The sequence below is a fragment of the Paraburkholderia sediminicola genome (assembly GCF_046027355.1).
Lineage (GTDB): Bacteria > Pseudomonadota > Gammaproteobacteria > Burkholderiales > Burkholderiaceae > Paraburkholderia > Paraburkholderia sediminicola_B.
Genome location: NZ_JAQQEK010000047.1, coordinates 1 through 55,314 on the forward strand (window position 1 = coordinate 1; position 55,314 = coordinate 55,314).

The 55,314-nt window shown below is 58.7% G+C and carries 53 protein-coding genes and 3 pseudogenes; 26 read left to right on the top strand and 30 right to left on the bottom strand.

Features of this window, described 5'->3' with window-relative positions:
* From PQR42_RS41310 to PQR42_RS41320, 3 genes and pseudogenes are all read right to left on the bottom strand, one after another.
* Positions 1 to 357: pseudogene (locus PQR42_RS41310) on the bottom strand (sel1 repeat family protein); the annotation flags it as partial.
* A 359-nt stretch (positions 358 to 716) separates the two neighbouring features.
* Complete coding sequence (locus PQR42_RS41315; protein WP_408449435.1) at positions 717 to 1,031, bottom strand: phosphotransferase enzyme family protein; 315 nt, start codon at positions 1,029 to 1,031, stop codon at positions 717 to 719.
* A gap of 77 nt (positions 1,032 to 1,108) precedes the next feature.
* A complete protein-coding gene (locus PQR42_RS41320; protein WP_408495417.1) occupies positions 1,109 to 1,714 on the bottom strand; it encodes a hypothetical protein in 606 nt (201 codons plus the stop codon).
* Positions 1,715 to 2,989: 1,275 nt separating this feature from the next.
* On the opposite strand from PQR42_RS41320, the gene PQR42_RS41325 reads away from it, so the two are divergent.
* A complete protein-coding gene (locus PQR42_RS41325) occupies positions 2,990 to 3,952 on the top strand; it encodes a CHASE3 domain-containing protein (RefSeq protein WP_408495419.1) in 963 nt (320 codons plus the stop codon).
* 23 nt (positions 3,953 to 3,975) lie between these two features.
* A complete protein-coding gene (locus PQR42_RS41330; protein WP_408495510.1) occupies positions 3,976 to 4,401 on the top strand; it encodes a GGDEF domain-containing protein in 426 nt (141 codons plus the stop codon).
* 150 nt (positions 4,402 to 4,551) lie between these two features.
* Here PQR42_RS41330 and PQR42_RS41335 read toward each other — a convergent pair whose 3' ends face one another.
* The 5 genes from PQR42_RS41335 to PQR42_RS41355 all read right to left on the bottom strand — a co-directional run bounded on the left by PQR42_RS41335 (position 4,552) and on the right by PQR42_RS41355 (position 9,126).
* Entirely contained in the window at positions 4,552 to 4,860 is a 309-nt protein-coding gene (locus tag PQR42_RS41335; RefSeq protein WP_408495420.1) for an acylphosphatase, read from the bottom strand.
* 130 nt (positions 4,861 to 4,990) lie between these two features.
* A complete protein-coding gene (locus PQR42_RS41340; protein ID WP_408495422.1) occupies positions 4,991 to 6,412 on the bottom strand; it encodes a hybrid sensor histidine kinase/response regulator in 1,422 nt (473 codons plus the stop codon).
* A gap of 708 nt (positions 6,413 to 7,120) precedes the next feature.
* The gene (locus tag PQR42_RS41345; RefSeq protein WP_408495424.1) at positions 7,121 to 7,558 is read right to left on the bottom strand and encodes a response regulator; all 438 of its coding nucleotides are present in this window, start codon (positions 7,556 to 7,558) and stop codon (positions 7,121 to 7,123) included.
* A 240-nt stretch (positions 7,559 to 7,798) separates the two neighbouring features.
* Positions 7,799 to 8,308 carry a Mov34/MPN/PAD-1 family protein gene (locus PQR42_RS41350; RefSeq protein WP_408495426.1) on the bottom strand — a complete coding sequence of 170 codons (510 nt, stop codon included), beginning with the start codon at positions 8,306 to 8,308 and terminating at the stop codon, positions 7,799 to 7,801.
* A gap of 362 nt (positions 8,309 to 8,670) precedes the next feature.
* Complete coding sequence (locus PQR42_RS41355) at positions 8,671 to 9,126, bottom strand: PRC-barrel domain-containing protein (RefSeq protein WP_408495428.1); 456 nt, start codon at positions 9,124 to 9,126, stop codon at positions 8,671 to 8,673.
* Between the two features lie 422 nt (positions 9,127 to 9,548).
* Here PQR42_RS41355 and PQR42_RS41360 point away from each other — a divergent pair, with 422 nt between their 5' ends.
* On the top strand, positions 9,549 to 9,848 hold the full coding sequence (locus PQR42_RS41360; protein ID WP_408495430.1) for a hypothetical protein: 300 nt from the start codon (positions 9,549 to 9,551) through the stop codon (positions 9,846 to 9,848).
* A 185-nt stretch (positions 9,849 to 10,033) separates the two neighbouring features.
* Here the strand turns inward: PQR42_RS41360 and PQR42_RS41365 are convergent, their stop codons facing one another.
* Entirely contained in the window at positions 10,034 to 10,213 is a 180-nt protein-coding gene (locus tag PQR42_RS41365; protein ID WP_408495432.1) for a DUF2934 domain-containing protein, read from the bottom strand.
* Between the two features lie 403 nt (positions 10,214 to 10,616).
* Positions 10,617 to 10,874: a hypothetical protein gene (locus PQR42_RS41370; protein WP_408495434.1), complete on the bottom strand. Its 258-nt coding sequence runs from the start codon at positions 10,872 to 10,874 to the stop codon at positions 10,617 to 10,619.
* A gap of 541 nt (positions 10,875 to 11,415) precedes the next feature.
* Between PQR42_RS41370 and PQR42_RS41375 the strand changes: the two genes are divergently transcribed.
* Complete coding sequence (locus tag PQR42_RS41375) at positions 11,416 to 11,634, top strand: DUF2934 domain-containing protein (RefSeq protein ID WP_408495436.1); 219 nt, start codon at positions 11,416 to 11,418, stop codon at positions 11,632 to 11,634.
* A gap of 311 nt (positions 11,635 to 11,945) precedes the next feature.
* On the opposite strand, the gene PQR42_RS41380 is transcribed toward PQR42_RS41375, so the two are convergent.
* A complete protein-coding gene (locus PQR42_RS41380) occupies positions 11,946 to 12,488 on the bottom strand; it encodes a DUF2382 domain-containing protein (protein WP_408495438.1) in 543 nt (180 codons plus the stop codon).
* A gap of 61 nt (positions 12,489 to 12,549) precedes the next feature.
* Positions 12,550 to 13,266: a YrzE family protein gene (locus PQR42_RS41385; RefSeq protein ID WP_408495440.1), complete on the bottom strand. Its 717-nt coding sequence runs from the start codon at positions 13,264 to 13,266 to the stop codon at positions 12,550 to 12,552.
* A gap of 358 nt (positions 13,267 to 13,624) precedes the next feature.
* On the opposite strand from PQR42_RS41385, the gene PQR42_RS41390 reads away from it, so the two are divergent.
* Positions 13,625 to 14,119, top strand: a complete 495-nt coding sequence (locus tag PQR42_RS41390) for a YciE/YciF ferroxidase family protein (protein ID WP_408495442.1) — start codon at positions 13,625 to 13,627, stop codon at positions 14,117 to 14,119.
* Between the two features lie 143 nt (positions 14,120 to 14,262).
* Here PQR42_RS41390 and PQR42_RS41395 read toward each other — a convergent pair whose 3' ends face one another.
* Together PQR42_RS41395 and PQR42_RS41400 are read right to left on the bottom strand one after the other, a co-directional pair.
* Positions 14,263 to 14,667 carry an ElaB/YgaM/YqjD family protein gene (locus PQR42_RS41395; RefSeq protein ID WP_408495443.1) on the bottom strand — a complete coding sequence of 135 codons (405 nt, stop codon included), beginning with the start codon at positions 14,665 to 14,667 and terminating at the stop codon, positions 14,263 to 14,265.
* A 324-nt stretch (positions 14,668 to 14,991) separates the two neighbouring features.
* Positions 14,992 to 15,465, bottom strand: a complete 474-nt coding sequence (locus PQR42_RS41400; RefSeq protein ID WP_408495445.1) for a PRC-barrel domain-containing protein — start codon at positions 15,463 to 15,465, stop codon at positions 14,992 to 14,994.
* 459 nt (positions 15,466 to 15,924) lie between these two features.
* On the opposite strand from PQR42_RS41400, the gene PQR42_RS41405 reads away from it, so the two are divergent.
* A complete protein-coding gene (locus PQR42_RS41405; RefSeq protein WP_408495447.1) occupies positions 15,925 to 17,265 on the top strand; it encodes an alkaline phosphatase family protein in 1,341 nt (446 codons plus the stop codon).
* A gap of 36 nt (positions 17,266 to 17,301) precedes the next feature.
* Here the strand turns inward: PQR42_RS41405 and phoU are convergent, their stop codons facing one another.
* On the bottom strand, positions 17,302 to 18,009 hold the full coding sequence (gene phoU, locus PQR42_RS41410; RefSeq protein ID WP_408495449.1) for a phosphate signaling complex protein PhoU: 708 nt from the start codon (positions 18,007 to 18,009) through the stop codon (positions 17,302 to 17,304).
* A gap of 460 nt (positions 18,010 to 18,469) precedes the next feature.
* Between phoU and PQR42_RS41415 the strand changes: the two genes are divergently transcribed.
* A complete protein-coding gene (locus PQR42_RS41415) occupies positions 18,470 to 18,673 on the top strand; it encodes a cold-shock protein (RefSeq protein ID WP_408368318.1) in 204 nt (67 codons plus the stop codon).
* A gap of 240 nt (positions 18,674 to 18,913) precedes the next feature.
* Positions 18,914 to 19,222: an acylphosphatase gene (locus tag PQR42_RS41420; RefSeq protein WP_408495451.1), complete on the top strand. Its 309-nt coding sequence runs from the start codon at positions 18,914 to 18,916 to the stop codon at positions 19,220 to 19,222.
* Positions 19,223 to 19,277: 55 nt separating this feature from the next.
* Here PQR42_RS41420 and PQR42_RS41425 read toward each other — a convergent pair.
* A pseudogene (locus PQR42_RS41425) lies at positions 19,278 to 19,382 on the bottom strand (NUDIX domain-containing protein); the annotation flags it as partial.
* A gap of 293 nt (positions 19,383 to 19,675) precedes the next feature.
* On the opposite strand from PQR42_RS41425, the gene PQR42_RS41430 reads away from it, so the two are divergent.
* From PQR42_RS41430 to PQR42_RS41450, 5 genes are all read left to right on the top strand, one after another.
* Positions 19,676 to 19,897 (top strand): hypothetical protein, encoded by a 222-nt coding sequence (locus PQR42_RS41430; protein ID WP_408495453.1) that lies wholly within the window; start codon positions 19,676 to 19,678, stop codon positions 19,895 to 19,897.
* Positions 19,898 to 20,081: 184 nt separating this feature from the next.
* The gene (gene ligD / locus PQR42_RS41435; RefSeq protein ID WP_408495455.1) at positions 20,082 to 22,589 is read left to right on the top strand and encodes a DNA ligase D; all 2,508 of its coding nucleotides are present in this window, start codon (positions 20,082 to 20,084) and stop codon (positions 22,587 to 22,589) included.
* A gap of 161 nt (positions 22,590 to 22,750) precedes the next feature.
* Positions 22,751 to 23,698 (top strand): non-homologous end joining protein Ku, encoded by a 948-nt coding sequence (gene ku, locus PQR42_RS41440; protein ID WP_408495457.1) that lies wholly within the window; start codon positions 22,751 to 22,753, stop codon positions 23,696 to 23,698.
* Positions 23,695 to 24,537 (top strand): tetratricopeptide repeat protein, encoded by an 843-nt coding sequence (locus tag PQR42_RS41445; protein WP_408495459.1) that lies wholly within the window; start codon positions 23,695 to 23,697, stop codon positions 24,535 to 24,537. The genes ku and PQR42_RS41445 overlap by 4 nt, the downstream gene beginning before the upstream one ends.
* A gap of 119 nt (positions 24,538 to 24,656) precedes the next feature.
* Positions 24,657 to 24,935, top strand: coding sequence for a hypothetical protein (locus PQR42_RS41450; protein ID WP_408495461.1), 279 nt, complete (start codon positions 24,657 to 24,659; stop codon positions 24,933 to 24,935).
* A gap of 140 nt (positions 24,936 to 25,075) precedes the next feature.
* On the opposite strand, the gene PQR42_RS41455 is transcribed toward PQR42_RS41450, so the two are convergent.
* Positions 25,076 to 26,341: a phosphatidylserine decarboxylase family protein gene (locus tag PQR42_RS41455; RefSeq protein WP_408495463.1), complete on the bottom strand. Its 1,266-nt coding sequence runs from the start codon at positions 26,339 to 26,341 to the stop codon at positions 25,076 to 25,078.
* Between the two features lie 131 nt (positions 26,342 to 26,472).
* Positions 26,473 to 27,609, bottom strand: a complete 1,137-nt coding sequence (locus PQR42_RS41460; RefSeq protein ID WP_408495512.1) for a glutathione-independent formaldehyde dehydrogenase — start codon at positions 27,607 to 27,609, stop codon at positions 26,473 to 26,475.
* A gap of 253 nt (positions 27,610 to 27,862) precedes the next feature.
* Between PQR42_RS41460 and PQR42_RS41465 the strand changes: the two genes are divergently transcribed.
* On the top strand, positions 27,863 to 28,897 hold the full coding sequence (locus PQR42_RS41465; RefSeq protein ID WP_408495514.1) for a flavodoxin family protein: 1,035 nt from the start codon (positions 27,863 to 27,865) through the stop codon (positions 28,895 to 28,897).
* 223 nt (positions 28,898 to 29,120) lie between these two features.
* Here PQR42_RS41465 and PQR42_RS41470 read toward each other — a convergent pair whose 3' ends face one another.
* Positions 29,121 to 29,510: a response regulator gene (locus tag PQR42_RS41470; protein ID WP_408495464.1), complete on the bottom strand. Its 390-nt coding sequence runs from the start codon at positions 29,508 to 29,510 to the stop codon at positions 29,121 to 29,123.
* A 183-nt stretch (positions 29,511 to 29,693) separates the two neighbouring features.
* On the opposite strand from PQR42_RS41470, the gene PQR42_RS41475 reads away from it, so the two are divergent.
* The 4 genes and pseudogenes from PQR42_RS41475 (at position 29,694) to PQR42_RS41490 (ending at position 34,765) form a co-directional block, all read left to right on the top strand.
* Positions 29,694 to 31,454 carry a hybrid sensor histidine kinase/response regulator gene (locus PQR42_RS41475; RefSeq protein WP_408495466.1) on the top strand — a complete coding sequence of 587 codons (1,761 nt, stop codon included), beginning with the start codon at positions 29,694 to 29,696 and terminating at the stop codon, positions 31,452 to 31,454.
* Positions 31,455 to 31,725: 271 nt separating this feature from the next.
* A pseudogene (locus PQR42_RS41480) lies at positions 31,726 to 32,031 on the top strand (acylphosphatase); the annotation flags it as partial.
* A gap of 951 nt (positions 32,032 to 32,982) precedes the next feature.
* Positions 32,983 to 33,756, top strand: a complete 774-nt coding sequence (locus PQR42_RS41485; protein WP_408495468.1) for an HAD-IC family P-type ATPase — start codon at positions 32,983 to 32,985, stop codon at positions 33,754 to 33,756.
* The gene (locus PQR42_RS41490) at positions 33,737 to 34,765 is read left to right on the top strand and encodes a cation-translocating P-type ATPase (protein ID WP_408495470.1); all 1,029 of its coding nucleotides are present in this window, start codon (positions 33,737 to 33,739) and stop codon (positions 34,763 to 34,765) included. Before PQR42_RS41485 ends, PQR42_RS41490 begins: the two co-directional genes overlap by 20 nt.
* A 367-nt stretch (positions 34,766 to 35,132) precedes the next feature.
* Here the strand turns inward: PQR42_RS41490 and copM are convergent, their stop codons facing one another.
* The 7 genes from copM to PQR42_RS41525 form a co-directional block, all read right to left on the bottom strand.
* Complete coding sequence (gene copM / locus PQR42_RS41495) at positions 35,133 to 35,531, bottom strand: CopM family metallochaperone (protein WP_408495472.1); 399 nt, start codon at positions 35,529 to 35,531, stop codon at positions 35,133 to 35,135.
* A 22-nt stretch (positions 35,532 to 35,553) separates the two neighbouring features.
* The gene (locus PQR42_RS41500; RefSeq protein WP_408495474.1) at positions 35,554 to 35,760 is read right to left on the bottom strand and encodes a hypothetical protein; all 207 of its coding nucleotides are present in this window, start codon (positions 35,758 to 35,760) and stop codon (positions 35,554 to 35,556) included.
* A gap of 27 nt (positions 35,761 to 35,787) precedes the next feature.
* Entirely contained in the window at positions 35,788 to 36,288 is a 501-nt protein-coding gene (locus tag PQR42_RS41505; RefSeq protein WP_408495476.1) for a permease, read from the bottom strand.
* Positions 36,289 to 36,543: 255 nt separating this feature from the next.
* On the bottom strand, positions 36,544 to 36,981 hold the full coding sequence (locus PQR42_RS41510; protein WP_408495478.1) for a response regulator: 438 nt from the start codon (positions 36,979 to 36,981) through the stop codon (positions 36,544 to 36,546).
* A 281-nt stretch (positions 36,982 to 37,262) separates the two neighbouring features.
* Positions 37,263 to 39,035 (bottom strand): hybrid sensor histidine kinase/response regulator, encoded by a 1,773-nt coding sequence (locus PQR42_RS41515; protein ID WP_408495480.1) that lies wholly within the window; start codon positions 39,033 to 39,035, stop codon positions 37,263 to 37,265.
* A 453-nt stretch (positions 39,036 to 39,488) separates the two neighbouring features.
* The gene (locus PQR42_RS41520) at positions 39,489 to 39,707 is read right to left on the bottom strand and encodes a hypothetical protein (RefSeq protein WP_408495482.1); all 219 of its coding nucleotides are present in this window, start codon (positions 39,705 to 39,707) and stop codon (positions 39,489 to 39,491) included.
* Positions 39,708 to 40,053: 346 nt separating this feature from the next.
* Entirely contained in the window at positions 40,054 to 40,368 is a 315-nt protein-coding gene (locus PQR42_RS41525; protein ID WP_408495484.1) for a hypothetical protein, read from the bottom strand.
* Between the two features lie 87 nt (positions 40,369 to 40,455).
* On the opposite strand from PQR42_RS41525, the gene imuA reads away from it, so the two are divergent.
* The 8 genes from imuA (at position 40,456) to PQR42_RS41565 (ending at position 52,056) form a co-directional block, all read left to right on the top strand.
* On the top strand, positions 40,456 to 41,163 hold the full coding sequence (gene imuA, locus PQR42_RS41530; RefSeq protein ID WP_408495486.1) for a translesion DNA synthesis-associated protein ImuA: 708 nt from the start codon (positions 40,456 to 40,458) through the stop codon (positions 41,161 to 41,163).
* Positions 41,093 to 42,562, top strand: a complete 1,470-nt coding sequence (locus PQR42_RS41535; RefSeq protein WP_408495488.1) for a Y-family DNA polymerase — start codon at positions 41,093 to 41,095, stop codon at positions 42,560 to 42,562. The genes imuA and PQR42_RS41535 overlap by 71 nt, the downstream gene beginning before the upstream one ends.
* Positions 42,563 to 42,568: 6 nt before the next feature.
* Positions 42,569 to 45,718 (top strand): error-prone DNA polymerase, encoded by a 3,150-nt coding sequence (locus tag PQR42_RS41540; protein WP_408495490.1) that lies wholly within the window; start codon positions 42,569 to 42,571, stop codon positions 45,716 to 45,718.
* A 63-nt stretch (positions 45,719 to 45,781) separates the two neighbouring features.
* Entirely contained in the window at positions 45,782 to 46,744 is a 963-nt protein-coding gene (locus tag PQR42_RS41545) for an SOS response-associated peptidase family protein (RefSeq protein ID WP_408495492.1), read from the top strand.
* Between the two features lie 753 nt (positions 46,745 to 47,497).
* A complete protein-coding gene (locus PQR42_RS41550; RefSeq protein ID WP_408495494.1) occupies positions 47,498 to 48,865 on the top strand; it encodes a DnaJ domain-containing protein in 1,368 nt (455 codons plus the stop codon).
* Positions 48,866 to 48,904: 39 nt separating this feature from the next.
* The gene (locus tag PQR42_RS41555; RefSeq protein WP_408495496.1) at positions 48,905 to 49,741 is read left to right on the top strand and encodes a hypothetical protein; all 837 of its coding nucleotides are present in this window, start codon (positions 48,905 to 48,907) and stop codon (positions 49,739 to 49,741) included.
* A gap of 190 nt (positions 49,742 to 49,931) precedes the next feature.
* Positions 49,932 to 50,987 (top strand): COG3904 family protein, encoded by a 1,056-nt coding sequence (locus PQR42_RS41560; protein ID WP_408495498.1) that lies wholly within the window; start codon positions 49,932 to 49,934, stop codon positions 50,985 to 50,987.
* A 358-nt stretch (positions 50,988 to 51,345) separates the two neighbouring features.
* Positions 51,346 to 52,056 carry an H-NS family nucleoid-associated regulatory protein gene (locus PQR42_RS41565; protein WP_408495500.1) on the top strand — a complete coding sequence of 237 codons (711 nt, stop codon included), beginning with the start codon at positions 51,346 to 51,348 and terminating at the stop codon, positions 52,054 to 52,056.
* A 70-nt stretch (positions 52,057 to 52,126) separates the two neighbouring features.
* Here the strand turns inward: PQR42_RS41565 and PQR42_RS41570 are convergent, their stop codons facing one another.
* From PQR42_RS41570 to PQR42_RS41585, 4 genes are all read right to left on the bottom strand, one after another.
* Positions 52,127 to 52,375 carry a hypothetical protein gene (locus PQR42_RS41570; protein ID WP_408495502.1) on the bottom strand — a complete coding sequence of 83 codons (249 nt, stop codon included), beginning with the start codon at positions 52,373 to 52,375 and terminating at the stop codon, positions 52,127 to 52,129.
* A gap of 50 nt (positions 52,376 to 52,425) precedes the next feature.
* The gene (locus PQR42_RS41575) at positions 52,426 to 52,737 is read right to left on the bottom strand and encodes a hypothetical protein (protein WP_408495504.1); all 312 of its coding nucleotides are present in this window, start codon (positions 52,735 to 52,737) and stop codon (positions 52,426 to 52,428) included.
* 636 nt (positions 52,738 to 53,373) lie between these two features.
* Positions 53,374 to 54,528, bottom strand: coding sequence for a YaaC family protein (locus PQR42_RS41580; RefSeq protein ID WP_408495506.1), 1,155 nt, complete (start codon positions 54,526 to 54,528; stop codon positions 53,374 to 53,376).
* Between the two features lie 93 nt (positions 54,529 to 54,621).
* Positions 54,622 to 55,314 (bottom strand): hypothetical protein (locus PQR42_RS41585; RefSeq protein ID WP_408495508.1); only part of this gene is annotated, 693 nt, incomplete at its 5' end.

The window sequence follows — 55,314 nt, forward strand, 5'->3', positions numbered from 1 at the left end:
CGGCTCGCTCGCGGTATCGTCCTTCAGCACGTCGCCCAGAATGACGTGTCCGCCCTCGTAATCCGCAGGCCCACCTGTCTCCGTGACTAGAGACAGTGCAAGCGCGACCCGGAGGGAGGGATGCCGGCCAGGGCCAACCCGTTCAAGCAGTCGCCGGCCGAGATAAGGCGCGCCCGACAACGGACTTGTGAGCAGGCCGTTCGCAATGGCTGCGATAGATTCAAGTGAGAGAAATCCGACCTTGTTTGCCGACACAACGTGCCGGAAGAACCTTTCCACGTCGAGTGACGGGTCGCACTGGCGAAGTTGTGCCCATTCGTGTTCAATCTGGCTGAACCAGCTGGAATCTACGGACATCAGATTTGGGCGTCCTTTGGTGAGTGATGAGGACGATGATACCTCACCGCACCTCTCGCCTGCGCCCCGTCATTGGTTGCCGACGCTCGTCAGGTACTCGAATGTAGGCGCACTCAAGACGGCTGTGGGACGCGGATGTCCCCCTGCTGAATCTTAAACGTACGTGAAGTCGCCGAGTTGGGACTTGAGATAACGCGATTTGCAATGGGACATCTTGGGCGAAACTCGCGAAGGCTTCAGGCATTCGGAGTAGTAAGAGACTGCCATTTTTTTACAAGCTCGAAGTTCTTGCGAAACCATGGCCCGCGGAATACCCTGAGGCCCATTCGATTCAGACGGCTCGCGTACTCACCCATCAATCAAAAATGCCGGATTGCGACGAATGTCGTGATTGCCTCGAAATCGGGCGGCGAGACGGGTTCAACGCTTCGGTAGCCATTCAAAAAATGCCCCCAATTGGCTTCGACCTTTTCGTCCGGATTCGCAAGCTGCCGTCCCAGCAAGTTGCTCCAGAGGTACACCGCGAGGTCGTAGGCAAGATGGCCTGGACCACCGTCATCAAAGTCGAAGAATGAAGCTACCCGTGCGCCATCGGGTCCGTCGCTCAGCAATGTGTTTCCTCCGTGGCAATCCCCGTGACACGCAACGGGTGCCAATGGGTGCAGCTCTGGCATCCCAACGACGATGGCGAGATGACTGAGCACCGGAACCGCCCACGACGGCGTATCGAACGATTACTCACTTAATCATCCTAAAACTCACTAGCGCTCCGTTCGTTAAGATACTTTTGCCAGCGTTGCGTGAGCAGGACCATGGTGAAAGAGGCTCGAAATGGAACTACCGGAAGCTCGGAAACTTCGTCGGACTGCAAGGGACCGCCCTCCGCCAATGCCACCATTCCATCCCAGATAAAAGCGTCCGGCTCCTCTCCCTTGCCAAACCACCCGTGATATTCGAAAGGGTCAGTATTCGGCGGCATATCAAATGCGCCAAACGTGAGCCATTCCTGGCCTGCGCAGCCAGTGTCGAACAGTATGGGAACGCGCCCTGCCGTTTTCCACATGTCGATGGCTTCCCAAACTTCCGGGTCAGAAATGTCGACCACCCAGTGAAGTTCTACGTCTCTAACCCGCAGTCGGATGAAAACGCTTGCAGCGAACTCATAAGACCCAAACGTCAGACGAGCCTCCTCCTGGCCGTCGGCCAGGAGGTCCGTTATAGAAGGCGGCGCTGAGCATGTGAGAACTGGCGTGTTTCCCCCCAATTTTTCCAGCTTGTGCGGTCTGGGCTTAAAAAACCAAAGAGGCACCAACGTACCGAAGTTCCCACATCGACCATGTATGTGAATCTTGCTCATTTGTTCTCTCTCCATCACTGTCATATCTTGAAGGACTTCCATTCGTATAGCGTTTTTTATAGATGATGATTTGTTAAAGGAAGCGACAGAATTTCGAGTCAAGACTTCGCGTCGTGAGTAAGACTTTTCGACAGTTAGACAGCCCGTCACGACGGATGACTCAGTCGACGGAAACGCCGGCCGCGTGCACAATCCGCGCGCAGGTCAAAAGGACGGCCGGAAAATCAAGGACATTTTCGGGTGCATAGGCGCACGACGCCTCACGATACTCCGGATGAACAGCGACACTCGAAAGGAGTGCCTTCGGACGGGGGCGCGTGGCGACTGATGATGTCGGTGGGAATATTGTAGACGCTCGATACTTTCGTTGTCGGTTCCTCTGTTCGGGCGCCTGGTCAAACTGCCCATGAACTGGCCGAGCGAGATGCCGTACTCGCTCTGAGCTATGTCCGGGCGCCGGCTAGATGCAAGCACGCAATGAGCTGCAAACTCTGCGTTCGGTCACGTTCTCGCGATGCAACTGTTCTGTGGAAGTTCATCGGACATGACTTGAACTTCACCCACGTTTTACTTGACCTCCACCCACGTTTTCCTTGACCTTCACCCACGGAAAATGGGTATCCACTTCCGAAAACTCCGTTGTAGGCAAGGCGTTTTATCGCTCGAACGTTCCGGTAATCATATAATCTTTAATCTGTGTAATTCGCTGCGCGCGAGCGACGTGTCTCCCGAGATTGGCTCCTGATAGCGCTTTTGCTGAACCTCCTCGATATTGCGCGAACCGCTGCTCGTTTCCAAGCGCAGATTTCATGGCAACCAGGACGAGGAGTTCGCGGGCGCAGAGGCACTTCTGCTATCAACTGGCACCTGCGCAGTTTTCTCGCGACGGGCCCAAATAGTTGGTAGTGGCGACGCTTCAGTGCAGTCCCTGGCTGCCCTGTGTACAGCTTCAAAAAAGCTCTTCGAGCGAATCTGTCTTGTGCCGCGGTTCAGATTTCTTCCTGACATTGGTCCATGTCGTTTTGTGGTCGTTGTCGACGACCCGCCGGACCTCTGGAACTGTCCGCTCTGCTCGCGAAAGGCTTGGCACACGCGGGACCGTGTTCGTCCGAGACATCAAAGTCTCCAATCGCTGCTGCAGAGGACTTGCTCGGACACTGCCTCAATATAATGCCGGCCCATCACCGTTGCGTCGCCGTAGGCTGGCGGACCAACAGTGGCAAGCGCGATGGAACCGTTGATGTATGGGCCTGCCGCATACCCCGCTTTCTAGTAATGGGTAAGGCGGGCCTTTACATCAAGCAACGGACCGTCTACTGTCGGCCGAACAGGGGCAACCGCTTGGCAGGCGTTCGAGCGCATGTATGCTGGCGACCTGCAGTTGTTGCCGGTCGAGCTGCCCACGTTCCATCGTGCAGTTGTCCTGAGCCTGGACGCATCCCGGCATGGCCGACCGCCAAGCAGGCGAACGATGCACTGCCTGCCGCACTTGCTATCCGCAAGCGCATCCGCTTCCTTGACGTCGCTTCGGGCGCCGGCTACCTTGCAGCGGCAGCCGCTGCGCGAGGGGCCAATGTTCTTGGCATTGACTTCGCAGCGGCCATGGTCGAACTGGCAACACGTCTTAACCCTGGGTGCGGACGTCAACACAACATCGACCCTCATGCCGACATCGGACTGACCAGCCTGCCAATTGGAAAGAGGTTCCAGCAGCAACGATTCACGACCCGCTCTGGTGGGCCAGCCGAATTTCAGCATGCGGGTCAGACTGACGCCGGCGACATCAACCTGTCGCCCTATCGCCAGGGGGTGCAAGACCTGGACGACACCGGCCTGCATCTGCAACAGGCGGTGACCAGTGATGAAAAGTCCATCGAACCGGTCCGGCGTATCGAACATGCGAAGACGGCCAAAGTGACGGAACTGGCTCGCAGTATCGAACTGGCCCGCTCGGGCAATCGCGCTGCGGCCATCGCACTCGTGCAGACCAACGAAGGCAAGCGGTACATGGATAGCCTTCGCAGCGACCTCGGCCAGTTGCTGAATGACTGGCGGGAAAAGCGCCGGTCGCGACTCGCGATGCGCACGTCCGGCTGGTGTACGGCACAACTGCGCTGGCGGTTGTTGCCGTTCTGGTGTGTTGTCTGCTGGTCTACACACTCTTCATCCAGCGGCGCGCGTTTGCAAAAATTCATGCGCATTCCTGGCTCGACCGGGAGGCCTCGCACGACCCGCTGACTGGCCTGCCGAATCGACGCCGGTTGCTTGCTGCCATTGACGCGCTGGCGACTCCCTCTTCTGCGGATGATTTACGGCGAACCGGCCTGCTGTACCTCGACATCGACGGCTTCAAAAGCGTCAACGATACACTCGGCCATAGCGCTGGCGACGCGTTGTTGTGCGAACTCGGCGAAAAGCTGCGCGCGGCGACGCGGCAGCAGGACATGCTCGCCCGCGTCGCTGGTGACGAGTTCGTGTTGCTCACGACCGATTGCGGTGACGACGGACAGTTACGCCAGCTTGCGGGTCGCATGATTGCACGCGTTCGCGAGGTCCGTGACAAGAGATATGCCGGGCGATTCCAGGTTGGCGTCAGCATCGGCATCGCCACGTATCCCGACCGGACCAATACTGTTGAGCAGTTGCTCGACGTCGCCGATGCGGCGATGTATGAAGCCAAAGGGTAGTCGGTCGACATACCGCTTCGGAGCGTCCCTACGGCACGGCACGTCCAACGTCGTGAGAATGACGCGGTAGAACGAGAGCTTGAGGTGCAGCGCCGCGGCCGAAATGGATGATGGGAAGCGCGTCTTGCGACCATTGCTGGTTGCTACAACTCACAATGTCGGCAGTCGCCCAAAGCGTTCGAAGCGGGCAAACGGTGGCGGCACCTCGGTTACCTCAAGTGCGTCGACAAGCGCTGCGGACATACCCTCGCTGAGCCGGGAGGACATATTTGCCAACTGCTCCGGCGAGCCCTGCAGCATCGCCTCTACGGAACCATCCATTCGGTTGCGGACCCAGCCTGTGACGCCTAGCGCTGTCGCCTGGCGTACACAGGCCTCTCTATAGCCGATGCCCTGTACCTGACCACGCACCTGGACCAGTCGGGTCTCAAGCGGCTCGTCCTTGTCGTGAGATTCCATGGGCGTACTGCGGTTGCAGGTTCATGCACTTGCGCGGGTGGTTCAATGGCGGCTCGGCGCAATTGATTGCTTGCGGACGTCCTCCTGCAAGGATTTCACTCGAATTGCGAGTCATGCGGGTACGCGAACCCTACGAAAGTCGTAGAACGTTCTCGAGGTCGTTGAGTGACAACGGCTTGATGAGATGGGCGTCGAACACCCGTTCGTCGGCTTCGGGGATGCTGGTTGTACTGTGGTAGCCCGTCAAAGCCACCAGCTTCGTCTGCGAGCATTGCGCGCGAAGACGGAGGAGCTGTGCCAGTTCCTGACCGTCCATGCCTGGCATCGCGATATCAATGAGCGCAACGTCCGGACTGAAAGACTCGACTATCGCGAGGGCGTCAGGTCCGTTCGTCGCCCGCTTGACCTCATGTCCTTCCAGTTCCAGCAACGTGCCCAACGCCTCCGTGGCGTCTGAGTTGTCATCGACAAGCAGGATGCGTTTGGGCTCAAACGTGCGCGGCGCGGTTGCGGTCCAGCCCTCCACGTTTGCACACACAATGGGCAGCCGTAGCGTTACTTCCGTTCCCTGACCTTCACCGGCGCTCGCGATGGTGACGGTCCCATTGTGTGCCGTCACCAGGTGCCTGACGACAGCAAGCCCGATTCCGAGACCTCCCGCCGCGCGCTTTCGGGCGGACGCCGACTGGGTGAACATTTCGCAAACGTGGGGTAGCAGTGATGCCGGAATACCTGCCCCATTGTCCCTGACGGTGATGACGGTGTCGCCGGACGAGTTGCCGTGCGCCGGCCCGCTGGTCAGGTCCGGCGCTCCCACCGTCAACGAGATGTCGCCGCCGGAAGGTGTGTATTTCACCGCGTTGGACAGCAGGTTGCAGACTACCTGCGTGAGGCGGATGAGGTCCGCATGGACCGTCACCGGATAGGGTGGAACAGTGACATGCAGTGCGTGCTGACCGTTCTCGACGTCGGACTTCATTGCGGTCACCGCATCCGCGACGATGTCTTGGATGAGCCCGTAGGAAGGGTGAACCGAGAGTTTCCCGTGCTTGATTCTTGAAGCATCCAGCAGGTCGCTGACCAGTCGTTTCAATAGCCGCATCTGCCTCTCGGCGATGTCCAGGGCGGCCAGCACGGCGGGAGAGTCGGCACTTATCTTTCGTACGGTCTTCAGGGCGCTGTCAACAGGAGCAATCGGATTGCGCAGCTCATGGCTCAGGGTTGCAACGAAATCGTCTTTCCGTGCCTCAGCGAGGGCAAACGCATTTCTTGCCACCTCCGCTTCTGCGGCTCTGGCTTCTGCGTCGGCCCGGGCTCGGGTAATCGTTAGCGTCGCGCAGGTGAAATTCGCGAGGCTCGTCAGGATTCTGCGGTCCTCTGCGTCGAACAGGTGCCGCCTGTCATGAGACATCACCCACAGGGTGCCCCACAGCTCAGGTTTGCCTGGAATCGGGACGACCAGTTCTTCGACGACCTCGGGGGCCACCTGTTTCAGACATTCAAAATGGCGCTGGGGAAAGGAGAACAACTGGCCCTGAGCGAGTTCGAGCACAACCCCCGCCGGGACTCTCTTCAGTGGGGGTTATCGTACCCACGAGCGCATTGCATTCCCCCGAGACCGCAACCCAACGGAAGACCGAGGCGCCCCTGGCGTCACGTTCCCGCAGGCCGATGCCGGCGCTGCCCGCTTCGCATAGATTTAGCGCCATATCTGAGAGCGTCTGCAGCATCGCTTCGTCTGACGAAGTTAGCGCGTGTGCCAGTCGGTGCATCGCACGGCTTTCCGCAGCAAAATCGGGTGGCCGTTGCGGCCGGGTGTCAAGCGACGGCGTGGCCAGCGTGCCCGCACGTCGTGCACGGTCTACTGCAGACGTCGCGGACAGACCCACCATATGGCCTCCTGCTGGTAAATTCTTCTGCCGGCATGCGGAAGAAATTGCATCACGAGTGGAATTGTAGCCGTTGCAACTTAGGCGAGACGACGAAGCCGGGTGCGCGGCGGCCACAATAGGGGCGTGGGCGCTCCTCGATGCCTCAGTTGATTTTGATGCAGCGCGGCGCGACCATCATACTGTTAATGATGGCCCGAACATTCTGCGACCGCTGCGGTTGATTGAGCCTTCAGGCCGGATTTACGGAGGCATTTGGCGATGCGCCTCGCATCTCGCCGCTGCCGCCTATCGCACCGACGCGAACTTCGGCACATGGCACCCTCAACACAGCACGCGAGGCGCTCCCGGAATGCCGTTCGTTCCACCGGCTACGCCCAATACTTTGAGGGCATCGGGGCCCAGCGCGAGGGTGCCGGAGCCGGCACATTGACGCGGTTTTCGGAACGGCACAAGCGCCTCGCCAGAAGCGAGTCGACGGCAGACTCAAGGGCTCTCATGTCGACGGGCTTGGAGAAGAAGACGTTCCACAGGCTGGACTTATCTTTTGGCGGCGAGTCGCCGGATGTCATCACGACTGGAATCTGCGCAAGTGTCGGGTAAAACTTTAGCCGCTCGCAGAGGCCTATACCGTCCATTCCCGGCATGTTCCAGTCAGTGATAATCAAATCAGGCAGATGGCGCCCCGCCACCGCCAGCGCCGCTTCGCCGCTATCGGCGAGCAGCACCCGGTGACCACTTCGCTCGAAAACCAGCTGAAGCATCCACAGTGATTCATCGTCATCGTCGACCAGCAGAATGAGAGCCATAGCGCACTAGCCCCGAACATATCAATTCTGCGCATTAAGCGTGCCCCTTTGCACAACTGCCGGCCTGCGCATTGGAAGAGGCCTTGTTGTTCGTCGTACTCGGTGGCCTCGCGCTGAGTACGGCGCGGCATCGTCAGTGAAATCGGTGTTTTAACGGTCGCGTGACGATGCTGTTGCCAGGGCTGGACTGAGGCGCCCTGTGGACCCTTGAACTCCGGGTGGCTGCCACGACGTGCAGAGTCACGGTGTCGCCTTTGGCTCGGGCCAGGGCCAACCTTTCCCCCCGCCGGGCGCATCCCGTGCAGGAGACGGCACGCCCCCGTCTGGACTCGCTTCCGCAGCGGCGTCGTGCAACGGTTCGGCTCCCGCGTCCCTGCTCATCCCGGGAAGCCGGGTCCCGAACCACTTGACCTTCTTCTGCATGTGGGCGACATACGCATTCCAGCCGTTTGGGTTGCCGTCAAAAAGGTCGTGCTGAACGGTTGACGCAAGAGCTTTCCGGTTGAGTTCGGTATCGAGCAACTCCTTTGGCCACAGGAAAAACGCGCTTGCGACACGCGCGCTGAACTCGGCCACCGTCATCGTCGGGGCAAGCGCCCGGAGGAATTCGAAGTCCCGAAATAATTCCTGCTCCTTCGCAAGCTGCACCACCGGCGTGTCCGGCGAACCTGTCCGCACTAGACAGCTCAAAGCTTCGAGCATGTCCCCGGGGTGAAGCAGCAGTTCTCGCCTGTCAAATCGGTCATCCATTGCAGCTATCTCCATTCGTTGCATATTGCCCGGAAAACGGTCCATTTCGGCGGAACGCCTCGTCCCGGCGCCTCCTATCCCGGCGCGTCCTCGTCGAGCAATGCGTCATCATCCTCTGACTGCAAGACCGGGGCAGCGCCGTCAGACACCGACGAGCCGGAGGAGTTCGGGGTGTCGCCTGGCTGCTCATCTCTGTCATCGTCGTGGTCCGCGTCGCGCGTCTGCCTCTTTCGATGATTCGTCATGGTTTCCTCCGCGAGGGAGGCAGCCACCCGATGTACGGGGTGCTGCGTGTGGGGCTATCCGACAGGCGGCGGCCGCTTCGTATGCCGCCTGCCGGGGACAGAACTTTTAAATGTCGGTCACGTCTCGCGAGAAGCGCGAGGAGCAGACCAGTACGGGTCGCGGTTGTAGTACTGATGGACCGTGGCGCCCCATTGTGCCTCTGCCATGGATGGCCACTGGTCCTTGTCGAAACCGGGCTCGTTCTTGATTTGTTCGGCCGTTATGTCGACGAAGAAGCATTTTTCGTCGGTGTCCAGTGTCAGCGCGCTCCACGGAATCGCGTGCAGCGTGCTGCCCATGCCGAGAAAGCCGCCCTCGGCGAGGACAGCGTATGCGACGCGACCGCTGCGCACGTCGAGCATGACGTCGGATATTTTCCCAACCAGCTCTCCATCGGAGGACATCACTTCGGTGCCATCCAGAGTCGATGCGGCCATCACATCAGGCCCTGGCCCATCGCCAACTCCGCTGCCGACAATGTTCGCGCCTGCTCCGCTCGCCTGCGACTGCATTTTGGGGTCAAAGGTTGTCATGGCCTGCTCCTGAAAGGTTGATGCTTTTGGGCGCGCAACGCGCATGCCACGACGACCGTTGTTCGCGCATCGCATGCGGTGCCCGATGCCAGTGCCTGCGACGGTTCCTGGCTCGTGTCGAGGAAGTCGAAGTCCAAGGTTTAGCCATGGATGCCGGCAAGCGCTCGTGCATTCTGCAGCCGGTATGTCGGCCGCGTTGAAAAACGACAACAGCGCCGCGGAACCTCTTTCGATGCCGCGAAACAGCATCCGCAGGCCAGTGGGCGGTCCGTCGCTGTGCGCGCGATAGCTCCTGGAGGGACGGCGGATTGATGAACCTATGCGACGGCTAATAGCGGCACGGGAATTGCGCGAATCGACACAGCGGGGTTGCACTCGAACCCGGGTCGCAACCGGTCGCTTTGCACACGAGGGAGACCATCATGCGAATTGCAGCGAAAGGATTACTGTTATCAGCATTCATTTTGAGCTTGTCTGGCGCCGCCTATGCGCAGGGTGCGGGCACAAGTGGCGGTGGGGGCGCTGGTGCAGGTCAGGGCGGCACCGGAATGGGAACGCCGAATGCAAGCGGAACTACGGAGTCACCATCTGGCGCGTCCGGCGCAAACACGATGGGGAAATCGGGCGACATGTCGCAAAAGCAGATGAAGCCCAAGACGCAGAAGAAGGGAGGAATGGATGCACCTGCTTCCGACAGTGGCGGCATGAAGAAGGCCTACTGACAGCGGTGCTGTTGCAGAAACGTCCTGTTTAATTGCAAGGTCGAGTTTCGGTAAGGAGTGCGATGTGGTAGCGTGAAGAAACCGGATAGCGTCCGGCACGTCGTGGGGTTGGCGCACAAACCTGCAAGAGTTATAGCTGCGCCGGGCGGCCGACGGCGCGGCTCCTCCTCAGCGTCCGGTTTCCGTCACCTGGGCAGCCGGCTCTTTGGGTCAGTTCCATTCCCGTCGGCTGCGGATTCTTTTTCGTCTATCTGGGCCCGAGCCTGCTCCCAGTACTCGTCGGCGCGCCCTTCGGGGCTGCCGTCTTTTTCCCACAGCTCATAGGCCCGCACACGAATCTTCTCGTCCCACGAAACGTTGTCCATTGCAGTCTCTCCAGTAGATTACTCACGAACAGTACGCACGATGTCGCCGGGCCTACCGTCTAGACGGCGGAACGCGGTGGACGACGCGCGAGCAGAAAGGCCCCGTCCGGCGACCGTATCGAAACGATTGTCATCTGCGTGCAGCTCCTCAGGCTGATGCCGGGCTTCCTGTTGGATGCCGGCTTTCGACGCTTGGTGCCGGGCGCCACTCTTTCACCAGACGCTCTCGCGCGACTCCGCCTTGAAAGGCCACGGGATGCGCAATCAGTTCAGCGTCGCGCTAATCCCCCAAGACCAACGCGAGCTCATTAAGTGACAGCGGCTTGATGAGATGAGCGTCGGACACCCGTTCGTCGGTGGCGGACATGCTGGTTGATGTGTCGTTTCACGCCCGGATTTACGTTCACGGTGCCTTTTCGTCGGGTGGCTGGTCGCCGGGAGACGGCTCCGGAGGCGTGTCCTCATCGGGAACGTCCTCGTCCGGTTCTGTGCCTGGAACGTCGCTGTTGGTCTGCGTTCCGGCATTCCCGTCCGGCCCAATTTTTGTCGCTCCGCCTGTCGACGGCGGGTCGCTCGCAGGAAACGTATCTTCGACAGCTGCATCGACATTCTCTTCGGATTTGTCGTCGGGCGCGCGTTGCTCGGTCGGATGGATGGCCATTTTCATCTCCTGACGGTTTGTGTTCCGACAGGTGAGCAATCGCCGTTCCTTAAACGGCACCAGCCTGCGTCGGAAGAATGCGACTGCAAGCAAGCGCGACCGATACGGGTATCTGCCAGACAGGGGTTCGAGTCGCGTCGAAGAGATTGTCCGGGAGGCGTTTCACCTCGCCTGCGATAGGCAGGAGTAAGTCACAGAAGTCATGACGAAAATTTTTCCGTGCGGCCCCCACCCCCTGGCGTTGCCGAACACTCGACACTCCCAATGAGCGTGGGCACCGTGACATTGACCTTGACGTTTTTGGCGGCAGAAGCGCGGCGGATGCCACCCAGGCGTATCGCTCGCGTCGTAGTCTCAACTGGTTACGGTGAAATTGCTCCGTTCCAACCGACGTAAATGGCTGTTCATTGTCTAGCCAGGCGGATAATGACGAAGTCTTCGACTTCACCAAAACAATGTCCCAGTTGCCGGGGCTCGGGGTGTTTTGCACGCCACTTGCGAGTGTGCCGCTTTCTCTGTAAATACTTTTGCGAGGCTGAACATGGATACGGAAATTGCAGAAGAGGAACTCCGTTCGCTTGCCTACCGTTTGTGGGAGGAGGCAGGGTGTCCGGATGGTCGCGCGGATGAATTCTGGCAACGGGCCCGACTGCAACTCCGTGCCCATGACAGTCCCACGCCTGCTGACCGCATGAACGACTCCGATGAGTTTGTCGACGCTCCTGACGTGCCACGGAGCGGTCCACTGGCGGGACACTGAGCGCCGATGGCGCGTCGGGCTGATAGACCGATATCAATCGGGCTTTTTCAAGCCACTCGGGTTATCAGGCGTGCCGGGCGACGCATCGGGACGCATCGACGTCCCAGCACCGCCGGTCTGGTCCGTGGCGCTCGCCCCGGGCATTGCGGAGGGGGAGCCGGTCGTTGGAGCTGAAGCCGGCGTCGAACGGTGCGCACCGGTTTTCGACCCAGAATTTCCGCCTTGGCGACCCATTCCCGAGCCGTTAGCAGCTCCCTGCCCGTGCACCGCTCCTGCGAGGGTAAGAGCCAATGCACCGACTGCAAGTAGTCTCATAACCATAGAGCCTCCTCTGTCAAACTGCCTCGATAGTGCACGACTTGCACCAATGGGCTTATGAGACCCGTGCGCATTGACATCTGTTTACCGTTTCCTTCGACCCAGTCGCCCGACTCACCGTCGCGCCGTTCGACAATCAGCGCCTGCTTTTGAACCGATGCGCGATGTACCGCGTTCACCTTCGATGTCGATTTTGTAATCCACACATGCTCCTTTAGCATCAGTTTCAGTTCCGTTCCCAGAACGTATTCGAACACGGGCACGACAAGCGTGGCGCCTTCCTGTCGCGGTCCATATTCCTTTGCTGCCGGTCGATGTATCTGAACACGTTGCACCTCGACGGATTCGGTGCGCAGCGCTTCTGGAATTTCCTGAAACTCGTCGTAGTTCACCTTGCGCACGCGTACCGCGGCTGTCTCGGTCCGCTCAATTGCAACCGGCAGGCGCTCTTGCACCGCACCGATACTCGCGTCGCCCGAACGGTGACAGGGCGCCTGCCGGCTGTCGTCGTCTTCACCGTCGCCTTTCGCTTTCATGGCGTTGCTCCAGAAATTGAAATGGCACGCTCACCGAACGCCAGCCGTCAGGCGTCAGGCGTCAACGGGCAGGACTACTACGTGCGCCCCCACTTCCGCGTGCGGCGCTTACCGGGGCGTCGCTGGCCGAGCCGCCTCCTTCCTCATAAAGGGGTTGATGGCGAAAGCCGAGACTGCCGGACCCCACAGCGATGATTGCGCCCACGACAAGCGCCGCAAATGAAAACCACGTCGCGCGAGCGACGGCACGGGCAGCGGTGTCCGCAGCCTGGCGTGCGTTCTGCTCGGCTTGCGGGCTCGAAGCCACCGAGGGTGCGGACGCGACCACGCTCTGAACCTGTTGTTTGACCGAGTCGACCAACGGGTTGCCCGTAGGCGCCTGGCCCTGCGCGGCTCCTACAGTCGCGCCCGCCGTGGCGACGTTGCCGGCAACGCTGACGGCACCTCCGATGAGGGAAGCCATGCCGTACACGACGAAAAGAATCATGACTGCCCACGCGAGCAGGCCATGCAGCCATCCCAGAACGGGCGCACATCGACCAGCCAGATAGGAGCCGGTAAAGACGGCAACGACCGTCGTGACAATCATCCAGACGCCTGAGCCAAAGCCGAATGCGCGCATCGGGTCAGGCTGCGACAGCGGAGAGAGGAGCGTTGCGCCGATAGCTGTCCCGAGCACGCTAAGGACCAGATAAACAATGAGTGACAGGATTACGCCGGCGAAGATGGCACCCCATGACACGCGGGGCAGGCCGGTTTGAGTGGCAAGAATTTGCATGGTTGCGTCTCCCAGATTGAAGGCAGTTCAGGCGCAGTCTCAATAACTAAGAAATCCGAAGCTTCGCCCGCCCAATGATGCCGCAACGGGCGTTCCCGGGAGATGCGGATGTCCGAAACGGCGACGGGGTCCGGTTCCCCGCAAAAGCACAGGATGCAGAAGTGATGCTGCCAACCTACCGAAGCTCGCGGCTACGGCTGCGTCGCCAGAACTGCCGGGAGCAACGTTTCTTGTTGGATGCGGCGAATTGAGTGCGCGACGTTCTTGGCGGCGAACACGGGCATGTGGTTTGCGGCTCGACCCGTCACACCGCACTCGCCGGTAGGCGAGTTTCCGAAACCGAATCGAAGGAGTAGCCATGGCTACAAAGACGCTGAAGGATTTGTTCATCCACTCGCTGTCCGATATTTACAGCGCCGAAAAGCAGATGACGAAATCGCTGCCCAGGATGGCACGCGCGTCGACCAATCCGGGCCTCCGGTCGGCATTCGAGATGCATCTGGAGGAAACGCGAGGTCAGATTGAGAGAATTGACCGCGTCGTCGAGGCTACCGGCATCAAGCTCAAGCGCATCAAGTGCGTTGCCATGGAGGGTCTCAACGAGGAAGGCCAGGAGCAGATTGATGAGATTGAAAAGGGCCCACTGCTGGACACGGCGCTTATCGCAGCGGCGCAGAAAGTGGAACACTACGAAATTGCGGCATATGGCTCGTTGATAGCGCTGGCGAAACAGTTGGGCGAAACAGAGTCTGTCAAACTTCTGGCCGACACGTTGGAAGAAGAGAAGGCCACCGACCAGAAGTTGTCCCTGATTGCCGAGGAAAAATTGGCGGCCGAGGCTCTCGGCCGGTAGTCCACGCCGCTTTCGTCAGTGGCGGCCGGCGCGGCTGGCGCTGTTTAAGTCTTCGAACCGGGTTGTTCCCGCTTTTGACCCGCCACATCGTACGGCGGGAATTAACCGTTCGTTCCTTCGAAGGCCGCCCGACAATCGCTTCGTCAGCGGGCGGCCAGCATCCCGACAATCAAGCCGCCCAGCACCGCAAACGCTATCGCCTTCCACGGGCTGTCGTGGACGAAGTCGTCGGTTGATTCGGATACGACGCGGTACCTCGTAACGATGGTGTCTTGTGCGTCTGCCAGGACGTCTTTCACCACAGCGAGCGCAGGCTTCACCTTCGGCGCGGTCTTGTTATCCGTGTCGGGCAATTTGCTGCCTTGCCCTTCAGCTCCCTCCAGGGGCTGGGCGAGCACAGCAGGGCCACTGCTTTGGAGACCGCCGCCTTCAGAGTCGGATGCTGGCGCACTTGCCGCTGATTCCATTGCCCCTGAAACTGCTGTCCGCGACAAAGGTGACGCGTCGGACGTGTTCGACGCCCCCTTGCTGTCGTTTGCATCGTTCATGGTTGCCTCCACTCAATTGATGTAATCGCCTGCACCGCAGCAAACGAAGTCCGTCTTTCAGGTCGCCAGAACTCCGCTTCCGCGGCAGCATTTTCGTCATTTCGTTTGCAGCGACACTTTCGCCGGCGAGCGCGGTGCCAGTGGCCTTGATGCCTTCCCAGCCGCTTTTCGACAATACCTTCAGACCGCCCGGAAATGTCCGCCAATGCCGCCATTGCTGCGAGCCTTGACGGCGTACCTACGCCGCCGCGGCGGCGCGCGAGGCGTAGATGCCAGACCTACGACCCAGATATCCGTCTGGGTCGGTACCGGCCTGCTGCTGAGTTAATGCTCGCTCGGCCGGACGGCAGGGTCGTCTTCCACTACCTCTTTGGTCGCTGACCAGTACGGCTGCCGGTTGTAGTAGCTATACGTCGTCTCTCCCCATTTCGCATCTGCCATCGCAGGCCAATGGTCCTTGTCGAAGCCCGGGTCGTCCTTGAGGCGCTGTGCCGTAATATCGACAAAAAAGCACTTCTGGTCCGTATCGAGGGTCAGTGCACTCCAAGGGACGGCGTGCAGGTTAGACCCCATGCCGAGGAACCCCCCTTCTGACAGCACCGCATAGGCGATGCGACCGTTGCGGACGTCGAGCATGATGTCCGAAATCTTGCCGACGTGCTCACCGTCCGAGGACATCACCTTGGTCCCATCGAGCGTCGCCGCAGCCATGACGTCCGGCCCCGGTCCTTCGCCGATACCGCCGCCGACGATGGCAGCCCCGCCTTGAGTGCCGCGTTGCGGGTTAATTGAGCCCATGATTCACCTCCTTCGAAAAAGGTACTCCAGTAGCGCGCAAGCGGTGTTCCCGAGCTGTCGGCCGCACGCCTGCGTCTCTGGCTCCAGGATGACCCGAGCCGTCCGACTTTGCGTCCGCAGAATGCTCTCATTCCGCTCGAATATGGCCGAGGCGTAGCACCGATTGCCACAAGTTCGCCATGGGTGCTCGGAAAATGGGTTAAGGGCAGTAACGCCTGAGGAACTTCGCGTTGTTCCCGTTCTGCCCAGGTGGAAAAAGACAGAGACGTTCGGCAACGACTGAAGTTTATTTTTCCGGACCTGACGCGGCTACAGGAGTGATACCGGTCACGCTAAAAGAGGAGACGGGCGTCCTCAACGAAATGGTTCGATTGCCGGGAAGGAAGCGCCCGGTGGAGCACCGCCCGGTATTCGGTGTATCGTGGCGAAGCCGATAGCGGGCATCAAAGGAGAGGAGCAATGGCCGCGATACAGCACGTCTTCGTTCTTATGCTCGAAAATCGCTCCTACGACAGCATCTTTGGACTGTCGAGCTTCTCTGGCAATCTTCCCGGCGGCGGTCCGGCGAGCGCCAACGGATTGCCCGCTCAACCGATTGTCAACTTCGGACGGACGGGTACGCGTTATCAGCTTGGCAAAGGCTCTCCTTACGCGCTTGGCTTTGACCCGGGTCACGAATTTACCGACACGTGCCTGCAGCTATGCGGCTTGCCCATCGCGAGTGCGGACACGGTCAGAAACGATACGCTTGTACTCGGGTCCGCAGGCTACCCGCCCCTCGCTGTGGACCCGTCGACCACCGGCTTTGCCGCGACATATGAAGACCATGCTGACGTGGTGGCTGACGCGTTCAGCGTGTTCACTCCCGACCAGTTGCCCGTGCTCAACTTCCTCGCCAGCCAGTTTGGCATATGTGACAACTGGTTCGCGTCGGTACCCGGCCCGACCTGGCCGAACCGCTTTTTTGCGGTCGCAGGAACATCCTCGGGACTTGACCACTCGCCCAGCGACGCCGAGGTGCTCGAGGCCATCTTCCTGAACGCCCCCATATTCACCTTTCCGAACGGCACTATATTTTCGAAACTGCGCGCGTCTGACTGGCTCGTTGTGCAAGGCGATGTTGCCCAGGCGCGTGCCATTTATGGGATGCAGAGCCAGCTCAGCCGATTTGTCGGCATGGACACGCTTTTGTCCCAGCTCGACGATGGCTCCCTGAGTTCAAAGTTTGTCTTTATAGAACCGTCATATGACGCGAAAAACGATTTTCGGAACGGCGACTCGATGCATCCGGCCGGCGATGTGCGCAAAGGCGAGGCACTCGTTAAAACGCTATACGACGCTATCAGTGGTTCAAGCCTATGGCCCAGCAGCATGTTCGTCGTCGTGTTTGACGAGCACGGCGGCTTTTTCGACCACGTGCGTCCTCCCCCATGCGTGCCGCCAGGCGCCAGCGAGAATCCGAAGCTCAAGACGCACAACTTTCCTTTCGACCGGCTCGGTGTGCGTGTCCCGGCTCTCGTTATCTCACCGTATGTTCCGGCGGGGACTATCGACCATACGCAATATGACCACACGTCCATATTGAAAACTGTCGATAAGGTGCTTGGACTGAACGGCTCGCTGAATCTCACCGCCCGCGTACGTGCTGCCGCCGACTTTTCGAAGATACTGGCATTACCGGCCGCACGCCCGGACATTCCAACGTGCCCATCGCCTATCGCTGTGGGAACTAACCGCCCGTCGAGCGCCGGCGCGCCGCGTGCCAAAGACCCATTCCTGCCGCTCTACGCGCACCGGTAACGTGCGGAACGCATCGCGGACGTTGGACGTTCGGTGTCAGCGGGCCAAGGCCTCGTGTTCGAGCCGGTCAAGGGATACATGGCGTACATCCCGGCCCTTGACCACATAAACAACGAACTCGGCGATATTGCTAGCGTGGTCCCCGATACGCTCAATGGCCTTCGCGATGACCATGTATTCCAGGCCAACCGGAATTGTCCGGGGAGCTTCCGTCATCTGCATGACCAGCCTGCGCCCGAATGCACGGAACGAGTTATCGACTGCTTCGTCGTCGCGGACAATCTGCGCGGCCGCCGCGGCATCCATCCGCGCGAAGGCATCGAGAGCCCTGCGCAGAATCATCAAGGCCAGCTCGCCGGACCTTCTTAGCTCGGTCGTATTGATGGGCCCTGTCCCGTCGCTCTCATGAATTCGGCGAAGCCGTTTCGCAACCTTGCGCGCCTCATCACCTGCCCGTTCGAGGTTGGTAACACACTTCGAGGCAGCCATCAGAAGCCGCAGGTCACGCGCAGCAGGTTGTCGACAGGCAATGACATTGCAAATCTCTTCGTCGAGTTCAAGCTCCATTGCATTGAGCCGCTTTTCGTCGTCGAGCACCTGCAAGACCAAGGCGGAATCATATGTGTTCATCAATCCGAGCACGCGTTCAACTTGCGACTCGACCAGTCCGCCCGTCTCGAGCAGTCGCGTCGAGAGCAGGTTGAGGTCAACGTCAAACTGAGTGGAAAGATGCTTGTCCGGCATGGGCGCTCCTCACGCGACGTGTTCAGTAACTGCAGGCGCGGTTAGCCGCGGGGTCCCGCTCAACGTTGCTACGAAAACGCGTGCTGCGGTGCCGGCGGACCACAACGTAAACCGTATATACAGTATTATCCTGTGCTCGCGAAAACGCACGCAACAATACAAAAATCGCCGCGCCGTGAAATTCCGCCATTCTGCAGGGGGCAAGGGCGTTAGCGGTGCAGTTATTCATTCGCAGCCAAAGCGCTGAAGTGCGACGCAATGTGGTTTTCGGGGCTGCTACCGCCGATGCCACTCAACCTTGCCTGCAAACAGAATCGTCAAGTGTGATGGTTAGTGTTTGCGCTGCCTCTCGCAAACGCCAATTGTTCAGAGCATTCTCCTCTGTTAAAAAAACGACTGTACGTGCGGCGGACCACCGTCCGGTACACAAACACATCGGTCTTTAAAGAGAGTCAGGCAAATGGCGACGGGTACAGTGAAGTGGTTCAACGACGCAAAGGGTTTTGGTTTCATCACACCGGATGATGGTGGCGAAGACCTGTTCGCGCACTTTTCCGAAATCCAGAGCAGTGGCTTCAAGTCATTGCAGGAAAATCAGAAGGTGACCTTTGAGGTGAAGCAAGGCCCGAAGGGCAAACAGGCGGCAAACATTCAGCCAGTCTGACACTTCAGCGCACGTGCTATCGCGCCAGCAAATGGTCCGCCGAGGCGGACCATTCCGTTTTCAGCAATGCGCCATGACAAGGTCTTTCGGGGTGGCCGATAACCTGGCTACGGGCATTTTATGGTCGCTGCCGGTGAGAGGCTTTGCGTTTCACCTGCTGAGCGCACGTCCGATTTACTTCGGGCTGCTCATGCGCAGTGGGCGCCGGGCTTCGGGACAACCAATGCGGGAGTCAGGCGGATGGAAGACGACAAGGAAAATGGGATGCTTGAGACCCGGCTGGTGAGGATGCGTGGCATCGTGCAGGGCATCGGCTATCGGGAGGCCTGTGTACGGCGCGCCCATGCGCTGGGCGTCACGGGCTGGGTCCGCAACCGCATGGACGGCTCCGTGGAGGCGATGGTGCAGGGGTCACCGGAGCAGCTTGCAGACATGTGCGCGTGGCTAAGTGAAGGTATGTCCGCCGCGCTTGTCGATGGGCTTGAGGTGACTGAGGTCTCACCACCGTTCGCCCGCTTTGAACACTTCGAGCGATTGCCGACGTTATAGAGACTCTACGAGTCTTGCTGCTAACGAACACGTAATGCCGCGTGTTCAGGCCGCCAAACTGGAACTCGAGGTCGTCGACCGCCAGTGTCGTTTCCTCGACGAGTTCGCGCTTCGCTGCCTCGACGACTGACTCGTCGCATCGAATCGTCCCGCCCGGCAGTGACCAGCGAGCCCTCCCACGCTCCTTTCCCGTGCTGCCAACAGATGATGGTGGCTCGTTCCTTCATCCTTCCTTACCGCAGAGTCAGTTGATAGGTACGGCAGGCATGGCTCGCCAGCCATCGGCTAGCCTGCATGACGGGCATTTTTCCATGAAGCAGAACAGATGAAAAGTGCCATCGAGCCGCCGTCGGAAGCGGGCACATCGCGCAGTAGAGCGGCTCTTTGACGCTTTGCCGGCCCGGAACGTCGCTTGCTGAGTGGTTGTTCTCAACCATTTGAAGGGGAAAGACGATGGCGGGCGACAGTTCATACAAGCCGGGCGAAATAGTAAAAGTTTCGGGTATTTATTCGGTCGTGCATGATGATGGGAAAGACACTTTCGAGGTCACCTGCGTCGAAGGCGAACACTTCCCGCCGACACGTGGCGGCAAAGGTGCGCATTTCGAACTGAAGTACGCAGCGACACATTCACACCAGCATGGTGAACTGAAGGGCACGGAAGGCCGGAGTTAGACCAGGTTCTGACGTCGGCGCAGCGCAAAGCGATACTTTGACGGTGCGCCCATAACCTTTGGCCTTCGAGCTATGGGCAGATGGAAGTCTGGCCGCCGCCGTGGCGCTGCGACTGAAACGTGTGCACGGAGGGCTAGCCGGCGCGGAAACCTACCTCGATTTTGGGCGTTCTTCGACTACAACCATGGTCACGACTCGCAGGGCGGCGTCTCCACCTCTCAGCCGCTACCAGAAAATGCGGGATTTCGGAGCTACGCCCGAACCCGCACCATCGGTCAAAGCCAAAATCAGTTCACCACACCTTGGTTTCGTCGTTCAGAAGCACTGGGCGAGTCGCCTTCACTACGATTTCCGGCTTGAGCTGGATGGGGTGCTGGTTTCGTGGGCTTTACCCAAGGGGCTCAGCTACGACCCAAAGGAAAAGCGGATAGCCATCCAAGTGGAGGACCATCCGCTTGAGTACGCGACATTCGAAGGAACGATTCCACCTAAGCAGTACGGCGCTGGCACCGTAATAGTCTGGGACCGCGGGACGTGGGAGCCAGTCGGTGACCCCCAAAAAGCATTGGTTGCCGGCAAGCTGATGTTTCAACTCCATGGCGAGAAACTCGCGGGCATGTGGGAACTGGTCCGCATATCCAAGCCAGACGACAAACAGGACCAGTGGATGCTCTTCAAGAAGCGCGATGAATGGGCACAACCGCTGGCGAAATACGATGTCATCAAGGCGCTTCCAGACAGCGTCACCAAGAAGCCGCTGGGGCTGCTCGAAGAGCGGGAGCCGAAAGTCGTGCGACCGGCGCGCAGGAGCAACCAGGAACTAGACCTGTCTGCCGCCACGAGCGCGCCGCTCCCCGCCAAACTCGAACCGCAGCGCGCGACGCTGGCTTCGTCGCTACCGACGGGTGGCGACTGGATAGTTGAATCGAAACTGGATGGTTACAGAATGCTCGCCCGCGTTGACAAAGGGCGCGTGAAACTGTTCACGAGTGGCGGACACGACTGGACGAAGAAGCTCCCAAGCCTGGCTGCAGAGGTTGCAAACCTGCCAGTCTCCAGTGGATGGCTTGACGGCGAAATAGTCGTGCTGAGCAACGGGCTGCCAGATTTCTCCGCTCTGCAGAACGCTGTAGACGGCGTCAGGAATGAGGAAATCATCTATTTTTTGTTCGACCTCCCGTACTTCGATGGCAATGACCTCAGGAACGTCCCGCTGTGGGCGCGGCGGACGCTGCTTTTACAACTTCTCAAGGATGAGGGCGACCGCATCCGGTTCAGTCAGGACTTCGACGCTCCGGTGGCCCAGATATTTGAGGCGGCGGCTGGGCTCGGTCTCGAAGGCCTGATGTTGAAACGTCGCGACGCAGTATATGAGTCAGGAAGAACCCAGACATGGTTGAAGGCAAAGTGCCGGCTGCGACAGGAATTGGTCGTCTGCGGCTTCACCGCTAGAGGCGGCAAGGACGGAGAAGTCGGCAGCCTCCTGCTTGGATACTATGTCGGCAACCAGCTTCATGACGCCGGCAGCGTCGGCACCGGTTGGAACGCCCGTACTGGCCGGGACCTATGGGTCCGCCTGATGCCGCTCGAGGTGGATGCAACTCCCTTTGACGTCGCCGTATCGAAGCCCAGCCGCTGGTCGAGGCGTGCGGCTGGCAGCGAGCGCTGGGTTCGGCCCGAACTCGTTGCCGAGGTTGAGTTTGCCGAGTGGACTGCGGAAGGTATCGTGCGCCAGGCGTCGTTCAAGGGTTTGCGCGTTGACAAGCCCGCGCCCCTCGTCGTCCGGGAAGCCGGTGAGACTCTGACGCCAACGCCCGCCTCTCAGGCGAAGGTTACGCACCCTGAGCGTATCGTCGACCCGACAAGCGGCGTCACCAAGCTAGACCTGATTCGGTATTACGAAAGTGTTGCCCAATGGATGCTTCCGCACCTGAAGGAACGGCCGCTGGCCATGGTCCGCGCGCCCACTGGCATCTCTGGTCAGCTGTTTTTCCAGAAACACGCTGAAAAGACAGCCATGCCGGGCCTGAAAGCCCATGACCGCGATTTGTGGCTAAATCACCCGCCGCTACTGACTGTCGATACCGCTGACGCACTGATGTCGGCGGCCCAGATGAATGTCGTGGAGTTTCACACCTGGAATTCCACAGTCCTGCAAATCGACAAACCCGACCGGGTCATCTTTGACCTCGACCCGGGCGAAGGGGTCAAGTGGAAGCAGATTCAGGAAGCGGCCGTGCTTGTCCATGCGTTGCTGACGGAGCTGGACCTGAAAGCCTGGCTGAAGACAAGTGGAGGCAAAGGACTGCATGTTGTCGTGCCGCTGACGCCCCGACTGGACTACAAATCGGTGAAGGCGTTTTCGCAGGCGTTCGTCCGCCATCTGGCGAAGACCATCCCTGACCGCTTTTCGGCAACGTCCGGCGCCTCCAACAGAATTGGAAAAATCTATGTTGATTACCTGCGCAACGGAAAGGCGCAGACGACTGCCACCGCTTTTTCTGCGCGGGCACGGCCGGGGATGGGTGTGTCGATGCCGGTGTCGTGGCAGCAGCTGCCCAACCTGAAAAGCGGCGCGCACTGGACGGTGCAAACAGCGAGAGAGTATCTTAGCTTCCAGACGCAGGACCCGTGGGAAGAGTATTGGTCAACGCGTCAATCACTGGCGTCAGCCGTGAAGCGCCTGCGCTAGGAAGTCTGACGGGCTGAACACGGTCTCCGGCAGCGCACGGCGAGCGACCGTCAGCGACGGGCACAGCTCATGCTGTGCCACGCGAAGGGTCGTTTCCTCAAAATGGATAGTCTGTGAGCAGCGTCGGCGGCGGTTTCGCCGGCCGCTGCCAGGAGAATCACATGGCAGCGCGTTCCATCGCATCGCTGACGCTTTCCTTCGGTCTGGTGTCCATACCGGTGAAACTGTATTCGGCTACGGACAGCGCCGCTGGCGTTGGCTTCAATCTGCTCACGCCGGAAGGCGGCCGGGTCAAGCAGCAGTACGTATCAGAGGCCACTGGCGACGTCGTCGCCCGAGTTGACATGAAGAAAGGCTACGAATTCGAAAAGGGGCAGTTTGTCGTCTTTGCGCCTGACGAATTGAAGGCGCTTGAGGAGGGGGCGAGCCACGTGGTCGAGATTGTCTCCTTCGTCCCGGAAAGGTCGGTGGACCCGCTCTACTATGACAAGGCGTACTTCATTGCTCCCGACAAACGCGGCGGTAAGCCCTATAGCCTGCTGCGACAGGCCATGCGAGAAAGTGAACGCTGTGCGCTGGCAAAATGGTCGTACAAGGGAAAGACCCGAATCGTTCAGATACGACCGGCTGAAGAGGGGATGGTCTTCCAGCAGCTGCTGTTTGCCGATGAGGTGCGCGCGCTGAGCGATTTGCACATCGAGCAGGTTACTGTCAGTGATACGGAGCTGAAGCTCGCGCTTCAAATCATCGACCAAGTATCAGAAGACGCATATGACCCGACTGCGTACGAAGACGAAGAGAAGAAGCGGATTCTCGAAGCCATCGACCGAAAAATTTCTGGAAAACAAATTGTGTCGCCGGAGGCGCCAGTAGAGGAATCTGGCGGCCAGGTGATTGACCTGATGGAGGCGCTGCGCGCGAGTCTCAGTGCGAACAAGACGAAACGGGCCGCCCCCGCCAAAACGGCTGCAAAGACGGCTACCCCGAAGAAGGCCGCGCCCGATGAAGCTGAAGCGCTATCGGCCAAACCCCGGCGCCCGGTCAAACGCGCCGCCCCGAGAGTCGACGTGAAAGAGGCGCCCCCGGCAAAGGTTCGAGCTCGCAAGTGAACAGAAGAAATCTGTCACACGACTACTCGTTGCGAAGCCTCCAGTCGCTGCTGGGCGTCTCGCGCAGAGTTCTGTCCGGACTGATTGACGCGGGCTTTGTTCATCCCGCGCGCGGTCGGCGAAACGAACTCCGGTTCTCGTTTCAGGATGTCGTGGTCCTTCGCACCGCATTTCAACTGCAGTCGGCGAAAGTCTCATCACGGAAAATTCTGAAGGCGCTTGCCAAGCTGAAAGCCGAACTCCCCGATGAGCTTCCGCTGTCTGGAATCCGAATCACATCTGTCGGCGAAACTGTAGCGGTCAGGTCAGGACAGTCCCAATGGGACGCTGCATCAGGCCAGCACCTGCTTGATTTCGAAGTTGCACCTATCCGAGGTGATGTAGCGTTTCTGGACGCGGCACCGCGAAACCTGGCGAGCCGGGAAGAGCATGCAGAAGAATGGTTCGCACTCGCCGAGCAGCTCACCGAAACAGATGCGGTCGGTGCGGAGCAGGCCTACCGGAAAGTGCTTGAGCTTGCGCCTTCACCGCACTACCACGCGTATACAAATCTGGGCGTATTGTTGTGTGAGGCCGAAACGCGTTGCGATGAAGCATTGTCCGTTTTTGACAGGGCGCTGGAGCACTTCCCCGATGACGCGTTACTGCACTTCAATCGCGCGGTCGTTCTCGAAGAGCTGAAACGCTATGACGCCGCGGCGACAGCCTATCAGCGATGCTTAGAACTTGACCCGACACATGCCGACGCTCACTTCAATCTGGCCCGGCTGAGCGAGATTCGCGGTGACAAACAAGGACTCGTCAGGCACCTCAGTGCCTATCGTCGGCTGGTCGGCTGAGCTCGGCCGGCCGGACGTAGAGCGTGGTTTCCGGCGCAGCGGCATGCGAATTGCGCATTGCCGTACGCGGGCTCACACCTTCCGGTGCTAACGACCGCTCTGGTTTTGAGGAGACGACCATGCGAGTTTCGACAAAAGGATTTTTGATTTCAGCATTCATTCTCGGTGTTTCAGCGAATGTATATGCGCAAGGTGCGGGCGGCGGAGGAGCCGCCGGTGGTCAAGGTGGCACGGGCATGAGTAAGCCGAACGCAGGTGGCTCGACCGATACGGTGTCTGGCGCTTCCGGTGCGAATACTATGGCACCCGCCGGAACGACGTCGCACAAAAAGATGCATAAAAAGTCGAATGCCGCCATGTCGGCATCGGCCCCCACTGCGGGTTCAGGCGGCAATTGACGGATAAGGGACGGTGGTCATTTCAACGCGCGTTTTCGACAGCCGTCCAGTCCAACCCTCGCTCTCCGTGCTGTCTGCGCATTGGAAGCGGTGGCTCGCGGCCTGCGCAACGTCCCCCGCGAGCCTTTCAACATTGACCTCTAGCGCGCGGTGGCAACGTGCGCGCTGACCTTGATAGGCGGCGCCTCGTCGTCGAATGGCGGACTAGCCGCGAAGCTTTGCACTACATCAGGCCGGAACACCAGGCAGTATGTCGAGCCTCCGTATTGGAAGTATCCCAGCTCGCCGCCTTTCGCGACATGCTGACCAGGAAGCGCCTCAATGACGCACGACGACACATCGGCCATGCCCACAAATATGCAGCCGACGAGGCCAATCTCCGGGTCGTCGCAGTCGATGACGATAACGGCGCGCGCTGCAACCGCGGTCGTGTAACCCTGTGAGTCGTTCAGCCCGCCCGGGTCGATACCCTCCGATTCAGCATCGGAATAATAGCTTCCATCGACGTGGTACGCCTTTACTATCCTGCCGCTTACCGGCGCGTGCCAGCGATGATAGTTGAATGCACTCAAGAAGGCTTGGTACACGCTCCCACCCACAAACTGCTGCGCCAATTCGAGTTCGCGCGCGGTGAACATTTCCTCCAGCGAATAGGGCTGAGACTTAATCCAAAAGCGGTCGCGGAGTTCGACGTCGTGTTGGATGTTGTATGGAGAGGCTTCGCACGCGCTGACGATGATTTTGGAATTCTCAGGTTCAGCGACTGGTCGCGCGTCGGGAAGGAAACGGCGAGTGAAGAAGCTGTTCCACGATTCGAAGCCCCAGTAGGGTTTATCCGGGTCGCAGACAAACTGCGATAGCCCGAGCTGCTCTTGAGCCTCAGGAGAGAGCCACCCTTCAGGAGCCGATGAGTTCAGATACTTGCGCGAATGCGGCCCGTCAAGAAAGCCAGACCAGACGTTGAGTACCTGCTTGAGCTTGGCGTTTACGACGGGGTTGCGAAAAAGCGCATATCCAGAGGGCATGCACATAGGCCAATCAAGGACCGCGTTTAATGGGCAGTGAATCAAACTGGCTTCACTAAAGCGCGGTGCATAGGTCATCAGATAGTCGACGATGTCCATCAATTCCTCGCTGGAGGAATATCCAAGCTCATACCCAGCTTCTATGGCGTCTGTAATGGCCCGACTCAGGTCCATACGAAGCACTGGGTCACCGTCGATGAGCATCGCCAGTTCTTGCACGGCCGACGTGCGGGGAGCCAAGCTCGCGCGTTCGCGCGCTTTTTTGGCCAGGTCCTTTCTAAATGCAATGAGCTCCGCTTCCTTGCGCGGTAACCAGCCGCCTAGACGGCGGCGTTCTTCAAGTACGCTTTCTGTGCGACCGGCCATTTGCTGCTCCTTCATTCTTCGATGCTGGCAGACAGCAAGAAGCCAGCCCGAGGATGCCCCGCTCCGCGTCAGGACACAGGCTAAGGGCCGCTGGGTACATTCTTACTCCAGCGGCAAATGCGTCATCGGCAAAACCTTCAATACGGCTACGCCGCCGTCTTCAGCACGACCTTCGTCCATCCGTCATCTCTAGCGTCGAAATGGGCGTAACCCTCCGCCGCCTTTTCGAGCGGTAGCTGGTGAGAGATGATTTCAGATGGCTTCGCTTTCCCTGCGGCTATGAGGTCGCGCAGCTTCCGGTTATACGCCTTCACGTTCGCCTGGCCCGTCGCGATGTGTTGCCCTTTCATCCAAAGCTGGCCGAAGTCGAGCGCCAACTGGCCTTTTTTGGCGAGTGGGTCTTCAGCTTTCGGGTCCTCCGCGACGAAGACGCCGACGACGCCGATACCCCCAGTCGGCCGCACCGCCTTGATGAGGTTGTTCATTGTCGCGTTCGGCACTTCGTGGCCCTTGCAACTGCACTGGTATCCAACGCATTCGCAGCCTCGGTCCGCGCCTTCGCCACCGGTTAGCTCCATCACTTGGTCAGCCGACGAGCCATCGCTGTCATCAATCGGAATGGCTCCGAGCTTTTCCGCGAGCGCCAGCCGGTCCGCATGCGTATCGACAACCATCACCTTGCTTGCGCCTTTTATTGACGCGGAAAGAGCGGCCATCAGTCCGACCGGTCCGGCACCGTAGATGACTACACTGTCGCCTGGCTCGACACCGGCAAGAACTGTCGCGTGATAGCCGGTGGGAAAAATATCCGACAGCATCACATAGTCGTTCTCTTTTTCTTCGGCGTCAGGCGGCAGGACGAGGCAGTTAAAGTCGCCGAACGGAACACGGAGGTATTCCGCCTGCCCTCCGCTATATGGACCCATGCCCGCGAACCCGTACGCTGCACCCGCAACCCCCGGGTTTGCGGTCAGACAAAATCCGGTCAGTCCTTTCTCGCAGTTCTTGCAAAACCCGCAGCCAATATTGAAGGGAAGGCATACCCGGTCACCCACCTTGATGCGCTCGACGCCTTTTCCGACCTCGGCGACAACACCAAGATTCTCATGGCCCAGGATACGCCCGGTCTCCATGTTTGTGCGACCTTCGTACATGTGCAGGTCTGAACCGCAGATGTTGGTGGTCGTGATTTTCACAAGGACGTCGGTCGGCTTCTCAATTTTAGCGTCGGGCATTTCCTTCACGACGACTTTGCGTGGCCCCTCGTAAACAAGTGCTTTCATTTTCCCATCTCCATTGAAATTGGCGGCACTGCCGTTCGGACAGCGTGGCAACCAGTTCAGCATCTCCCGTGCCTCAAGGTGTCGGCATGGTTGGCTGTCGACTGGTCCAGCAATTGCGCAGTGGTCGAAATCAGCACGCGCCGGATATTCAAGCGCCAGGGAGAACACGATGTCGGCAGACACTGGGGAGGACCCAAAAAAGCGCACCACGGAACAGAAGATTGAGGTTCGAAAAGGTCAGGTAACAGAGAAGATGTCACGCGAGGCCTTCAGGCAGCGATTCATGGCCAGATTTTATGACCCTGCGTTTCGTGGCGAAGACGCGTCGCTTGGACGGCTCGAAGAAATCGCATGGGATGCGTATGCGGAAGGACGGAAGTCCCCCATCACGGCCAAGGCCGGACCGGGATTCGCTGACCCAGACTACGATTTATCTGTCGAATGGCGTGATGCCAGCGAGCGAATCAAAACTGCGCAGCGCAAACAGGCCGACCCGTCATCGGCGAGTCGCGTTCTCATCGTCAATGCATCATCTCGCAACGACTATTCGTGTCCGGGCGAGATGTCGAAAAGCTTTCGTATATCGACGCTTGTCCAAGCTACGCTCGAGTCGAAGAGCATTGAAGTGGACTTGCTGGACCTGTTGCGCCTCACGTCGGACCGCGATTTACATATCCACCCCTGCAAGGGTTGTGTCTCAACGGCTATGCCTCTTTGTCACTGGCCGTGTAGTTGCTATCCCAATCACTCGCTCGGGATGGTGAACGACTGGATGAACGAGATATACGAGCGCTTTGTGTCGGCCCACGCCGTCATTTTCGTCACACCGGTGTATTGGTATCAGGTGAGCAGCCCGCTCAAGCTCCTGATGGACAGGCTTGTATGTGCTGATGGTGGAAATCCCGACCCGACGAGCACGCACGGGAAAAAGGCGGAAGAGGCGAAAAAGCTGGAGCTTGCTGAGTGGGACTATCCGAAGCACCTCGCAGGTCGTGCCTATGGATTGGTCGTCCATGGCGACGTCGCGGGCATAGAAGGTTCTCGCCGTGCGCTGACTGACTGGCTGGACTGGATGGGCTTCGTTGAAGCGGGAGGCAAATCCCGTCTCGACCGGTTTATCGGCTATTACGAACCCTATGCAACGAGTCATGCCACCCTGGATGCAGACGACGATATGCAAAAGGAAGTGGTGAATGTCGCGCTTGCCGTTGCGAACGCCGTCACCGCCATTAGAGCGGGCAAGCTCGAAGAACCCGACGCGAACCTGGAAGCGCCACGGTCAAAATAAGGCACGGTTCAGTTGGACCCGATTCGGCGAGCGAGATAGCTGTGCTTAGCCAGGCCGAGCCACTCCATTGAACCGCCCTCACGGAGGCGCTAACCTGCAACAGAAGCAGTCCGACACTGGCTTGCGAAGCTGGTGGCGTCGCGTATCAGATAGCGACAGAAGAGGCGCAGTCACGTTCACGGCTTCGTCCAGTTTAGGGCCGCGGGAGCAAGGTATCGAATGTTCAGTGCTCGCACGTGTATTCATGCACTTCCGGGTGTGGTTCGTCCAGAAGGTTATGAATCAGCTTTATCAGCTGACCTATGGGGGCTGGCTTCAACAAAAGCACGTTCCATAACTGTTCACTCGGATGAGGCGGCAACGCGGCCGACAACATCACCACTGGAATGCCGGCCATCGCAACGTCGGCCTTCAATCGTCGACACAATTCAACGCCATCAATGCGCGGCATCATCCAGTCGGTCACGATGACACCTGGTCTCTCGATAGCAGCGGCATCGAGCGCCGCCTGCCCGTCGAGCGCCGTGAGCACGCGGAATCCTTCTCGCTCCAGCAGCCATCGAAGGGGGCGCAGAATGTTTGGGTCATCGTCAACAAGAAGTAACGTCGCCAATTTACGGACCGCTTTCGCATCAACAGGTTAACCTAATACTGTCGCAATAAACGTTCCTGGCCTCGCCGCCGCTGCGGTCGGCGGTGCTGCCGCCATTGGTCTTTGTGGCGCAGCGACTACAATCTATCCAGCGCGGCAATTTTTTCCGCTCATCGGTGGTGCAAGTTACAACTTGGAGGCCATATGGTCAGACCGTCTGCGCCCTCCGCAGCGGACCGCGCACGCTACGCGGGCACACTTGCCACAACGGCGCTTGGCACGCGCCCCCATCGACCGCCCGATTTCGCTGCTGAAAGCGAATCGATGCATCGTCTGGCGCGGGCGCTGACCTCCTCGGATGGCGCTATGCTCCAGACGCTCTCGGACATGGCACTTAATTTGTGTGAGGCGGGTAGCGCGGGCATTGCGTTGCTGGAACGCGGCGCCGACGGCGCACCGGTCTTCCGCTGGGCTGCGGTTTCGGGCGAATGCGTCGCCGCCATAGGTACTACGCCACCGGTGGAAGACAGCCCGAGCGGCATCACGCTCGATTTGGCTACGGGGCAACTATTCTCGTTTCCCCAAAACTACTTCACATGTCTGCAGCACGTTGTCCCCGAGATTATCGAAGAACTGGTCGTACCGATTCCTGGCGAACCGGAGCCATGGGGCACTGTCTCGGTGATGTCTCACGACAAGGAGCACCTGTTTGACTCCGAGGACCTCAGAATCCTGACCAGCCTCGCGAACTTCACCTGCGCTGCGCTCACCATAACGCGGGCAAAGGCTGATGCTGAAGCCCGCGCGGCTGAAGCGGAGGCAGCGAGGAATGCACTGGCTCTGGCTGAAGCACGCAAGGACGATTTCATTGCGACCCTGAGCCATGAGTTGCGCAATCCCATTGCCCCGATTGACAGCGCCCTGACTGCAGCGCGGAAGCTCGCTTCAGACAATTCCGCCGTGTTGTCGGCTTTGGGTATCGCCGACAGGCAGATTCGATTGTTGAAACGACTCGTGAGCGACCTGCTCGACGCGTCCCGGATACGGCACGGCAAACTTTCCGTCCGTCCCTCCTACGGGTTACTTCAGGACATCGTGGGGGACGCGGTGACGGCGATGAAAGCTGACGCCAACAACGGTCAGCATCGACTGCATACCATTGTTCCGCCGTATCCGGTGACCGTTCACGCGGACCCGGCCCGTCTCACGCAGGTTGTGTCGAATCTGCTGTCGAACGCGGTGAAATACACCCCCCCCGGCGGCGACATCACTTTATTGGTAGAGGCGCCGGACCTCAACACCGGTTCGATACACGATTCATCGCCTCGCACCGCAGTCATCACGGTGAAGGACAACGGCGCTGGCATTTCATCTTCGTTGCTGCCACACGTCTTCGACATGTTTGCCCAGTCGGCTTCGGCGCGCCGGCATGCAGGAGGCGGACTCGGAATTGGACTGGCCGTCGTGAGGCATCTGGTGACGGCACACAATGGCACAGTCACAATTGCGAGCGCTGGCGAAGGCCAGGGGACGGAAGTCAGCCTGCAACTGCCCATCGTCTGCGCGAGCACGGGTGAGGTCACCATCATCGCGAGGCGCACGATGGCACCAATGCGCATCCTCCTTGTAGACGACAACGCAGACGCGACGGAGGCAGTAGGCACCTTGCTGGAACTGGAGGGGCACGAAGTGAAGCGCGCACAGAGCGGGCCCGACGCGCTCTCGATAGTGGAGTCATTTACTCCGGATGTTGCCCTGATTGACATCACAATGCCTGGCATGGACGGCCTTGAGCTTGCGCAACTGCTTCGTCTGCGGGCGCAGTGCTGCCTGACGAAGCTGGTGGCATTGACGGGCTACACCGATGCCGCCGGCAGACTCCAGACCGACGAACGGATATTTGACGGTCATCTGACCAAGCCGCTGTCGCTCGATGACCTCGCAGATGTTCTACGAGCTTCATAGGGTTGAGTCAGCCGATGACAAACGACGGGAGACAGTTTCACACGATAGTTGCGCTGGCATGGACACTCCGCTCGAGGGCTACATGGCTGCATGCGAGAACGCGTTCATTCGCGCTGCGCAGCTGCAACACCAGGGCCACCTCTCCGAGACAGCCCGCTTCCTTGGCATTTCCTGCAAGAGCTTGGGAGAAGATACGCGAGCATGCGACTGCGGCCGGGCCGCTTCATTAACCGCATTCGCAGATGCGTCGGCTTGCAACGGGAGTACGCGCATGGAATCTCACGATAAGGACGAGCCAATCGAGACCCGACTGGTGCAGGTGCGTGGCCAGGCGCAGGGCATCGGCCATCGGGAGGCCTGTGTACGCAGGGCGACAGCGCTAGGCGTCACAGGCTGGGTCCGCAACCGGATGGATGGTTCGGTAGAGGCGATGCTGCAGGGCTCGCCGGAGCAGCTGGCAGAAATTTGCGCCTGGCTGAGCGAGGGCATGTCCGCAGCACTTGTCGACGCGCTTGAGGTAACCGAGGTGCCGCCACCGTTCGCCCGCTTTGACAACTTCGAGCGTTTGCCCACGCTGTTAATGCAGGGGAACCGCTGCAGTGGAGGTTACGCTCAGCAGGGAGCTGGAACAATGTCGCGCAGCGCGCCCCGATGCGGATTGAAACGGATATGACAGCAACAGCCGCCAGTCCGCGTTCGGCCTTGAGCCGTCGGGCCGCTAGGATTCGTTCCGCGATATGCGCGCTCGAATACCCGTCCAGTGCCATCTGCGAGCATGGTGTTTTGGGACCGCTATTGGTGAGGTGACCCCGTCCTTCGCCGACGCGGTCGGCACATCCCAACGATGCAACCATTATGTAGAAGTTCATCGACATGACTTGTCCTCCACCCACGTTTTACTTGTCATCCACCCACAGTTTACTTGTCCTCCACACACGTTTTGCTTGTCCTCCACCCACGGAAAATGGGTATCCACTTCTGAATCCTCCCCTGTGGCCAAGGAGTTTTCTCGGTCCACCGCTCCGGTAATCATATAATCTCTAATCTGTGTAATTCCCTATGCGTGAGCGAGGCGTCTCCCGATATTCGCTCCTGATAGCGCTTCTGTTCAATTCCTTGAGCTTGCGTGTATCGGTGCTCGTTTTCGAGCGTAGGGTTTATGGCAGCCAGAACAAGGAGTTGGCCCATGCGAGTGGCATCTCTCCCATCAAGACTGGCGCCCGCGCTGTTTCTTAGGACGCGGCGGCGCAGTTGAAAGTCACCGCGCCTTGGCACGTTCCCTGGCTGCCCTCTGCACAGTTTCAAGAAAGCTCTTAGCGCAAATCCGCCTGCGCTGCGGCTAGCGTCCTTCTCGCGTCATTAGTTCACGTTTTCTTGTAGTCAATGTTGTAGGCGCCTGCTTTGTGCGACACGTCAATGCGACGTTGCATGGCTTCAAGGCTCTCCCGACGTCGCAACTCGTGATACTCACGCACAGCGACAGGCGGAGTGGCGGACTTTCTGCTTGGATAACAGGTGCAGCCGGCGCATGTTTCGAGCGCTTTGCCGCAAATTTTCGGTAGTTATTGGCGGACATGTTCATTCTCCGCGATTGAAGACGGTGAGGGCAATCCTCGTACTGCTCGTCGTGTTGTTACTCATGTCGGCATACATCAAGCACCTTTCCGCCAAAGACACGATTCTGTCGCTGGTCACGGTGACTAAGGCACTAGTCCCGGAAGGTTTGGTGCTGGTGTCGACGCTTGCGTTCGCCATGGGAGCGTTACGAGCCGCGCAAAAGCAGGTGCTGGTCCAAAAACTCGGTGCGGTCGAATCATTGAGCCACCTCACCGTGCTATGTATGGACAAGACAGGAACGCTTGGAACGAATCATCTGCAGTTTCATTCGTTGGTCCCGTTCTCCGGCTCGACTGATGCGGTCGGTCGGTTTTTGCAGCTTTTCGTCGGAGCCGTTGGTTCTCAGAACCAGACCACCGAGGCAATTGCTTCCGCCTATCCGGCCCTCAAGAGCAATGTGCTTGGCGAGTTGCCGTTCAGCAGTGAGACGAAGTTAAGCGCCGTACGCCTGAATGTCGATGGGAAGGAATTTTCTCTCTGGCTTGGAGCACCTGAGGCGCTCGGGGAGAAACTTCTGACACCCTCCCAGAGAGAGCAGCTTGATACGCTTTTGCACAAAGGCATGCGCGTGCTCGTTATAGGCCGTTCAGACGCGGCATTATCGGAGCCCTCAGGCGATATGCGTTTTTTGGGGTTCGTTGTTCTCTGCGACGAGCTTCGTACCGATGTGGGCAGTGCATCGTGACGTCTGTCTGAAGGTGTTATCCGGCGACAATCCGCTGACCGTCGCAGCAGTCGCACGCCTTGCTGGCATGACCGTTTACGGTTCGACCTTGAGCGGCCTGGGGCTGGCCGGCATGAACCCTGAGGAATTCGAGAAGGCAGTCGACGACGGCCAGTTTTTCGGGCGACTCGTGCCGGCCCAAAAGCAGGAGATTATCAAGTGCCTGCAATCGCACGGCAGCTTCGTGGGCATGATAGGCGACGGAGTTAATGATGTGCTGGCGCTAAAACAGGCAGATATTGGTGTTGCCATGAACTCCGGAGCCGCCGCGGCTCGGGATGTCTCCGATATCGTTTTATTGAAAGACTCGTTTGCTCATTTGCCCGCCCTCTCCGAAGAGGGTGACAGAATTATTCACAACATCAAACGCATTCTGCAGCTGTTCCTCACGAAGAACGTGTACAGCCTGTTCTTTGTCGGATTCGTAGGTTTTGTTGGGCTCAGTTTCCCCCTGAGCCCCCGGTACATTACGTGGATTGACATCCTGACGATAGGCGTACCCGCGACCCTTTTGACGCTGATGAAGCCGGGCATCGGAAAACAATCGACGAAACGCTTCCTCGGGGAACCGTTGAAGTTCGCTATTCTCGCCGGCCTCGTTACCGCGTTTTGCTCACTCCTCGTGTACGCGAATTTCTTCCTGTTCCAGGACAGGGGTGAGCAATACGGTACTACAGCCAGCGTGTCGGTGATTGTACTTATCGGCTTGTACGTGCTTACGCTGGTGACAACCCAGGAGCGGGGAAAGGCCGGCACGGCGTTGCAGCGTCGAACCATTACTACATTTTTGGCCACAGCCCCGCTGCTTCAGCTTGCGGCAGTTTATTGGCCACCCTTGCAGAAGGCGCTCGGCATGGTCCCACTTGATGCAGATTCCTGGATTACCATCATCATCGCTTCAGTGCTCGGAATGACGACTTTGCACTACGTTCTCAAGGATGAAATTCGTAAGCGATTTGTGGGAATTTGATGGTGCTGGTGCTTTTAAACTGGTGTGTATCGCGCTATGCGAAGGACCCGCCTGCGAGACCGTCACTTTGTCGGCAGGCACTACGGGCCACGCAGCGCTATTTCAAAGATTTCCAGGAACGGGAGGCGAGCGTGCGCAGCAGTGCCTACATCGCCGCTACCGTGGCGAATAGACCGCCGCCGAGTCAAAAATAAGTTGTAGCATCCATGCACTCCGTCCTTCGAGCTGCTCCCGTATCGCCGATGTCGTTTGCTCCGTCAGCGTCTTAGCTTCGGCCTCGCGACGAGCACGGCCGTCCATCGCCACTCCAGCCAGACATTGGCCGCCCAGGCACTGCGGGTTGGCAGCCCTTCGACACTTTACAATCTCATTTGCCGCCGTGCTTCGCCTGCCAACGTTGCATGAACGCAATCTCTTCGTGTTGGGCCTTGAGAATGTTTTTGGCCAATCGCTTTAACTCCGGGTCCTTTCCGTATTTAAGTTCGACCTCTGCCATCGCTACTGCTTCTTGGTGATGCGGAATCATATGCGCCACGAAATCCTTGTCGGCGTCTCCCGTATATGAAGGTGCACTCATATCCTTCATCATCTTCTCGTCTGCCTCCTTGAAAGCAGGTGTCGACGGGCCTGCCCCAGAATCAGCCGAGCTGGACATCTTCATTCCGGGCATCGATGCGCCCTGTTGCGCGCCGGCGGGAAGAGTCCCAATGGCCAATACGATACCTGTGAGAACCGTAGCTGCGCTGCGAGCGAATGGGTATTTCATCTTGAATCTCCGTGGTGGAAGGTCATTCGGAGTGACCGTGATGTTGATGGTGAGCATGCTTATGCGAGCCATGATGTTCGTGGAAGCCGTTCTCATGTTCACGGACCTCCATTATTCGCATCATCTCGGAGCCGCCGGTCCTGAAAAATATGACCATCAGCGCGAGAAAGAGGGCACAGAAGATGACGTCGAGCACGGTGGTGTAGTTGAAGGTAATCGCTGCGTCCACGACTGCCGTATGCCGTTCCGTCGGGACTCACCCGAAGGACTGGAACAGCGCTTCGACCACGAGTGCCGCTGAGACCATTGCAAGATAGAAGGTCACTGCGAGGAACACCGTCATCCGGCCGCCGTAGTACTTCCTGTAGATGTTAAGGATGGGAAGAATGATGAGGTCGCCAAAGATGAACGAAGCGACACCGCCGAAGCTGATACCGCCATTCCACAGTACGGCGGCGAGCGGCACGTTACCCACGGAACATGTAAACGACGCAACGGCAATGAGCGGACCTACAAATGCACCCCAAATCATTGCGGCCGTTCGATGACTGACGAGGAAGAATTTCTGCCAGAAGCTGTCCGGCACCCAGGCGCCGAGCGCGCCCGCGACGAGTTGCCCGATACCGATGTCGCGCCACAGCATCGACCAGTTCATCACGTAGCTGTGGCTGATGGCTATCCACCCCTCCCGCGAAGCGAGACGTTGCTTCCAGCTCCCGCGCTGTTCGCCCAACGATGTGCAAGTACTTCGGTTCATTAAGCAAGCGCGCCGACTCGGCTTTTCGATGACCAAATCACCCTTTTGCTCGGGCTGTGGCAACACGGCCGGCCGAGTAGGGAGGTCAAACGCCTGGCCGCGGGGCATATTTCAGCAAGTGCCGCTCAAACTCAATCGTTTCATTCATTCATATTGCGGTAACTTCATTCCTGTCGTGTTTCTCATCCTGACCAGCCGCCGGTCGCGTGTCGGCGTGCAGGGCAGGCAAAAGGTGTGCCGCTAGGCTCGCGCAAGTCAGGGCCAACAACGAGAATCGACGGGGCGCCAACGAGAAGTGCTCCGCTCTTCACGAGCGGCTTCGGTACGCTTCGTAGTCAGCCGTCGTGCAATGAACAAATCAACTATGTGCATCAGCAGGTCGATAGGAGCCGGCTTGCGAAGGAAAGCAGCCCAGCCACGCGGTTCATCCGGTGGTTCCAGCATTGCGGACAACATGACGACCGGTATCCCTGCGAGGGACGGCTGACATTTGAGACGGCGGCATAGCTCTGCGCCGTCCATTTCAGGCATTTGCCAGTCAGTGATAACGAGTTGTGGAATATTACGGGCTGCCTTCCGCAACGCGTCGCATCCATTTTCGGCAAGTACCACGTGATGGCCGCCGCTTTCCAGGGCCAGTTGGAGAGCCCACCGGTTTTCAAGGTCATCGTCTACAAGGAGTACGGTAGACATGGCACTTCACGCGTCACAGGATTATCCCTGTCTGGCGCAAACGCTGTACCCGAGGGAAGGCTTGCTGCGGTACGTAGGCACTACCTAGGCCGAGAGTCGCGCACCTGCTACACGGCAATTACGGCACGGCGCCGAGGTCCGGACCTGAGGAACCGCGACCGCACAGGCGCCGGCACCGGGTCGGGTCGACCGCCGCATCCTTCCTCTTGCTCTGCCCCAGATATGGTCACCTCGATTCCCCGCTTGAGCTGTCGGTCAGGACGAGCCGAAATTCCGTTTCGTCAGCGCGACGTGTCCCCACCGGACGCGAGGATGGAAGTAAGTGCCTGCATATCCACGGGTTTCGTCATGTGACGGTCAAAGCCAGCTGCAAGCGCTGCCACGCGGTCGTTCTCCGACGCGTCTCCCGTCAATGCGACGAGCTTCAGATGTTTAAGCGTTGGCCGGGTTCGTAGCTCTGCCGCCAACGAAAAGCCATCGATGTCAGGCATATTCACGTCGATGAACGCGACGTCAGGAATGAAGTCGTCCAGAGCGCTCAGTGCCTCAGGCGCACTGGTTGCGGTACGGACGACGTGGCCGTCCAGACTGAGCAGGAGCGCAAGTGACTCCGCCGTATCCCTGTTGTCATCCACCACGAGCACGCGGCAGGGCGCCGCGCAAGGCACTCCGCCATGAGGCGGTGTACCGGGCAATTCAGGCCCGCGCGCCAACGGCAGACGAATGGTTACCGTTGTTCCGGAGGACGACTCGCCGCTTTGGACCGTGACGGTGCCGCCGTGCGCCTCTACCAGATATTTCACCAGGGCGAGCCCGATTCCCAGACCGGCTTCCGTCGAAGGAGAGCGGCTACCGCGCTGGGTGAACATGTCAAAGACGTGAGGCAACGCTGGTGCGGATATGCCATATCCTTCGTCGGCGACGGTCATCAACAAGGTAGGCTCAGTCGTCGACCCGGTAGGTGTTGCCGGAGCCTCTACAGCCGCAGTCAAAACTATGCGACTGCCATCTGGTGAGTATTTCGCGGCGTTGCTCAATACGTTGACAAGCACCTGGGTAATGCGGCCGGCATCGACGTAAACCAGCACCGCCTCAGACGGCGCGGTGACGTTAAGCATGTGCTTGCGCGCCTCCATTTGCGGCCGGACAGCGGCAATTGCATCGCTCAGAATGTTTGCCAGAAGGCTGTTCTCTGGCTGTACCGTGACCTTGCCCTGCCGGATTCTGGACGCGTCGAACAGGTCGTCAACGAGGCGCTGCAACCTGTGGAGCTGACGTTCGGCAATATCCAGCGCCTGCTCCGCCTGTTGTGATTGGAGTTCCAGACGTCCCAGACATTTGATGGCGCTGTCGATGGGGGCAATCGGGCTGCGCAACTCGTGGCTTAGTGTCGCTATGAATTCGTCTTTACGCGCCTCCGCTTCGCGCAGGGCGGACTGGGCAGCTTCGGCCTGAATGGCCCGACTTTCGGCTAGCGCCTTCATGCGCGCCACATGCATCGTCGCGCCGGTGAAATCTGCGAGGCTGGTGAGCAATCGCAGGTCCTCGGCATCGAAGCGAACTTCAGGACGTTGCGACATCACCCAGATGGCGCCCCACGCGTCGTCCCGGACAGGAATTGGCACGAGCAATGCCTCGACCACGGGTGGGGACAGCATCTCGATGGACGGAAAGAAGCGCTGTGGCGTTCCGAACAGCTCCGGTCTGCCCAGAGCCAGCGTAACGCCGCACAGGCTGTCGTCGAAGGGCCGGTGAGTATTGAGAAGGGGCACAGCCCGCCCCGCGAGAGCCGCCCACCGGAAGCTGGCAGGTCGGTCGGGTGGCGACTCAAGTACGCTGATGCCTGCGCTGTCCGCGCGACACAGCCGCGCAGCTTCGCGTGCAAGTGTATCTAGCATCTCTGTGTCTGACGTGGCCAGGGCATGGGCGAGTTCGCCCAAAACCTTTGCCTCTGCTTCATAATCCGGATGCCGACTTGGCCTCGAATACAGTGCAGAAGTTATGAGCGACTGGCGATGGCTCTCGCGGATGTTGTCCGGCTTCGGGATGGTCATAAGCTGTGAAAGGCTTTTTCAGGAATGCGTTCCAGCTCGTCGAGACGCCAGTCCGGATTCGACGGGCGCAACAACAATCATAGCCGTTTGCGCCGCCTATCCTGGTTTTAAGGACTCCACCGGATGCATGTTTCTGCCGGTTCGCTCACCGATTCTACGAAACAGAACGGCGGCAATGCGACATTTTTAAGCGTGTTCTCACACAGGGCCGAAAAGCTGGCCTTACGCAAGTCTCTCGCGAAGACAGGCTGGACGATGCCTAGCGGCCCATGTCCCTTCGCTCGCCTTGCGTTTGAACGCAAGGTACAAGCGATGTCCACCACGACGACATCGGGCCTGCGCCACTAACTGCAAGGCATCTTGCACATGCTCCGCACGGCAGCTCGCGAGTTGCAGGAAGTCCTCAACGACGTCGTGGGCGGTGAGTGCAAGCTTGCTGACCAGGCCGTGGCCTCACCCGTGCGCGTCGACCCAGGCGCGGGCCCAATCCAAGCCAGCATGTTGCGCGTCCTCTTCACTGTCGAAATGACCGAGGACACCCGATGCTTCGATTAGCTTACCGCTCTTGGTAATGGTCCCGCTTCCCGCATAACGCTCCGGCCGGAGGATGTCTTTCTGCTGAAGGATGGCGTGGCCCCACATGTTGTAGTCGCGATAGCTTTCCGACTCCATCAGCGCCCAACCTTTGCCGATGCTCCGCGCGAACTCACGCGAAGCACATTTCCCTCGGGAGCTATCTGGCGAGGAATGTCCGACATGTCAGGCTCCTTCGCTGGAACGACTTCTTGCATGAGGTGTTGCTTCGCCATGAGCCTGGTTGCAGATGTCGGCGTGCGGCGTGCGTGCACTTTCACTGCATGGGGCGCGACATGCCGACGAGTTACCAGCTTGTGTGCGGTACTGACGCTGTGTGGTGCGGTCGTGCGCGCCTCTGGTGGATTCCACATCTCCGAATATCCGCCAGTTGCGAACGCTGTCGGCGCCATCGTCGCTGCCAGTAACGCCAATCCAATTCTTTTCACGGTTTCTCCTTGCTGGCCGTTCGTTGCCGCCACTCTTTGCAACCAATTGCTTGGCCGACGCACCCGCCGTCACACCCGGGACAATAATGCCGGTCTCGTATGTCAGCGTTGACGCGCCAGACATTGTCGTTCGCCGGACTTGCTGTGCCAACAGTGCGTCCATTCTCGCGCGCGTAAAACGTCGGCTCACCAGCTTTGCCGCGCCGGACCGCATCATCGACGCACTCGTCCCCGAAAGCATTACGCATCGTTGACGTGAATGTTGCCACCTCCGGCATCGGATGGCCGACCTTGCGAACGCGTGCATCCACGATTCAGTTCCCGATAAAAAGTGTCAGTTCACTATCTCAGAATTGCGTGTACGATACTGTATAAATATACAGGTTTTTTGATGCCACATGTCCAGCGCTACTGTCACGGCCGAAGAGATACATCCGTCTTTGTGGCGTGCGTCCCAGCTCGCGCGTGGCCGTGGGCGGGTGGTTGAGACCGGCTATCCCGCGCTGTCTGCCGAACTTCCCGGAGGGGGCTGGCCGGTTGGAGCTCTCGTTGACCTGACGGTGCAGCAAGCCGGCGTGGGCGAATTGCGGCTGTTGCGCCCCGCGCTCAGTGCCGCAGGCAACCGGCCGGTTGCATTCGTGCAGCCGCCTCACACTCCAGACGGACTTGGACTCAGCTACATCGGACTTTCCATCGACCAGGTGCTGCGGGTGAAAGCGCAGAAGACCGCAGATGCGCTCTGGTCGGCTGAGCAGATTCTGCGGGCAGGCAGTTGCAGCGCACTCATCTTCTGGACGCAGTACGCGCAGGCCTCATCGCTGCGACGGCTTCATTTGGCAGCGCAGTCATCCGAAACGCTCTTCGTGATGGTCAGGCCCTTGGCTGCCGCGCAGGATTCATCGCCCGCGCTGTTACGGCTGGCTTTAAGACCATCAGCCGACGGTCTGACCGTTGACATTGTGAAACGACGAGGGCCCGCCCGCGCAGAGCCTCTGTCGATTCCCCTTCAACCAACTCCTGTTCTGCTTTCCCGACATGCGCGTCTTTCTCGCCGTCCACTTGCCGAAGTTGCCGCTCGAGGTGTTCCGACCGAAGTGGTCATCTGAGCCCGCGCACGGAAGTGCAGTACTGGAGAAAGACAAAGTGGTCATTACAGACAGCACGGCACGTGCAGCTGGCGTGCGCCTCGGTATGAAGCGCGGCGGAGTGCTGACACTGTCGCCGGAAACGGAGATGCATGAACGCGATGCCGCGAAGGAGGCAGCGGCACAGCGCGAGGTAGGTGTTGCCTTGATGCGCTTCTCACCGGAGGTCGCCTTGCTTGACGAAGCGACCGTCGTAGTTGAGGTTGGTGCAAGTCTTCGACTCTTTGGCGGGTTGCTCGCATTGTGTCGGGAAGCGAAGACTGTTCTCGGGACGCTTGGGCTTACTGCGCGAATCAGCGCTGCGCCCACCGGCCAGGGTGGATGGCTGCTCGCAAAGTCTGGGAACCGCCGTGTGCTCAAGCTCGCATCGCTTGAGCAACGGCTGGCCGCTCTGCCGATGATGGCCGTTCCCGAAGTTCGTCCGTTCGGAGACTGGTTCTCCGGGCTTGGCTGCGTGACCATTGCTGACGTTAGACGTCTGCCACGCGCCGGCCTGCAGCGTCGATGTGGTGAACATCTGCTCGACTCGCTCGACCGCGCATTCGGCATCGCGCCCGAACTCTTTGACTGGCTCGAGCTGCCGCCCAGTTTCTCCGCACGTATCGAAATGCCGGACCATCTCGAGCATGCTGACGGCGCAGTGTTCGGTGCGCATCGGCTCATCGTGCAATTGTGTGGCTGGCTTTGCGCCAAGCAACTGGCGGTTACGGCCATCAAGCTGCTGCTCGAACATGAACGTGGGCGCGACGCTATCGAGCCAACAAACATCGACATCGCGTTAGGCGAGCCGACCTGGAAAGAGGAGCATCTAGTCAGGTTACTGAAGGAGCGGTTGCACCGGATTGAGCTGGCTGCACCGGTCATCGCGCTGCGACTCGATGCGTCCAAAGTGGAACCTGCGGCACCGGCCTCCGACACGCTGTTCCCGGACCCGGGAGGTTCCAAGGAAGACCACGCCCGTCTCCTTGAGCTGCTCGTTGCGCGGCTCGGCGAAGACAACGTTCTTCGTCCCGCGCCCACCGCTGACCATCGCCCGGAGGTCGCCAACCGTTGGGTGCCGGTGACGCTCAAGTCGAAGCAGGAAGCACTTCCGCTCGGTCTGCCAAGACCGACCTGGATGCTCGACAGCCCGGTGAGACTGCTGATGCGTCAGCATCGTCCCTTCTATGGGTCTCCACTGCGGATGGTGTCGCCCGGTGAGCGTATCGAAGCTGGCTGGTTTGATGGTGAGCTCGTGACGCGTGATTATTTCGTAGCACAGGCGGAGGACCAGAGTTGCTACTGGATATATCGCGAGCGCGTCAGCAGCCGCGACGCGGAGGAAGAGCAGCGGTGGTTCCTTCACGGACTGTTCGGCTGATGCGCCATGGACACTACCTTCAATGTCCTGCCGGCGTACGCCGAGCTTTCCTGCTTCTCGAATTTCAGCTTCCTGCATGGCGCTTCGCATGCCGAGGAGCTGTCCGAGCGCGCGGCACAGCTGGGCTATTCGGCGCTCGCGGTCACGGACGAATGTTCGCTAGCCGGTGTTGTGCGTGCACACGTCGCTGCGAAGGAAGCCAGGCTACCGTTTATCGTTGGCTCGTTCTTCCGCCTCGTCAATGCCGACGGCTCGCCCGCATTCGGAATTATCCTGCTCGCGAAAAACCGTGAGGGGTACGGCAACCTGTCCGAACTGATTACGCTTGCGCGCACCCGGGCAACCAAGGGCGAATATCGCCTGACGCCACAGGACCTGTCGCGCCCAGAGAAGGAATATCGACACCTTCGCGGAATGCCGGACTGCCTCGCCATTCTTGTGCCGGATTTCCCGGCCAACGAGGATGTCCTTGCCGCACAGGTCGAGTGGATGGACGATACATTTACGGGCCGCGCCTGGGTAGGGTTGGTGCTTCACCAGCGCGCCATGGATGACATTCACCGTGGCTCGGTCGAGTTCATCGCGCGCAACCTGGATGTGCCCGTGGTGGCACTGGGGCATGTCGTCATGCATGTCCGCTCGCGCAAGCCACTGCAGGATACGATGACCGCCATCCGCGTAGGCAAGCCGGTACACGAATGCGGCTATGAACTTGCGCCAAATGCCGAGCAGCACTTGCGTTCACGGCTCCGGCTCGCAAATCTGTACCCAGCCGAAGCACTCGCAGCGACCGTCGACATTGCGAGCCGCTGTACGTTCTCGCTCGACGAACTGCGCTATGAATATCCGGACGAACTGGTACCCGCGGGCATCAACCCGAAGGCATATCTTCGGCAGGAAACATACATTGGCGCGCAGCGGCGCTTTCCATCTGGCATCCCGCACAACGTACAGGGGCAGATTGAGCACGAGCTTGAGCTAATAGCCGACCTCAAATACGAACCGTACTTTCTGACTGTGTACGACATCGTGCGCTTTGCGCGCAGCGAGCACATCCTTTGTCAGGGGCGCGGCTCGGCCGCCAATTCGGCGGTCTGCTATTGCCTAGGCATTACCGAGGTCGACCCTGCGCGCGGCAACATGCTGTTCGAACGGTTCATATCGAAGGAGCGCGGTGAACCGCCGGACATCGACGTCGACTTCGAACACCAGCGTCGCGAAGAGGTTATCCAGTACATCTATCGCAAGTATGGTCGCGACCGCGCAGCAATCGCCGCCGCTGTTTCAACATACCGGCCTCGAGGTGCATTGCGCGAAACCGGCAAGGCGCTTGGCGTTGACCCACAGATTGTCGACGTGGTCGCGAAGAGCCATCACTGGTTCGACACGAGCCAGGACCTGCTCAAGCGCTTCGCCGAATCCGGGCTTGACCCGGAGAAGCCGCTCATCCAGGCGTGGGCGCGACTCGCGTCCCAACTCCTTGGCTTTCCACGCCACCTGTCTCAACACTCAGGCGGTTTCGTCATCAGTCGCGGGAAGCTCACGCGGCTTGTCCCTGTCGAGAATGCGGCGATGGCGGACCGGTCCGTCATCGAGTGGGACAAGGACGACCTTGAGGCGCTCGGCCTCCTGAAAATCGACGTGCTCGCGCTTGGCATGCTGTCTGCAATCCGCCGGGCCCTCGACATTGTGTCGGAACAGCGCGGTGAGCGATTCGAAATGCAGGACATTCCGGCTGAGGACTCGCATACGTACGAGATGATTTCCGCCGCGGACACGGTAGGCGTTTTCCAGATTGAGTCGCGAGCGCAGATGAGCATGCTGCCGCGCATGAAACCGCGTACCTTCTATGACCTCGTCATTGAGGTAGCCATCGTCAGGCCAGGACCGATTCAGGGTGGTGCTGTCCATCCTTACCTGCAACGTCGTCAAGGCTTCGAACCCGTGACGTATCCTAGTGAAGCGCTGAAGACGGCGCTCGGACGGACGCTAGGGGTCCCGATTTTTCAGGAGCAGGTGATGCAGGTCGCGATTCTCGCGGCCGGTTTCAGTGCGGGCGAGGCCGATGCGTTAAGACGGGCAATGGCCGCATGGAAGCGCAAAGGCGGCCTTGAAAAATACTATGACCGCATCGTGAATGGCATGCTTGAGCGCGGCTATGAGCAGTCGTTTGCCGAAGGCATCTTTGAGCAAATCAAAGGGTTCGGCGAGTACGGCTTCCCGGAAAGTCATGCGGCAAGCTTCGCGTTGCTGGTATATGCAAGCAGTTGGCTGAAGTGCCACGAGCCCGAGGCATTTCTTGCTGCCATGCTCAACAGTCAGCCGATGGGTTTCTATTCGCCATCACAGCTTGTGCAGGACGCACAGCGCCACGGCGTGAAGGTGCTGCCAGTTGACGTTGCTATTAGTGGTTGGGACTCAGTGCTGGTGCGCTTCGCCAACAACGACCGTCCGGCCGTGCGTCTCGGACTATCGTTGGTGCGCGGCATGAAGGACGGCGCTGCCGAGCGTATCGAGAATGCCCGAGCCGTTCGAAGCTTCGAGAGCGTGAAGGACCTCGCTCGCCGAGCGCAGCTTGACCGCAAAGACCTTCACGTTCTTGCGGACGCCAACGCTCTTGCTTCGCTTGCTGGCAATCGTCGGGAGGCGCTGTGGCAGTCTGTTGCCGCCGTGCCAGACAGAGACATGCTCGCCGTTGCGGCGGTCGAGGACGAGACGCCCGAGCTTGGGGCACCGACAGAAGCTCACGACATCGTGTCCGACTACCGGTCCATCGGACTCACGCTCGGTCGACATCCGCTTGAGTTATTGCGCCCGCAGTTGCTTGCAAATCGGCTGATGCCGGCGTCGACGTTGCGCACTTATCGCGATGGACGACTTGCACGGGGCTGTGGACTTGTGACCGTGCGTCAGCGGCCTGGCACAGCCAAGGGGGTCATGTTTGTCACCCTTGAAGACGAGACAGGAAACGTGAATGTCATCGTTTGGCCAAGCCTATTGGAAAAGCAAAGGAAGGAAGCGCTCGGCGCTTCGTTGCTCGCTGTGTATGGGACCTGGCAATGCCAAGGAGAGGTTCGACATCTGGTCGCGCAAAGGCTTGTCGACATGTCACACCTTCTCGGCGGCTTGACGAGCACGAGTCGGGATTTCTGCTGAGCCCGAGATGACGGAGATGTGCTAGTTTCCGGATTGTGACCACGCGTTAACTGGAGAACTGCGATGTGCTATTCGGCTCAGATTCAAGCTGACTACCGCAAGTTTGTCCGAACCTTTGGTGCTCTCATGGACATCGACGAGTTTGCGCGTCTGTTCTTCGAGCGCGCCGACGGCATCAATAAGGCAAAAGTGCCCAAGGCGATGGAAGCTGCCTTTGCAGCGCCGGAGACCGACGCGGAGCAGAGAATCAAAGCATTCATCGACCAGTTCAATCGCGACCAGACGAGTAAACTCGAACAGGACCTGTTCAAGCAACGCAAGAGGCTAGCGGACGCGGAACGGACGCTGCTGACAAGGGTAACCAAGGCGGCGACCGAGAGCCAACGAATCGCCACCGATAAAATCGCCTGGACGCGCCGGAAGCTTGACGACATCCAGCGCAATGAGCCCAAGCCCAGAGACTCGCGCATATTTCCGGGCCACTACGCGCCTGTCATGGTCATGGAGAACGGTCGACTTGTTGTCAAGCCGATGCGCTACCAATGCCGCATCGCGGGCAAGCCCGCGTCTTACGACGTGAAGTATCCCGGAACCTACAACGCCCGTCGCGACAACCTTGAAGGATTCTGGAAGCCGTGCTTTGGCTACACGCACGGCGTCATTCTCGTCGATGTGTTCTACGAGAATGTCAGCGCGGCAAAGTTCGATGGAACCTTAAGCGAGACGCATGAGAAAGACGAAAACATCGTTCTGGAGTTTCGCCCGAGCAACGGCGAGCTGATGCATGTCGCTTGTTTGTGGTCTCGATGGAGCGCCCCTGGTGAGCCAGACTTGCTCTCATTTGCGGCCATCACGGACGAGCCGCCGCCTGAAGTCGCGGCGGCCGGTCACGACCGGTGCATCGTTCCCATCAAGCCTGAGAATGTGGACGCGTGGTTGAGCCCGGATGCGTCTGACCTTGAGGCTTCGTACGCAATACTTGACGACAGGGACCGGCCTTTCTATGAACACCGACTGGCGGCATAAGCAATAGCCTTCCACTTGATTACGGCTGGCCTCACAAGTGACCAATCCGCTCAACCAGGACCTACGAGCGCGTGCTGAGCTACTCGCTTACCTTGTCTCGTCGCACCTGCTGGCAAAGCAACTGACGGGTGAATGGCTATCTGCAGACCACATAGTCGAGTCCATGACTTTGTGGCTATTTTCGCGATTTTGTCAAGTTTGAAGGTCTTCTCCTGGTCAAGCCCTGGTACCCGCGCGAACACCGCGTCGCTCAGAATCCGAACCGGGATGAGGGGTTGGGGTATTCCAGGGTTGCTCCCGCCGTTACATATGACAGTTACAACCAATTTATTTTGTTGGGCGACTGTGAGCAGCTCTACAAAGGAAGGCATGCGTGGCTCCTTTCTCGCGCTCGCCATGGCTGCTGCGGTGGTGACGGGCGCTATTAACTTTTGTGGTCCTTTGACGGTTATGGGCAAAACTGGCGGCGCTTTATACCCCGTTGCTCCAGTCGGCGATGACCACCGACTGCCGCTCCAAGTCGCGTGAGCCTTCAGAAACATCGAGCGCATCCTGCCCACACGGCACCAGCGCAGCGTTACGTTTCTCAACGCGGAAGCCCTACGGCCAAACCCCCTCCGCGCCACCAAAATCGAGTCGCTATTGCCATCTATGGGATTGACGCGCCGATAGGTTCTTTCGCAGTCGAAATTAAGCCTACGGTTTTCTTTCGTTCCGCCGATAACCAGGGATAGACAAAATTGAGCTACGCACATGGCGACTACTCACACGCACTACGACAATCTGAGAGTGTCCCGAAACGCACCGCCGGAAGTCATTCGGGCCGCGTATAAGGCGTTGACACAACGCTACCATCCGGACAAAAGCCACAGTCCCGACGCGACCCGCATAATGAAAATTCTGAACGAAGCGTATGAGGTTCTCAGCGATTCCGAGAAGCGGCGTCAGTATGATGAGAGCATTGAAAGAGATGCTCGTCAGTCGCGTGCCACTCCGCAACCCGACACACCTTCAACGGGTTTTACCGAACAAGGCCGTGCGGAGCCCTCATTTCGAGCTAGCCATGAGGACACCACTCCTCCGTCGGACCATCCGCCAACCGGTGCCACTGTAGATGCTGGTCACCCTGCTTTGATGCCGCTGGCGGGGCGTTGGTCAAGGTTCTTCGCACGCAGTTTCGACCTGTGGTGGGAAATCGCGGCTGTAGCATTCATCGGGGGTTATTGGCTCGCCCAGAATTCAGCTTGGTACGTCGAAACCATGAATGGACCCAGTGCGAACTTGTATGCTTCGGTACTCTTTCTCCCACTCGCGCTAGTCCTAGACGCCTTCGTTTATCGGATATTTCGAAATACACCCGGAAAAGCGTTGCTAGGCTTGAAAGTAACGGCAATTGATGGAAGCCGCTTGACGTTTGATGGCTACCTGCGGCGGAACTTCGCCCTTTGGGTGAGCGGCCTAGCAGTCGGTCTGCCACTGTTCAATTTGGGGACGATGATTCGGCAGTCGTCCCGACTAGGCAACGCAGAACAGGCGAGCTATGACGAGTCCAGTGGCAACAGGGTACGCGTCAGCAAGAGTGGAAACTTAAGAAAGCTGCTCTTTGCCGTGGCATATGTTCTTGTTGTTGGCAGTCTGTCCATCGCGAATCGAGCTGCTGAACTCTCAAATGCGACCCCTCGCGTTCCAGTCGGTGCTCCGAGTGTGGCATGGACGAACCCGGTGACGGGGAGAAGCGCGATGGTTGAACCGATTTGGACGTTCGCTCAGCAGTCGCACGAAGGTACACCGGTCTACTCGTTTACGGAAAAGACCCAGCACGCTGCAGCTTACTTTGCCCAAGAAAATTTTCCGCGGATTGACCTACGAGAGTACGTGAATCTTTATCGCCAAAGCGTCGCGGACACAATGCGGCTTAACGGATACGGCTCGTTCGCTGACGACGGGAATTTTTGGCAGGTCGACGGTGAGTTGCTGAAAGAGTCACTCCGTGTCCATGTCTCTATCGTACGACATGGCACCAGTTTCTGGCGCATCGTTGAAATCCAAGACAAGCCCTATGCATTTACTGACGACCGACTGGCGACGCTTCGCACAGCGCTTTGGCAAACGCTACGCTAGCTCTCGACTAGGGTAAAAGGCTGGCAGGCAGGTCGTGCCATGCCTGCCGGCAATCGCCCTGAAAATCCAACCACCCTGCAACGGTCGAGTATTCCCGCAACGCCCGGCGGGCTAATAGAAATTTTATACGCCGCGAATTCGGCGGCTAAACCTGAGGGAAAAATGAAGAAAGCGTTGGTTGTTGTTGCAGTTGCTGCGTTCACCCTGGCGGCATGCTCCAAACCTGAAGATACTGTCATTCCGAGTGACCCAAAAAATTGGGACACGCAACTCGCGCCCGAGGTGAAGAAGCTAAGCGACGGCGATAAGCAGTTGCTAACAGGCTATCTCGTGCGAGCAAAGATGGGCGAGGCCTTCGGCGGTACGCCCATGCCTGTCGGGACGACTGTAGGGCAAGGAATTGAACGTCAGAAGGACTGGCTTGCGAAACAAGAGGCGCAAAAGGCCGAGCAGGAGCGCCTGAAGAAAGAAGTCGAGGTACAAAAAGCCGCTGCTGCCGCAGAGCTGTCCAAGAGCGTGGTGCTGGCATTCCTGTCGCAGCACATCATGCCGAAGGATATGTACGCACATCGCTACAGCGACGAGTTCCTCATTGACGTCGCGGTCCAGAACGCGAGCCAGAAGCCCATCAAAGGCGTGAAGGCAGACCTAGTTTTCAAGAACACGTTCGGCGAGACAATTTACACCAGCGGCCTCACCATTGAGCAATCCATTCAGCCTGGCGCAAAGGCCACCTGGGAAGGTGGACATGAGCTCAACGAGTTCAAGGACTCCGACAAGAAGCTGATGAACTTACAGGAAGGCAGCTACACAACGGAAATTCGTCCGACAATGGTTGTCTTCGCTGATGGCAGCAGCATCGGGTCGGCCGAGTAGGGGCCTGCCACTCTGAAGAGTATCCATGGGCCGTGAGGTGCGCCGCATACAAGCGGCGCGACGTCAAGTTGTCGACTCACGAGACAGGTTGCTCAGCGGACGCTGTTGAAATGCGACCTCGCTTTGGCGAGGTTCAACGGTTCGATACTTCGTAGGCGTTGAGACGAACAACAGATTACAAGGAAGGACAATGAAGTTTGCTCTCAAATTGACGGCAATCCTGCTCGCTATGTCGTTCGGAAGTAGCGGTAGTGCGATGACGTTTTCCGCGCCGAAGCACAGTGTCGAAGATGTGATGACATGGTTCAGCTGGCACGGAGATACGACGCGAATCTACGCCGAAGGAGAGATAACTGAATCCAGTGCGCAGGAGTTAGACAGCTTCGTGAGGGCAAACCACATTGATAGCGGCGAGGTCCTGTTCAATTCCCCCGGCGGTTCTCTGCTAGGCGGCATCCGGCTCGGAACGCTGATTAGGAAGTTGAATTTCGACACCGGTATCGGAACCTACTCTCGAGGCTCCATGGTCACACGTGGCATCTGCGCGAGCGCATGCGCATATGCGTTTGCCGGCGGACGTGGCCGATATTATTCCGGAGGTAGCACGAAGCTCGGTGTTCACCAGTTCTACGCTGAAGATAAAGATATCAACAACCAGACGAGCCAGGCCATGAGCGGGCTAATCGTGGCGTACCTTCAAAAGATGGGCGTGGACGCGTTGGCATTCACGGCATCCGCGTCGGTTGGTCCAAACGATATCCTGTGGCTCACAAAGGAAGAAGCAAATGAACTGCACTTCGCGAACGATGGTACTGAAGCCACAACTGCTGAACTGAAGCAGGTGGAAGGTCAGACATACCTTAAGGTCGAGCAGAAGTACACCGGTTTTAGCTCGCGATTCTTATTTACGTGCGCCGGTGGGAAGATGCGGCTCATGGGCGGTCTCGTTACAAACCCGCAAGACGCGAAGCAAAAATATGATTGGGCGACAAAGTCGTTTTTCACTTTTGACGCGCGCACCATTCAGGAAATGCCCAAGCGTCCTAATGAGCCAGGCCTTTTTGCGAGCGATTCGACTCTGTGGGTCACACGGAATCTTTCTCACGATGACATTGCGATTCTGCTTGCCTCTAAGACAATGACCATGTGGGTCGGCGCGGATGGGGCAGTTGGATATACGGCGCCGGCCGATATCCAGGTAGTCAAAGCGAAAATCCGGGACTACGTGGACAATTGCAGGATGTGAGCGGTGCGGTATCTGCTGAAGAGCCTCGCCCACCATGGGAACGCAGACGCATGCTTATACGCCGATGCTCAGACGGCGCTCAAGCACGCAGGAACTCTTCTTTACTCACCATGTGGTAGACCGCGTGCTGCCGAAGGAGCCACGCACGAAGCCCAGAGAACCGTAACCAAATCTGGCGATTCGCCTGCCGCTCTTCAGATTTGATGCGACAGGACTCGTAATGTATGCGGAGGCAAGGTGGCCACAGTACATGCGGGGCATCAGAAGGTTCGAAACGCTCACACGATAGCTCCGCGGATAGCTAGCCGACCTTGTCACCCGCATGGCATAGTTGGACATCTCAACTGCGGAGGCGCGAATGGCGACCTTGGAATCCTTGCAAGCAAAAATCCAGAAACTTCAGGCGCAAGCTGAAGCGCTCGCCGCAAAGAAGTCGAGTGCAGTCATCGAAAAGATTAAGAACCTGATGGCAGAGCATGGTCTCACGACCGCTGACATCGATGCGCACACCGGCGGCAGAAAGCGTGGACCCAAGCCGGGGGCTAAGGCTGCAGCCAAAGCTCCAAGTGCAGTAGCTAATTATCGCGACCCGAAGACCGGCGCGACGTGGTCAGGGCGCGGCCGTACGCCCCGATGGATTGCAAACGCCAAGGACCGCAGTAAGTTTCTGGTGGGAGACGACGCCGCAGTGTCGGCTCCTGCTATCAAGAAAACCGCGAAGGCTGGCAACTACGTCAGAGGCCCCCAGCCGGCGCTCTATCGTGACCCCAAGACTGGCGCAACGTGGAGTGGGCGTGCACGGCCGCCGGCTTGGATTGCTAACGCGAAGGACCGTACCCAATTTCTGATTGAGGGCGCGGCCGCAGCCGACAAAAAACCGGTGCAAAAGGCTGCTGCTAAGAAAGCACCGCCGGCGAAGAAGGCTGTTGCCAAGAAGTCCGCGAGCGCGAAGCTGCCAGCAAAGAAAGCGTCGGCCAAAAAGTCTTCGGCGAAAGCGACACCGCAGAGCAGCGTGACCGCGGCCGCTCCGGTGGCCGCAGTCGAGTCTGGCGCCGAGTTGACGACCTAATCGTAGTTGTCAGGTGCCCAGTGGACCAGCGATTTCCTGATTCCACCGGGGACATTGAGCCGGCACCTTTTTATTGCGCCTGTGCTGCCTGACGGTGTGCGGCTTGCTGTTGAGCCTGCTCTTGAGAGTGCTGCTTCGCGAGGTGCCTGCCGACCATGCAGCCCCCGACCGCACCGACTACAGCATGGTGGCCAGTGTAGTGTCCGGCGACCCCGCCGACGACAGCACCCTTCAGGCATCCTGCAGCGTTCGCCGTGCCTGCCATTGCGAAGGCAAGCGTCGTTGCAATCAAGCTGGTTCTTATCAAGCTAGCGTTCATTCGAAGCCCAGAGTTTCGATTGACGGGATGTGGCGCCTTCAGACGTCATTTCAATACCCGCGCCAATCACGATGCTCGCGCCAATCGTGCTCACGCCACTCATGACGGTGCCATTCGCGCTCGCGCCACTCGCGGCGTTCCCGCCATTCGCGAGCTCGCCAGTCGTCGTCACCGCCGTACGCCACGGCGACTGGCGGCGGCGCATAGACCACGGGAGGCGGCGGTGCGTACACTGGCTCTGCCGGCGCATAGACTCCGACCGGAATACCGATGCCTACGCCAATGTCGACATGCGCGGACGCGGCGGTAGACGCTGCCAAAGCGGCAAGACCGAATGCAACTCCAACGATTTTGGTATTCATTTTCCCTACTCCCCGCACATTCGAGTGCGATGTCAGTGACTACGGCTCGGAGTGTAGGAGGCGAAATTGGACACATGTGAAACTGCGGTCCGAAATTCGTAACGCCGGGTAACGGGCGGCTGTTCGGGGAGTGACAAGCTTGTGTGCTAGGAAGTCTCAGTCGAGGATGTGCGCTGCAGCCGCTCATCCCGCGTGACGTCAGCAGAAGTGACCACACGCCTCCCGGGCAGCGATGCTCCCATAGCCGTACACTCCGGCAATAACAAAGTCAGCCACCACGCACTCAAACGTGCTGTCCTGAAACGTCAAGACAAAATGGCGACGCAAGTGATGCGGAGACGCAAACTTCCAATGGTTCCTGATAAAGGACGAGTTAAGTACCTCGTGTATCGAGTACCACTGCAGCTCCACAGCCGCCAACGGATGCCTACCTAACGCATCATCGTTGGGAGGGCCAAGGCGATGAAACCCCGCCGACGGAAGAGCAGAACGCAGAATGGTTCGTTCTTAGCGACGGGAAGTCCGAATCGCTCCACGTCGACTGGCGCGACTTGATACGCCAATGCAACCTGACGCTCGTTGCCAAAAACGAATGGCTCTGTTGCACCAGACGCTGGTGTCGGGTCATCCAGTTGGCTATGTCAGACTGAAGACTGAGCCGGACTGTTTCGCGTGCACGCTGTCGCCGGTCATGCGCTCGAGCGCAATTCTCGGAAGCACGTTGTCTACAACGACCAGATAGTGTTCAAGCAGCGACCGAAGATGGTCCAGTTTTCCATCTTCAATTTCGTGCCATAAGCTGGGCAAGTACCGTGTCACTATCGAGAACGCGTAGAGAATGACGAGGTGGAGCGTAAAGACATCCTCAAGTCCCCAATAAGGGACCATGATGCTTGAACCACAATATCCTGATTCGTGCAGGCGCAGTCCTTCGTACCAGTGTTCTTGTGCCGAATGTTCGAGTTGGCCCGTGGGCAGCGTTAGCCCAGAGAGCGAGTTCTTTTTATCTTCGAAGTCTCTAATCGGAAGGTCGAGAGAGTTAGCCTGTTCCGCCGTCAACTGATAGCCAACCGGACATATCGCGATAGCCGAAGTCGTCTTTAGTGCCGGCGTCAATGTCTTGGCGTCATATATGCTGCCAATCATAGACATGCCCATCTGGTCAAATTGCTGCTCCAAATCGGACGAAGGTTGCTTGGCGAGGTGAAAGGATAGCGGGTGCATCCCCATATATTCCTGTGTCACGTTTTGCAGCTCTGGGACCCGTCTCAGAAGGTCTGCTAGTGACACCATATGTGCTCGCTCTACTTCGTTCGGCCGCTCGCGAAGTCTGCGTTCGAATGCAAACTTCTTCAGGTCCATACCTCTCGCCTTGCAGTACGAAGGGAAGTGTCCCGACTTGAGGCAACCGACAAGGTAGCTCGAAGGAAAATCACCTGTGTCTGCGGCTACGGTGAACAGGCCATGGCCCTGCTCAGTATGGCGCTGGATTGCCGGCAGCGTGCACCTTTCGTCACCCGATGCAATCTGCTCGGCTATGGAGATTTGTAGCAGCGCGTAGTAACGGGACAGGACGCGAGAGTTAAGGCCGCCTGACTTGGTTTCCCAGTAACCGACAGCTGAACGTATGGCCCACGCCATACCGGTTGCTTTCTCGGTTAAAGAAGCATCAGGCATTGTCGACGTGCGGCCAAGAATGACCTTCGCGCACAGTTGGTGGCTTGACAAACGTTTCAGGCGTAGCCAGACAACCTCCGAGAGGTTATCGGCAAATATATGCTCCGACTTCATGGGGAAACACCTCGAGTCTTGGCTAGGTCTAGCGGTCACTAGACTCGTTCCACCGAAAAGCTCGGTCGACGGTCTCCCGCTCTAGTTTGTTGCTTAGAATGGAATGAACGTTTGTGCTTCGGGGCATCCGCTTTCAACCCAGTTCGCCACCCATTTGTCAGTCGCCGTTATCGCCGCATTCTGCAGCAACTGGCGAAGGAATGGCTCTCGCTCATCGCTCGCCAAAATCGAGAGCGCGTAGATATATGCGCGCCGGTCCCAGGATGCACTGGATAGTATCTTCGATTTTGCAGATTTAGCCCATGCAACATTGGAGGTTGTTACCGCAGCCAATGCTTGAGCGACAATGTCTCCACCATTGATGAACGCGCGCAGCACGCGGTCGTTCATGAGAGTTTTCCGTTGGCTGAATAGCCATTCCATCCAAACCCGAATGCATTGTTTTTCCAGCTTACCCTCGGCGCAGGCGTTCCGAAGGTCTCCGACAAAATCTTTCTCGTACCAAGGTGGCAAGGATGCGAGATATAGCACCACGTCATTCGCCGCTGGTGCGAAAAAATCAATTTCCGTCAACAGATAAGGCGCCAAGTCTGGAATATGCCCAGCTTTTGCGCGGCGGATGATTGCTCTGATGACCGCTAAGTCGACGGTCCCCGACTTATGGGCGCGCGTCAATGCGACGAGTAGCTTCTCGCCTGTGCTGCGCTCATCGTCCTCGCCATCGTCTTCATCGTCTTCATCGTCTTCATCGTCTTCATCGTCTTCATCGTCTTCATCGTCTTCATC

Bases quoted from the DNA above. Each gene is read 5' to 3' on its own strand.
- PQR42_RS41315 (WP_408449435.1), bottom strand. From the start codon at position 1,031: ATGCCAGAGCTGCACCCATTGGCACCCGTTGCGTGTCACGGGGATTGC.
- PQR42_RS41320 (WP_408495417.1), bottom strand. From the start codon at position 1,714: ATGAGCAAGATTCACATACATGGTCGATGTGGGAACTTCGGTACGTTG.
- PQR42_RS41325 (WP_408495419.1), top strand. From the start codon at position 2,990: ATGGGTAAGGCGGGCCTTTACATCAAGCAACGGACCGTCTACTGTCGG.
- PQR42_RS41335 (WP_408495420.1), bottom strand. From the start codon at position 4,860: ATGGAATCTCACGACAAGGACGAGCCGCTTGAGACCCGACTGGTCCAG.
- PQR42_RS41345 (WP_408495424.1), bottom strand. From the start codon at position 7,558: ATGGCTCTCATTCTGCTGGTCGACGATGACGATGAATCACTGTGGATG.
- PQR42_RS41350 (WP_408495426.1), bottom strand. From the start codon at position 8,308: ATGGATGACCGATTTGACAGGCGAGAACTGCTGCTTCACCCCGGGGAC.
- PQR42_RS41355 (WP_408495428.1), bottom strand. From the start codon at position 9,126: ATGACAACCTTTGACCCCAAAATGCAGTCGCAGGCGAGCGGAGCAGGC.
- PQR42_RS41360 (WP_408495430.1), top strand. From the start codon at position 9,549: ATGCGAATTGCAGCGAAAGGATTACTGTTATCAGCATTCATTTTGAGC.
- PQR42_RS41365 (WP_408495432.1), bottom strand. From the start codon at position 10,213: ATGGACAACGTTTCGTGGGACGAGAAGATTCGTGTGCGGGCCTATGAG.
- PQR42_RS41370 (WP_408495434.1), bottom strand. From the start codon at position 10,874: ATGGCCATCCATCCGACCGAGCAACGCGCGCCCGACGACAAATCCGAA.
- PQR42_RS41375 (WP_408495436.1), top strand. From the start codon at position 11,416: ATGGATACGGAAATTGCAGAAGAGGAACTCCGTTCGCTTGCCTACCGT.
- PQR42_RS41380 (WP_408495438.1), bottom strand. From the start codon at position 12,488: ATGAAAGCGAAAGGCGACGGTGAAGACGACGACAGCCGGCAGGCGCCC.
- PQR42_RS41385 (WP_408495440.1), bottom strand. From the start codon at position 13,266: ATGCAAATTCTTGCCACTCAAACCGGCCTGCCCCGCGTGTCATGGGGT.
- PQR42_RS41390 (WP_408495442.1), top strand. From the start codon at position 13,625: ATGGCTACAAAGACGCTGAAGGATTTGTTCATCCACTCGCTGTCCGAT.
- PQR42_RS41395 (WP_408495443.1), bottom strand. From the start codon at position 14,667: ATGAACGATGCAAACGACAGCAAGGGGGCGTCGAACACGTCCGACGCG.
- PQR42_RS41400 (WP_408495445.1), bottom strand. From the start codon at position 15,465: ATGGGCTCAATTAACCCGCAACGCGGCACTCAAGGCGGGGCTGCCATC.
- PQR42_RS41405 (WP_408495447.1), top strand. From the start codon at position 15,925: ATGGCCGCGATACAGCACGTCTTCGTTCTTATGCTCGAAAATCGCTCC.
- phoU (WP_408495449.1), bottom strand. From the start codon at position 18,009: ATGCCGGACAAGCATCTTTCCACTCAGTTTGACGTTGACCTCAACCTG.
- PQR42_RS41415 (WP_408368318.1), top strand. From the start codon at position 18,470: ATGGCGACGGGTACAGTGAAGTGGTTCAACGACGCAAAGGGTTTTGGT.
- PQR42_RS41420 (WP_408495451.1), top strand. From the start codon at position 18,914: ATGGAAGACGACAAGGAAAATGGGATGCTTGAGACCCGGCTGGTGAGG.
- PQR42_RS41430 (WP_408495453.1), top strand. From the start codon at position 19,676: ATGGCGGGCGACAGTTCATACAAGCCGGGCGAAATAGTAAAAGTTTCG.
- ligD (WP_408495455.1), top strand. From the start codon at position 20,082: ATGGTCACGACTCGCAGGGCGGCGTCTCCACCTCTCAGCCGCTACCAG.
- ku (WP_408495457.1), top strand. From the start codon at position 22,751: ATGGCAGCGCGTTCCATCGCATCGCTGACGCTTTCCTTCGGTCTGGTG.
- PQR42_RS41450 (WP_408495461.1), top strand. From the start codon at position 24,657: ATGCGAGTTTCGACAAAAGGATTTTTGATTTCAGCATTCATTCTCGGT.
- PQR42_RS41455 (WP_408495463.1), bottom strand. From the start codon at position 26,341: ATGAAGGAGCAGCAAATGGCCGGTCGCACAGAAAGCGTACTTGAAGAA.
- PQR42_RS41460 (WP_408495512.1), bottom strand. From the start codon at position 27,609: ATGAAAGCACTTGTTTACGAGGGGCCACGCAAAGTCGTCGTGAAGGAA.
- PQR42_RS41465 (WP_408495514.1), top strand. From the start codon at position 27,863: ATGTCACGCGAGGCCTTCAGGCAGCGATTCATGGCCAGATTTTATGAC.
- PQR42_RS41475 (WP_408495466.1), top strand. From the start codon at position 29,694: ATGGTCAGACCGTCTGCGCCCTCCGCAGCGGACCGCGCACGCTACGCG.
- PQR42_RS41485 (WP_408495468.1), top strand. From the start codon at position 32,983: ATGTTTCGAGCGCTTTGCCGCAAATTTTCGGTAGTTATTGGCGGACAT.
- PQR42_RS41490 (WP_408495470.1), top strand. From the start codon at position 33,737: ATGTGGGCAGTGCATCGTGACGTCTGTCTGAAGGTGTTATCCGGCGAC.
- copM (WP_408495472.1), bottom strand. From the start codon at position 35,531: ATGAAATACCCATTCGCTCGCAGCGCAGCTACGGTTCTCACAGGTATC.
- PQR42_RS41505 (WP_408495476.1), bottom strand. From the start codon at position 36,288: ATGAACCGAAGTACTTGCACATCGTTGGGCGAACAGCGCGGGAGCTGG.
- PQR42_RS41510 (WP_408495478.1), bottom strand. From the start codon at position 36,981: ATGTCTACCGTACTCCTTGTAGACGATGACCTTGAAAACCGGTGGGCT.
- PQR42_RS41515 (WP_408495480.1), bottom strand. From the start codon at position 39,035: ATGACCATCCCGAAGCCGGACAACATCCGCGAGAGCCATCGCCAGTCG.
- PQR42_RS41520 (WP_408495482.1), bottom strand. From the start codon at position 39,707: ATGGAGTCGGAAAGCTATCGCGACTACAACATGTGGGGCCACGCCATC.
- imuA (WP_408495486.1), top strand. From the start codon at position 40,456: ATGTCCAGCGCTACTGTCACGGCCGAAGAGATACATCCGTCTTTGTGG.
- PQR42_RS41535 (WP_408495488.1), top strand. From the start codon at position 41,093: ATGCGCGTCTTTCTCGCCGTCCACTTGCCGAAGTTGCCGCTCGAGGTG.
- PQR42_RS41540 (WP_408495490.1), top strand. From the start codon at position 42,569: ATGGACACTACCTTCAATGTCCTGCCGGCGTACGCCGAGCTTTCCTGC.
- PQR42_RS41545 (WP_408495492.1), top strand. From the start codon at position 45,782: ATGTGCTATTCGGCTCAGATTCAAGCTGACTACCGCAAGTTTGTCCGA.
- PQR42_RS41550 (WP_408495494.1), top strand. From the start codon at position 47,498: ATGGCGACTACTCACACGCACTACGACAATCTGAGAGTGTCCCGAAAC.
- PQR42_RS41555 (WP_408495496.1), top strand. From the start codon at position 48,905: ATGCCTGCCGGCAATCGCCCTGAAAATCCAACCACCCTGCAACGGTCG.
- PQR42_RS41560 (WP_408495498.1), top strand. From the start codon at position 49,932: ATGAAGTTTGCTCTCAAATTGACGGCAATCCTGCTCGCTATGTCGTTC.
- PQR42_RS41565 (WP_408495500.1), top strand. From the start codon at position 51,346: ATGGCGACCTTGGAATCCTTGCAAGCAAAAATCCAGAAACTTCAGGCG.
- PQR42_RS41570 (WP_408495502.1), bottom strand. From the start codon at position 52,375: ATGAACGCTAGCTTGATAAGAACCAGCTTGATTGCAACGACGCTTGCC.
- PQR42_RS41575 (WP_408495504.1), bottom strand. From the start codon at position 52,737: ATGAATACCAAAATCGTTGGAGTTGCATTCGGTCTTGCCGCTTTGGCA.
- PQR42_RS41580 (WP_408495506.1), bottom strand. From the start codon at position 54,528: ATGAAGTCGGAGCATATATTTGCCGATAACCTCTCGGAGGTTGTCTGG.